The sequence below is a fragment of the Sphingomonas sp. PvP056 genome, from assembly GCF_040549155.1.
In the GTDB taxonomy this organism is placed as follows: Bacteria; Pseudomonadota; Alphaproteobacteria; order Sphingomonadales; family Sphingomonadaceae; genus Sphingomonas.
Genome location: NZ_JBEPST010000007.1, coordinates 115343 through 170401, shown reverse-complemented (window position 1 = coordinate 170401; position 55059 = coordinate 115343). Strand labels below are relative to the sequence as shown.

The following is a 55059-nucleotide window of genomic DNA, read 5'->3' as shown; positions in this document are numbered from 1 at the left end:
GAGGATGCGGTCAGCACGCTTGCAAACACCATGAGGCTCTATGTCGAGTCGCATCTTCGCTTCGCCGATCTGTTCAAGATCGATCCCGAGGAGGCGATCGACAATCTCGATCGCGCCTTCGAGACGAAGCTCGAAGCCTTCCATTCGCTGTACGACGTATCGAAGACGCTCTTCGCATACTTTGATCATGGCGACACCGCGCTGATCATCGCGATACGAAACGCGCAACATCATCGCGACCACCCGCTGTTTCGAAGTCTCAGGCGACGCCTTCATCTTGATGAGGGTGGCGTAGATCGCTGGCTGGGCGCGTCGTTTCTGCTTGCAAGTCACCCGACGCTTCATGGCGCGCCAGTTTGGATGTCCCATCATGTTCGGTTGGACGACATGGATTCGCGCCTCGACCCGTCCCGTGCTTCACCTTATCTCGACACCGGAGCGAGCATGGCGAAGATCGCCGGCAGGTTCGATTTGATCGACCGGCAGCTCGCGCTTCCGGCGATCCGCCGGTTCCGCGACCGGCACCGATTTCCTGACGACCAGACGTATCTCGATCTGATACCGATCTTCGTTTCGGCGGTGTGCAAGGTCTTCAGGGCGATGAAGCAAGCGGGGATAGGCTTCAATCGCTTCGACGCCAGCACCTACCTCGCCCCATTTACGTCAGAGCTTGAGATCGACCTCGGCAACCATGAGTTCAGGCAGCTGCGGATGCGCGGATGGGGTGCACTCGATCTGGTGCCTATTCCCGTCGAATAGGTTCAAGCGCTCGCGCCTGCAATTTAGCGGCAAAGAACCAACGGCCGCTTTCTGGTCTTTCTCGCTTTAGATCGAGTGGCCGACCTTGAGCCGCCTTCCTGACGGTCTGCGACGGAGCGATCCATAGGCAGCTTCTGTCAGTAGCAGACGTTCGCGGTAGCTGGTCTGAACGACTGGCCCTGGTCGAGAACGGCCGCCCTTCCATACTGCAGGGGCGACCCATAATTGGCCGTACAGCGTTCGGTACCTGCTCCCCGGAAGCGGGTGCTCATTCAAACGACGCTGCATTGGCAGACGGGCCGTAAAAGGACACGCCGGTTCCTGGCAGATTGCTTCAACAAACCTCCATTCGATCACGCTGCTCGACCTGCTGGAGACGATATTCTCGGCGATACCCACATCCCAACGCGCCGGCTGGATAGAGACTGCGATCGGCGGCCGCCCGTCGACCGGACAAGGCGGATTTCGCCGCCGTCTCGAACGTGATCGAGACGGCGGCGCTGGCTCATCCGAACAGCCGTCTCCAGATTTCCCGGATCCAGGCGGCAGCCGTTCGGATGTATCCACCGGTAACGGCCGGCCGTGCGGTCGGAACGGCGACGGGCGTCGGGGCCGGCGGCCTCTTGAGCCGGCGGTCATCCGCGCGGCCTGCCTTGATGGCGCGGCGGGACATACGGCCCGCCCATACGATGTTACCGCGCTTAATGATGTAGTGGGACGCGCAGGCGAAGTCGTGGTTGCCTATCGAGGGCCAGACCGACGCCTGCCCCTCGTGCATGGTGAGCGTATATTCGGTGTCGACCAGCGGCGTGGATACCTCCTCGCCGCACCCGCACGCGCAGTTGTGGAGGGCAACGTGGCAATCCGGCGATACGTACAGGACGCCATCCTCCAAAGTCTCGGGAATTTCGTCCACAAAGACCGTCTTTAGCCTGTCCACCCGGCTCATCGGCCACCCCGGTTCGAGATGCTGTTGCCCTCGATCATGTAGACGGCGTTCATCTCGTTCCGCTCGTCGCGGAAGTAGTTCGCCCAGCGCTGCCAGCGCAGGATGGCCATGTTCGCGTTGAGCGAGTTTACGGCGGCGATCTGGATGTCCGTCCGGTAGACGTCGTCCTCTTCGCTGTCGTCACCGAAGGGGAGCAGCTTCTTCACCTCTGGCCAAGGCGTGCCGGGCCGGATGAACGTTGCTCGCGCGCAGCCGTCCATCGCATCCTCCTCGAGCCCGACGCCGATGCCGGTGTCTACGAACGGGATCCTCAGCTGGTGAAGGCCTTCGGCAATCTCACGCCGAGCGTGCCCCTTGTCGACGCACACGAAGACGAAGTCGAAATTGGCGAGATCGCCGACGTTGGCTACGGTCACCTTGACGGAATGGGGGGTGATGCCCCGGTGCAGACGTCCGTAGATCTGCGCATAGTAGTTCACCTTAAAGGGGAAACCCTTCAGCAGATCCATCTCCGGTGCCCCGGGCGACCGGAACAGGTTATGGTTCAGGATCTGGTCGCCGTCATACAGGTGGATCTCGGTGACCCAGGTCTTCGCCAGCAGATCAAGCACGAAGGAACCGGTCCCGCCGAGACCGATGATGGCCACCCGCCCCATCAGCTTACGGTTCATGGCACCGACTCCGTATCGCGCGGACGCCGAGTCCGGTATCGCAAACGGGCTGTCGTCGGATGCGACCATCGCCCCAGTGTTGGTCCTGGCGTTCGCCGTCCGGTCTAGGGATCGCGCGGCGGATCCGATAAACCCCTCGTAGGCGACCACCTTGTCGTAAATGTTCTCGTACCGAAGGGTGATCTCGGGCTTGCAGGACAGGTAGTGGTCGACCTGCATGTGGCCGAACGTCTGCGAGCACGAATTGTTGATGATGTTCGCCATCGGATCGCCGGTCCGGTGGCAGGGCGCGGATCCCACGAAGTACATGGTGTGGTCCGGTTGGGGCGTCGCGGTGAGCCCCGTGGCGTCCAGCGTCAGGGCGCACGTGAGTGCGCCCCTTGCCAAGGACCTATCGGCGGTGACGTAGGCCACGTTGCGAACGATGAGGTGACTGTTGCGCACCTCAATCTCGAACCCCTCGTCCACGAGGCGCTTCAGATGCGGATCAAGACTTATCAGAGCGGCGGACATTGAAGACCATCCCCTTTCTCACCTGAATGGTCTCACCTTCGACGAGATCGCCCTCGGCGCCATGGACGCCGTGGAGGTAGGTGATGGTGTAATTGAAGTTCTCGAAATCGGCGTCGGGATAGGCGATCTTCGCGATCTCGCGGTAGCTGTGCGGCTTCTTCTCCACCGTCCGCGAACGCCCGTTCACCTTGATGGTTACCGTCTTCGGCTCTCGGCTGCGGATCCGTTCGACGCCTTCGCCGTCCAGCCGCACCTCGCCGTCCGGCGCCACGGGGGTGTCGCCCGCGCTGTCGAGGATCAGCTCAAGCCCGTCGTCGATGCCGCCGTGGCGGAAGATGTCGGCCGCCAGGATCGCCGGCGCGCCCCATTCCCAGCCCCGCTCGTTGACCGTGAAGTTGTAGATGCGGTCGCTGCGGAAGGAGAGGAAGGTCGAAACCTTCCCGCGTTCGAACGTGACATCCCTCTCGATGCCGATCGAGAAGGCGATGCCACCGTCGATCTGGATGAGGACGAAGTCGCTCGCCGGCGTCAGGCCCGCGGTCTCGCGGATCTGGCTGCCGTCTATAGTCTCGTCGTTGGTGCCGTGGGGGGCACCGTCAACGGTGAATTGAAACTTGTCGTGACTTCGGGCCATGTCCGCCATCTTGCACTCCATATGAGCCCCGGCCTTGAGGTATTGGCAGCGGCCGGACCTGCTGCCATCACCTTGAAGTGCGCGGATGATCAGCGGTTCGGACGCCAAGATTTTTTCTGCGGAGCACGTCCGAATATTGGCGCTGGTGCGCACTACCAAGCGAGAGCGCAGGAGATCTCGGTGATCGCGGAAGACGAGGATCTGGAACCCGACAGGACATCCACCGTCCGGAACTACACTTTCGACGAGGTGGTCGCAGGCCTGTCCGCCCTAGGCGAACTCGATGTCGCCAGACTGGACGGCATCAGCAGGGGGCTGGCTCGAACCGCCGACATGGAGCCGAAGGATCTGCTGCACGAAGCAGTCCACCGGATGGTGACGAAACGGACATGCCCAGTCGACGTGGACATCGTGAGCTTCACCATCCAGACGATGAAAAGCATCGCCTCGACCTCATATCGCAGGCGCAGGCAGAACCTTGAAGAGGGCGTCACTTCCATTCCGATCGCTGCCAACGATGGTGGGTTCGACGTGGCGGATGACGCTGTTTCCCCCGAGGAGCAGGCTCTGGCGCGGATCTTCCACGGGAAGTGCTTGGAGCTGGTCGACGCCACTGTGGCCGACGACGAAGAGTTGCAGCTCCTAGTCATGGGTCTTTGTGACGGACTGCTGGGTAGGCAGCTAGAGGAACTCTTGGAGACGGACACTAAGGGGCTGGCGGCCGCGCGTAGACGTTTGGCGAACCGCCTTCGCAGGGCGTTCCCGGACGGTGCGCCCGTATGAACAAGGGACGTGAGATGGATGACGAGGGGAAGCTCGGGCGGCTGCAACAGGTCGTGATCGAGGAATTCCTGACGATGTCGCCTGAGGAAGTGATGGAGTTCACCACCCCCGGGGATATCGCGTCGGTGAAGTCCACCATCGCTGCGGCAATCGCCGAGGTGGGACGTGAGAGGCTGGCGCGTGCGAAGGCGGCTGCGGCGAAGGACGCGCGACGCCCCCGGCTCGTGGGGTCGATCCATGGAGCCGACGCGCTGCGGCAGACGCGCGCCAACGATTCCGACTTCGACAGGCGGCTCACGCTCGCCGCGCGCAAGGGCAGCGCGAGCTACGAGGCCGACCAGAAGGGCATTGAGGAGGATCTCGACGAGTTGCGTCGCTGGAAGGAAGAAGGGGACGAGGCTTGAACCTCTCCTACACCCACCCCGAGAGACTGCTGCGCAGCTTCGGGATCCGACGTCCGAATGAGATCGACCTTGAGGCCATCGCATGGGAGTTGGGGGCGAAGATCCGGTTGCGAAGGCTGAACACCTGCGAGGCGCGCATCGTGGGTAGGGCCGGCCGCGCAATCATTACGGTCGACAACAGGATGCCGCCGACTCGGCAGAGGTTCTCGATCGCTCACGAGATCGGCCACTGGTGCCACCATCGTGGCCGATGCCTGGTATGCCGACCAGAGGACATTGGCGGTGCCTCGACGCGCACGGCGAACCATGCCGAGCGCGTCGCGGATGAATACGCGTCTGATCTTGTTCTGCCGCGCTACATTCTGGCTCCCTTGCTGGAGGGTGTCGGCAGGTTGTCCATCAAGTCCCTAGACGAGGTGGCAGGCGAGTTCGGAACGAGCAGGACCGCGACCTTGCGGAAGATCGTCGATCTCGACCGGTATCCGATCATGATGGTGTGCAGCGGGCGCTCTCGACGCAAGTGGTTCAGGTCGTCGCCCAGCATTCCGACCAAGTGGTTTCCACGCGACGAGGCATCCCCGGAGAGCTCGGCTTTCGACATGATGTTCGGGGCGAAGAAAGAGACCTCGACGCCGAGGTCAGTAAAAGCGAAGGCCTGGTTCGACTGCAACGAGGCGAGTGGGCTCATGCTTCAGGAGCAGAGCTTCTTCCTGCCAGACAGCGAGGTCATGACGATCCTCACCTTCACCGATCGGAAGATGCTCTCGGCGTAGAGGGCAACTACGCGGGTTGTTGTGCCGAATGAGGGCGGTTGAGATTTGCGCGTCGGCGCCCGCGCCCCGACGGTGCAGTTTCGACCGCGCCGACGATTACTCAGATCGGTGCTGCCAGTTTAACGGTGGTGGCCAGCCGAGATTTGCGTTCCTTCCGTTGTGCCGCAGGTGAACGAACGGTCGGGCACGCATCCCCCTACCCCAACGCCGCCGTTCCGCTTCCCACCCAGAAATGGCGATGTAGCCCCCTGCCTAGCTGCCTGAACGAACGGCTGCTTTCTGCGATCGCCGCCCGAAAGCGGCCGTTCCGCTTTCCACCACCGATAAGCGTTTAGCCACCCCTGCCACGCCGTATGAACGAACGTCCGGTTATGCCGTGGTTCGCCCCAAAGCGGACGGGCGGCTTTCCACCCAAATCGGACGTCCGTGACGCAAAGCTAATTTTGGGTAACGTCTGGTTTATCGGTCTTTAAGCCAATAACTCCCCTTCTAGTTGCCCGATTGTAAATGGCTTACAGAGGTACCGTATGCCATCTGGCAGTGTATCGGGCTTAGGATTACCCGACATCAGCACGACGGTCGCCGGCATCCTCGCTGAGTCACTTGCTATGAATTCCATACCTGACCGACCATTGCCCAAGTCATCATCACAAAGCAGCATATCGATATCGCCGTCGGCAAGCGGTGCCTGTGCAGCGTCGATTGAAGCTGCCTCAATGACGAACAAGCCTAGTTCGCGCGCAAGACTAGCTATCATCTGGCGGACTAGCGCATTGTCATCTACGATCAACAGTTTGCCACTAGCCATGCTCACCATCCTTGGTTCAGTATGTATTTTAAAAAACGTTGGGAACTCAGATGATGTCTCGTGACCGTTGGGTTATCCTCGTCGTAGATGACGAGGAAAGGATACGAACGTTGATCGGGGATCAACTAGAGACCGTGGGCTACGAGGTAATCCTCGCAGCCAGCGGCGATGACGCATTCAAGATCCTGCAAGGCGTGACTCGCATCGACCTGATTGTGACAGACGTCAGAATGCCTGGGGCTATAAATGGTTTCGACTTAGTTCGAAAAGCGCTTGCCGACCGCCCCCACCTTCGGACGATTATCATTTCAGGCTATACTGGGGAAAGCATCCAACGCGCAGGGCTTGCAGACCGCTTTCTACAGAAACCGTTCACTTTACGGACTTTAGAAAACGAAGTCCGAAATCTATTAGCCGCTTAACCTGAAGACCCTATGAGACGATAGGCGCGATCGCTACGGTGCAGTTCCTAAGATGGGCTGATAGCTACGGTGACCTGCTTCCCGTTTCATGCCGCTGATGAGCTAGCTTCGCAGTTTATATTCTTAGCTGGCGCGGACCGTGGAACGTTGTGGGAGCGCCAACATGCAGGAGCTAATGCGTCGACATACGGTATCAGAGTCCATCTTCTATGCAACAATCATACGTGTGACGCAACGTTACAACTGGCTCTGCTCTTGGTTACTTATGATTGCGAGCCGCCGGCAGCCAAACCGGCAACGCTTTGCCTGCGCATCCTTTCGGTCACGCCGCCTCTCACCAATCGATTGAATTAATGAGCCTGAAGTCATTGTCGCATGGTAACGACCCATCCCACTGAGGCGGTGTAGGACGATAAGCGACCTTCGTGCACATCTGCGGCTTGTTAATTCTTCTGTGCAGCTCGATGACGCCTTTACCTAACGTTTCAGTGTGGCAGGATGGCGTGATGACCCTGACGATCACCACTACCCCGTTTCTCGACCAAAAACCCGGTACCTCTGGCTTGCGCAAAAAGGTGCGAGTGTTCCAGCAACCACATTATGCCGAAAATTTCCTGCAATCCGTGTTCGACGTAATCGGCGACTTCGGAGGCCAGACGTTGGTTGTGGGCGGAGACGGCCGGTATCTCAACCGCGAAGTGATCCAGACGACGATCCGGATGGCGGCTGCCAACGGATTTGGCCGGGTGCTTGTGGGCATTGGCGGCATCCTTTCTACGCCTGCGGCGAGTAATGTCATCCGCAAATATGGGGCGTTCGGTGGCCTCATACTCTCCGCCAGCCATAATCCTGGCGGCGTGGACGAGGATTTCGGCATCAAGTACAATATCGGCAACGGCGGTCCGGCACCGGAGAAAATTACCGACGCCATCTACGCCCGATCGATGATCATCGACCAATACGTGACCGTGGATACCCCCGACGTCGATCTCGAGCAGCTCGGAGAAACAAAGGTGGCGGAAATGACCGTCGCAGTGATCGATCCAGTCACCGACTATGTCAAACTAATGGAGCAGCTGTTCGACTTCGACGCGATCCGCAAATTGATCGCTGGCGGCTTCCGCATTCGCTTTGATGCGATGCACGCTGTCACCGGTCCATATGCGCATCAAATTCTGGAGCGTTGCCTCGGCGCGCCGGCTGGCACGGTTGTGAATGGCACGCCGCTGCCAGACTTTGGCGGTCATCATCCCGATCCAAACATGGTCCATGCGCACGAGCTGTTCGCACGAATGTTCGGTGCCGATGCGCCCGACTTTGGAGCAGCCTCGGATGGGGACGGCGACCGGAACCTGATCCTTGGCCGCAACATCTTCGTGACGCCATCGGATTCGCTGGCGGCGCTCGCCGCAAACGCCCACCTCGCCCCCGGCTATGCCGGTGGCCTCAAGGGCGTCGCCCGCTCGATGCCAACCAGCGGCGCCGTTGATCAGGTGGCGCACGCCCTCGGTTTACCGCTGCATGAGACGCCGACCGGCTGGAAGTTTTTCGGCAATCTGCTGGATGCGAACATGGCGACAATCTGCGGCGAGGAAAGTGCCGGTACCGGTTCGGACCATGTCCGCGAGAAGGACGGGTTGTGGGCAGTACTCCTTTGGCTCAATATTCTGGCGGTGAGGCGCCAGAGCGTGGCCGAAATCATGGCCGGCCACTGGGCGCGATTTGGGCGTAACTATTATGCGCGACACGATTATGAGGGGCTGGAAAGCGCGGCAGCGGAGCAACTCATCAACGAGTTGCGCGCCGCTCTGCCGACCCTACCTGGCCGCAAGATGAAAGGTCTTACCGTCGTCAAAGCGGACGAGTTCGAATATCTTGACCCGGTTGATGGTTCGCTTAGTCGCAATCAAGGGCTACGGCTGCTTTTTGAAAGTGGCGCACGTATCGTGTTCCGTCTATCTGGCACCGGCACCAGCGGGGCCACTTTGCGCGTCTACCTGGAGCGCTTCGAGGGACCAGACGGGATACTGAATGCCGAGACTTCGGTGGCGCTAGCCGATCTCGTAGCCGCTGCAGATGACCTTGCCGGCATTACCCGCCACACCGGGCGAAAGTCTCCAACCGTAATTACCTGATTTAAGAAAGGCTATAGGAGGCCGAGTGCCCCTGTCCACTTCAGTACTCGAATTGTACAAATCGTGCTTTGTATAGGAAATGCTCGGCACCGGTGTTTTCGGTATTAATTGCCATCCCTAGCGGCGTACCTGTTGGTGTATGATAGGACTGCTTTAAAGTTGGTATTCATGACGGAAGAAAGCCTAAATTGATGAAGGTTTAGCCATCTTATGTCGTCTGGGACACGCGCTATGCGATGCCCTTTAGTACCGAACGCTCGGACCGTTCGGTTGCAGTCATAGATGGCCGTTTTTGCCGCGTGATCTGACCAAGAACGTAGGCGACACGAGAACGCTCTTGGTTACGATCTTCGAATTGAAAGAGTACTCCAATCAAGTGGAGATATGCCCTGAAAATGCGACTGCCTGCATTTCAGACCCGGGGAAGCATCCGGTGGATCGTGTGATTGGCTAGACAGTTTGAGCCTTTGCCCCATTTTAACCTATTGGCGTGATGTGGAACCGAATGGCAGGGTTGATTTCGCGTCTAAGACGATTGCGCCATTCGGATCAGGCGGTTGCCGCGCATGTGCGGGAAACGCTGACTCAGTCGCTGTACGCATCTCCGCAGTCGCTGGTGATTGGCGCGGTGACAAGCAGCGTAATTGTCGTATTGGTTGCTATGATAAGCGGTCGCGCCGCAATGTTGGCTTGTGCGTTGGCAATTCTGGTTGTTGCAGGCATTCGCATCGTTGATGCATTGCGGTTTCTTCCCATGCTCAGCAAGGATCGCGCAAGCTGCTTCGGCGGCAAGCGGCAAGAACTAATATATCGCTTTGGTGCCCTGGCATACTCGGGCCTTCTCGGCACCTTCGGCTTCCTGACGCTGATCGGGACCGAAGACGGGGAGCTGCAGCTGCTCGCAGTGACGACGGCGGTTGGATATGCGGCTGGAATCGCAGGGCGCAATGCCGGTCGCCCCTGGATCGCGTTGTCCCAGTTGTGCTTGGCCGCAGTACCACTTGCTCTGGGCCTGTGCCTGACGTTCGAACCGTTGAAAGCGGTTCTTGCCGTCGTCATCCTGTTCTTCGTCGTGGCAATGATGGACATCACGCTTCAGACCTACGGCGTCATTCTGCGCGCCACGGTGGCTTCGACGGAAAAGACCGCATTGGCAGAGCATCATGCTGCAGTGGCACGGCGAGATGACTTGACCGGAGTGGCCAATCGCACTGCCTTTCGCGAACGCTACGAGGCTCAACTGGAAGCGCTGACTTGGTCGGAAGAAAGCGAGCGCAAAGGCTTGGCCATCTATTGGCTCGATCTCGACAAGTTCAAGGAAATTAACGACAGCTTTGGACATCTGGCCGGTAACGCACTCTTGTCAGGCATTGCCAGACGGTTGGACGAGGCCTTTGGTATAGATGGAATAGTGGCGCGATTGGGGGGTGACGAATTTGCTGTTATATGGGCGATCCGCGACAAGGAAGAGGCAATCGCCATTGGCCGTCGCATTCTTGATCTCGTAGAGTCTCCCGTGCATCATGATGCCCGAGATTTGAACGTCAGTGCTTCCATCGGTATCGCCATTGCCCCAGCGGACGGGATAGACGCGGACACGCTTCTGAAAAACGCGGATCTCGCTCTTTACCGAGCCAAAGACAGCGGACGGGGCGTTATGCGTTTTTACGAACCCGTAATGGACGAAAAGATAGAGCGTGCCCGTGACTTGGCGACCGAGATGCAAGGTGCTCTAGGTCGCGGCGAGTTTTATCTCGTATTCCAGCCGATCTTCGACCTGAATGGCAGAGGGGTTCAGTCCTGCGAAGCCTTGCTGCGCTGGAACAACCGTAGATACGGGGAGGTGTCACCGGGCGAGTTTATTCCGATCGCCGAAGGTAATGGGTTCATCGTCCAAATTGGCGGCTGGGTAATTCAAGAAGCGTGTCGCACCGCAAGCCAGTGGCCCAACTGTGTGACGATTGCGGTAAACCTATCCCCGATCCAGTTGCGTTCCGCCAATCTGCGAGGTGTCATTGTGAATGCCCTGGCGGCAAGCGGCCTAGCCGCCGAGCGGCTGGAACTTGAGGTCACGGAATCGGTGCTTCTCGAAGACATCGATGGCTCGCTTGCAGCATTGCAGGCTATCAACCTTCTGCACGTTCAAACTACGCTTGATGATTTTGGCACGGGATATTCCTCGCTAAGCTACCTTTCCAAATTTCCGTTTCAAACGCTCAAGATCGACCGCTCCTTCATTGCCGATCTCGATCAAAGCCCAGCGTCGGTAGCGATTGTACAAGCGGTGATCGACCTTGCCGCCAAGCTCGGAATGCGTACCATAGCAGAAGGGGTCGAGACGGCCGCCCAGCTTGCACAGCTTCGTCGGACACGATGCGATGCGGTGCAGGGATACTGGCTGAGCCGTCCGATACCGGCAAGCATGGTTACGACCATGCTTGCCGGTGAGACCCCCAACACCAGCTGCCGGGCGTCTCCGGGCGCTAACCCAACTTAGGCATGGGGCGGCTTGTTAAGAAGTCTGGTCTGGGCAGCAACTAGCCGCCGCATGAGCTTCAAGTCGGTCTCGCTGAGACGCAGTGCAGCATCTGCCCAAAGATCCACAACTGCCTCCAACTCGCCCAGCGACAGCGGGTTTACGGAGCGCGATGCTTCATAAATGGCACAATGTCCGCTATGACGCCGTCGGTTTTGTCGCACGTACCGCTCTACTTCCGCGCGTCCATTTCCGCGGTCCGCAAGACCGTGGACGATCCCGAGATCGTACAGCTCTTCAGCTGAATAGGATCGACCGCTCAGGATCATCTGTTCGGCTCGCGCAGCCCCTAGTCGGCGAGACAGGAAGCAGTGGGCACCCATGCCTGGAAACAGGCCGAAGGCGGTCTCGGGCAAGCTAAACTGGGTCCCACGCTCGGCAATGACGACGTTGAACGATAACAAGGCCTCGAACCCGCCTCCCAAGGCGTCCCCCTCCACCAGCGCGATCGTTACGATGGGCAGGTCAAGACTGAGCATGTTGCGATGAAGAATGCGCACACAGGCCCGTCCGTACCGAACCAACGCTGCTTGATCCCGCGCACGAATATGTGCCTCAAACAGATCCAGATCTCCACCAAGGGAGAACACGCCGGGAAAGCGCGAACCCAGCACGAGATACCTTAACGGTACCGCTCCCGATGCCCTGGCTATCGCGATATCGGTTTGCCATTGGTCAAATTGGGCAAGCAGGGTTGGATTAAAACTCGGTCGAACGCGCTGATCCATATAGGTCCATAGCGTCTCAAGGTTTGGGTCGAAGCTAACGTCGAGATCATCGTAGTCGAAATGCGCAATGCTTCTGTTGGCGCTGGTGTCATTTACCCCCGGAGGAACGCAATGATTGCCTGCCCGAACAATTGGAGGGTACTGAATTGACATGGTAGTTACCTTTCTACGTGCAGCGTATCGCTGCTCGCAAACGGTAGGCCGACACAGATAACAAAGGCGATGCCTGGGATCGCAACAGGCTTGGACAACCAAATTGCCACTGAACGACTGTATTAAAGTTGATTCGCAGCCTCGTTCGCAGCGGGCAGTTGGTCTGGTCGGAACGTCTGCGTCCAGCCCGGCGGTGGACGTTACGTGCTACTCGCCGTGGTAACAAACGGTACCGGGGTATAAGTACCCTGATGGCGCATGGTAAACCGCTAGAAGCCTACTCACTTTTGTCCATCAGCCTGCTCGTTACCTCGACAGGCGGACAGTTGCTCGTCTGTTGTCGATGAACGATGCCCTAGTTTCGCGTACAGCTCAACGTAAGGCGTCCGGTGCATAGGCGTGCTACCCGCTCAATCATATCCATATACGATCCCCGAGACAAATAGCTACCGCGTCAAAAGCCAAGACCGTGTCTGATCGCCAAGGCGATCTTGATGAGTAGGCAGAGCGTATACTCCCGAATGTTTCTACCAACTTAATGTCGAGATGCGAAAATGTCCGATATGGTTCGTTCGAATGTTAGGAGGATCATATGTTGCCGATGGTAAGAATTTCGTTTTGCATCCTTACCGTACTGTTCGTGGCCGCGTGCAGGCGTACGCCGCACTCGGCCGCTGAAACGACCGTCTTCAAAGATACCCAGGCTGCTCAAGAACGTACCAGACAGAAGGCCAACGACGATGTTAACGCCGCCATGTATCGGGCCGGAGATCAAAATAGCGGCCTTGCTGCAACCGGTCATACCAAGCGTTAGGGGCAAATGTCCGCCGTAATGGATTTGTCTCGCCTGGATACGTTATTTCAAAAGAAGTACTAATGTCGACTTCGAGCTAGCAGATCGACTGCGGCAAAGCCGATCCCTTGCACCATACTGCCAAATAAAAATGCCCACGGCAGAAACTGCCGTGGGCAAGGTTGTGAAGCCTGCGGGTATGCGTACTAGGCCCGCTGGCACCGCCTTATCTTAACGGTCAACCAACGTCTACGGATCGCAATCCTCAGAACGCATTGATCGCATCAAAACACTAAATTCGGGTGAACGATACCAGTTTGTCCAGGGGGACCGTTGCCCGAGCTGGCGAGCTACCCTCCTGCCACTCGCAAAACGCCATAAGCGCAGACCCGGGCCCTTCAGAACTGATCGCCGTCACCAGCATCAGCGGACCACCTGTCTTACGGCGCACGATAAAGTCGACTTGAACCACGTCATGCATGCCGTACCCTTTTTGATGGTGGACGCACTCTTAACCCTTTACAAACCCGAACAGTCTACCGTTAACCGGGATGGAGCACGGCAACGCGGATTTTAGTGATTGAGGACCGTTCAACCGCCCTAACAACGCTTCTTTCCGTGACTCTGAACGCGCATACGACATGCTCTGGTGAAGAAGGCCTAGAGCTCGGAAAACTGTATGAGTTTGACATCATTCTCCTAGACCATTCTCTCCCGGACATCACGGGCTTTGAGGTTTTGAGAAGGCTTCGGTTGAGCCGTGTAACGACGCCGGTTTTGATGCTCTCTGATGCTAGTGGCGTGCAGGACAAGGTTCGTGCGTTCAATCTCGGCGCGGACGACTATGTTACACGGCCCTTTCACCCAGCTGAACTTCTGGCGCGCATCCATGCTGTGGTCCGTCGCTCGCAAGGACACAGCCACTCCGTCGTTCGCGTCGGCAAGATTGCAGTCGATCTTAATACTAAAACAGTTTCTATCGCTGGCACACCCCTTTTCCTCACTGCCAAAGAGTACGCCGTTTTAGAACTACTCGCGCTACGCAGGGGAGCAACACTTACTAAAGAGGTGTTCCTGAATCATCTGTACGGCGGTATGGAAGAGCCTGAGGTGAAAATCATCAATGTGTACATCTACAAACTCAGAAAGAAACTGAGCCAAGCCTGCGATGGAGACGAATATATCGGCACGGTACGTGGCAGGGGCTACTTTCTGGCCGCCCCAGAAGCCGACGCAGTAGTGGCACTTGCGGCTTGAGTAAGTGACACAGAAAAGTTCACCCGCACAATGATGACAACCAACGTAGCGGGTGAACCTTCCGTCAATCAGGCAGCTTACTGCGTAGATAAGCCGCGTGAACACCCTGCATTTATGGTTAACGACCGTCAACCAGTTTATTGATTCGGCACATAAGGTGGAGGCCTTCAGTAGCCTTTGAGGCTGATGCACGATGGCCTATCACCGATCTTCCGGTTTTTAGGTTCTGCGTCCAATGTCGACGGTCAGAAGGTGATATCTATGGTGTCCAGCTCACAGCCATACGTCAGTTGAGCGCATCGTTGTCGCGTCGTTTGGCCTATCTAGCGGTATATGGTCGAGGATGGGGTACTAGGGTTAGCGGTTAGTCGTCTTGATCAGACTTCTTGCGCACCAGTTTTCTGACCTCTTTTCCCGGCCTAAAAAACGGCACTCGTTTCGCCCCTACCTCTACTTGCGTGTTTGTTTTTGGGTTTCGCCCAGTGCGGCGATCTCGGCTTCTCGTTTCGAAAACGCCAAACCCCCGGATTTCTACCCGTCCTCCTCTGATCAATTGTGTTTCAATTAGTTCAAAGAATGCCAGAACGATCGTCTCGACGCGTTTTGGCGACAGACTTGGGTTGTTGACTGCGATAAAGTTAATAAGATCAGATCGCTTCATAGTCTGCCCCCGGCTAGGGTTCGCTATAGGACGTATGACGTAGCCGCACGAGATTGAACAGGTCCATGCACTGGTTCGTACAGTTTAGCGCCACAGATTGCACCGGGTTAGCAACGGACGAGGGCATTTGTCTCAAACCAAAAAACTCAGGTGTTATGGCGTGCCGGCCTGCACACCACACAAAATCATCTAGCGTCCCATCCTACATATTTAGGCGTATCGGGTGACTAGTCGTTTTGAGGAGATCGAACCAAAACCGGACGAATGGCTATTTTTCGAGCTGACAGCCACGAACTCGTCGGTTGCAACTTAGGAATTTATATCTGACCGCCCGGCCATGAAAATTGTGTGCATAGTGGTTGGCGTGTTGGCATTGGTTCTCGCTGGAAGTCCCTTAGAACGCTGGCTTCGATCTGATAGTCTGACAGCTACTGCGGTTATAGATGGATTACATCGGTGCGGCATCAGTTCAAACAGAATATCCTGGGCGATCAGCCCAAACAAAACGTTAGTACTGCGAAGGGCTTCTGCTCTCACGCCAACCCTACCTATCCAACAGGCCGCCTGTTTCATGCATTGGACTGATAAACGTCGCATCAAGGTCGACTTTATCAGCTGATAGAGCCTTTAACTAGCAAAACAGTTAACGGCGTTCTTTCAGTCTGCTGGTAAGCGTTTTCAGATTGGGTTTTCAGACAAGACGCAGAGCTTTAAGACCTATGAACGATCAACTGCATCATCAGGGTCGTCCCATACGAAACGCTGCTCTACCTCGTTACCTTCCCCAAGGTGTACCTCGTAGCCTTTACCGGCTTCCATACATCGTATCTGGGCGACGATCGACGTTGGGTATATCCCCAGCACATGCCACGGCACCATTCGTATGACGCCCCAACCTACGGTTTCTGTTGTCACTCGTTTCTCCATAACAACCGGACGACCGGCCGCAGTTTATGCTTTGCTATCGTTTCCCTCACTGACCGGTCTCCATGAGGTCGCCAAACGGTCTACTCGCAGTCACAAATGGTGGGCAGCGATTCCAAATCTGAGTTCCGTTCGGCAAGACTGGCACCTCACCCCCCTGGCAGATCGCCGCATATTCGCAAACCCGGTGTGACACGGCATGGCGACACCGCAACGACCTGTGCTTGAACCATTTTTGTCAGTTTTTTTTACAGGTAGAGAGATTTCTGAGCTGCCCTATCAGATAGATGAACGATGGCATGATGTTTGCAACAGTTTCTCGTCGACGCGTCTCAGAGTCACCGGAGCCGGAAAGTGCGGAATACAATCACCCCCATGCCGTTAGCTGGTCAGCAATGAAGAGGACGACTGGATGGGGTGTAGTAAGGCTGGTGCCCTGGCACTTGCTTGGCATCTTCCCCACATCTGCTGAGGCACGTATAAAGTGTCTCGAAGCCGGTCCCAAATATGTGGTACACTTTGGCGAAGGCAATGTGGAAGAAAACGACTTTTCGTGGATCGATCCCGGGGTCAAATAGCCATCACGGGTGCCTTTCCTAGCATGCGACCTTGTTATGCTGGCAGGCTCGTGCCAATTTATCCGTTCAAAATGCGTTCCGCTTGCCGCGCAAGGCGTCCAAGTGCCGACATATCTGGCGCCACCTCGCGTGGGGATGTGTCGACGACGCATAAGGCACCGAGCGCGTAACCCGACCTGCTGATGAGAGGGATCCCGGCGTAAAAGCGAACGTAAGGTGCGCCAATTATCATTGGTAAGCCCGCCGAGCGTGTATCAAGTGTCGTATCAAGAATGATGAGAGGCTCGCCCGGACGGAGAAGAGCTTTGGCACAGATTGACTCGGAACGTAGCGTTTCGGTGGCATTGATACCTACGCGCGCTGCGATCCACTGACGATCGCGATCAATAATTGATATCGCCCCGATTGCTGTGTCTGCAGATGCCGTTGCGTGCTCGACGATAGCCTGCAAAACCGATTCACGTTCTGCAGTCGTTCGCCTTATAGCGTCTACCGCAATCTGCCGATGTCGTTCGTAGTCTGACCGAATAGGCTGAATTGCTTGGTTTTCTATCATGTCATTGGACGGATAAGAGCTCGTGCCGAATGGGCCACTACGGTACCTCGCGTTAAAGGGCGGTCTCTCGTCTTATCGTTACCCTATGCATTACGAGGCAACTCAGCAATAAGATGCATACGCCTTCGGAATTCTACCGCCATCTTAGTGCTGGCGGTAAGGCCTCAAACTGTCAGTACGCCTTACAACCCGCCCACCTTACACGCCCCAGTTTGGCACAATTCCGCCGTTGGCGCATTCCTTGCAGGATGTGCGGTATCATCCAAAGGAGGTATCAATATGCGTACCAAGCTTCTCTCCGCCGTCGCAGCAGTTGCGCTGGTCTCGATCGCAAACGTCGCACCGGCGTCGGCAGCAGTCTTCCCAGTTGGCACGACGACGCCTGGCGTTGGCTCGTTCCAGGCAGCTCCAGGACCGAATGGCACGTTCAACGGCGCTATCAATCGTGTTGGCCTTGGTGAAGGCTCGTTCACTGACACGTTCACGTTCACGCTCCCGGCCGCTGGTTTCGGCAGCGGTTCGGTAATCAGCTCGAACGTTGGTGGCAGCACGGCTCTCACCTTCTCGTCAGTGACGTTCAATGGGACCTCGCTGGCCATCGACATGGCAGGCAACCTCACATTCGCTGGCGTCAACAATGTGCCGATCTTCGCAAACCAGCTCAATACTCTGGTCGTTTCGGGTATCTCGGCAGGTGGCGCATCGTACGGTGGCAATCTGACGTTCGTTCCCGGTGCCGTTCCTGAGACTGCAACGTGGATGATGATGCTCGCCGGCTTCGGCCTGATGGGTGCAGGCCTGCGCTACCGTCGTCGTAGCGCGACGGTGTCGTTCGCATAATCACATACAACAGTTGATGCCGCCGGCGGAAGTCGGCGGCATTCTACCTGACGCGATGAGTTTGGTAGGTAGATTAAGGTCGGTGATACGACAGCGTCTACGCCTACTGGGCAAGTCTGGAATTCTGTCGCTTGAGTTTACAGCGTCATGGTTAAGTTAACGCAAATCGTCGATAATTGGCCATTGGCACGCTCCTTGCTGATGAAGGGAAACCTATCAATCAGGAGTGCCTTGATGCGTACCAAGTTCCTTTCCGCCGTCGCCGCTGTTGCAGTCATCGCAATCGCAAACGTTGCACCTGCTTCGGCAGCTGTGTTCCCCGTTGGCACCACGACGCCTGGCGTTGGCTCGTTCCAGGCTGCAATGGGCCCGAACGGCACGTACAACGGCGCAATCTCGCGCGTTGGCATCGGTGCTGGCACGTTCAGCGACACCTTCACCTTCACCCTCCCGGCGACTGGCCTCGGCAGCGGTTCGGTGATCAGCTCGACCGTCCTGATGAACGGCGTGACTTCGCTGACCTTCTCGAAGGTCACCTTCAACGGGATGGACCTCACCATCGGCGCGTTGGGCAATCTCGTATTCGCTGGTGGCGATGCTCTTCCGGTTGCAGCAGGCCAGCTGAACACCCTCATGGTTTCGGGTACGTCGCAGGGCGGCGCTTCGTATGGCGGCAACCTGACCTTTATCCCGTCGGCAGTTCCTGAGACCGCCACGTGGATGATGATGCTGGCCGGCTTCGGCATGATGGGCGCAGGCTTGCGCTATCGTCGTCGTAGCTCGACTGTCGCTTTCGCATAAGCGAAACGCAGTAAATGCCGCCGGTGAAAACCGGCGGCATTTTTTTATTTGTCACAAATCCGTCAGGTAGATCTTTACCAGCGCGTTGCCGTCCATCTTGCGCTGGATAGCCTCGTCCGAAGTCAGCTCCTCGGCCAGCTCGAGCGCATCGTCACGCGAGAAAAATAGCGAGTATAGCGACCGTTGAGCTTTGTCTGACGTCGCGTTTACCGCAGCCATTTCAATGCGGGGGCGAATGCTTGCGATTTCCAGCCACATAAGCTGCGACGGTGCGGCAACGCTCTCGTTGGTGCGTGGTGCACCAATTGGCTTGAAGCCCAACATTGCCTCGTAGAAGCGGCGATGCCGCGGATTGACCTCGATAAACAGGTCGGTGCAGCGATGGTGGTGGTATCCGTAGATGAAGACGATGTGAAACAGCGCTGCCAGCAAAGGCTTGGACGGCAAGCTCGTCTCAAACGCCAGGCGGCTTAGTTCACAAATCTTGCGGCCTTCGGCGTTACGGAACGCATCAAGTTCTTCTGCGAAGATTTTGTCCGCTGCCAGTCCGATATCGGAGTCGACCACGAGCGTGACTGTCCCAAGTACCTCGGACTGCGCGGACGCAGTAAAGGTTGCACTGGCACGGTGCGATGGCAGCGCATGATGGTTGCCATATCCGCGCCAGGCGTAACGCTTGTTGATAAGCAAGCACGCCGTTTCACGTCGATCACTTGTGTCAGCGAGCTCGATGTCCACAGCTTGGCTGAATATGCCTGGGACAAGTTTAGCGCGCTGTTCGTCTGGAAGACGATCTGCAAACCCTGGTTTGGCCTGCCCCATTGCTGCGGCAGAGAAACGAGCTTCAGGTTGAATAAACACCACAAACCCCCGGAAAAGTGCAGCGCGCGTCGCTGATCACGGACTTTGTCTGAGGTATGGGTCCATAAGAACGGATTGATGGATTGCCTTACCAGACAATCCACCTTGCTCATTCATGGTTAACGAGTACCAGCACTGTAGGCCGCCATGTCGGTCAGCCGTGCTATTTGTAAGATTAACGTGTTACAATCGCCGCGAATCTGGCGGACCATCATCAAAACGGACGAGGTCCAAACGCAGGACTTAGTGGAACGTCAAAACGCTTCGCTCGGCATGCTGATAACTGACAAATGAGTCAGCAATAGTTTGATCGCTGTAACAGGCACCGTCCAACCATGCTGTGAAGCGGACTTCATCCGCCCTGACCATCGCGTCTGCGATCACAGGTTCACCGTTGGTCGCTGCGAACCCAGCCTCAAAGGTTTCGGCCAGTTCGTCGAGGTATCGATCACATAGCATAGTGTGGCAACGATACGGTTATGCGCTTGTTCCAACAGGGGCTAAGTTTGCAGAACCATTGCACAAATATCACAGATATGCCCCAATCGAGCCTTGGCGATCATCGGTGCCAAAGCCTGCTACCATGCGTCCCTTGCGTATCGCGAACGTGGTGACCACGTTCGCCGCGCAGCGTTAGTCAGTCGAGGCGGACTTTGCCGGCCGACCGCGCTTTGGCGCGTCCGCTGAAGCCTGCGGCTTTGCCGCGACTTTCTGCCCAGGCTTACGGCCAAGGCCAATCTTTTTGGCCATTTCGCGGCGCATTTCCGAGTAGGCAGGCGCCGTCATTGGGTAATCAGCCTTCAATCCGTAGCGGGCACGGTACTCGTTCGCTGTGAGACCATTGGTCGAAAGGTGCCGCGTCAACGTTTTATACGGCTTGCCGTCGATCATCGAGATGATGACATCCGGGTTGGCCAAGGACTTTCGTGCCGTGACGGCCGCAGTATATTGGGTAGCGTTTTCCTCCTCGACCGAACTCTCGACTGGTACGCCGGTAAGGCCGTTCACCGCGTCGTACATCGACTTCAAGAATGTCGGAACATCTTCAGCTGCGACCCGCGTATTGGCATTGGAAAGCCACGCCATTGTCAATTCCGCGGCAAGCTCCATAGTGTTATCGGTCTCGTCTGACATAAAGTCTCCTTTGGGTGGCCGTCTAGGTTCAAGGCCTTTAACCGATCCTGAACGTACGCCAAATGACATAAAGTTTAATATTTAGACCAGTCACGCGCGTGATACGCATCCAACTCACAAACTTTTCCTACTGACTTTTTGCATCGCATCTACAGCGCATGTCCGCAAAAAGTCTTGGTCTTCAATATTCCAGTCAAGCTTTGGTTGGCAAGAAGTGACGCACATTGCCCCCACGAGATACCCTTGTTCGTCTCTCATTCCCGCAGCCGCGTAAAAGTCTATGTCTCCACTTTCTACCAATGGATAGGCAGCGAAGCGGACATCATTTTTTGCACTTGGGACAAAAAGTGCGTCTGCGTCAGCCTGTATCAAATGGCTTACAAATGATGTGGATCGGTTAAAAACACCCGGGCGCACACGGTCCTGCGCAATGACGAAAATGTTGTAGTGGCTTACTGCGCAAACCAATGCCGTTTCGGCGCGACAATGGATACGCGCGCGTCGCGCCAGATCCATAAGCGTGGAATCGCCGACCGCGTTTAACAGGCCTGATGCCTCCGTTGCTTTTTGACGCTCGACCTCGTTGGCGGGCATGCCGGCCGAACTGTAGGAGATGATGTTCATTGTGCGGGCTTGTTCACGTTAGGTTGAGCAATTCGCTAGTATGAGAAACTTTGCTGGTGGCTGAACACCCACACAAAGGATGACTTGTCCCGAAAACGTACGGCTGCTCGACGAAAATATCAGATATTTCAGAGAAAATCCGAGCATGACGACTGCAAAAGTTGACTACGAAAATAGGCATGATGGCAACCGGCGAACGGATCGATGAAACAGGAACACTCATCCAGGTCGGAGGGATAATGTTTCTCCGGCGGGACTATGGCGGCCGTTATCAGCTTGAGTCGCACCATTTACCCGTCAACCTTCTTCAACACCGGGTACGTTTGGTTGGTACGTTGATTGGCCCGATGCTGGTACATGCCGAGCGGGTAGCGCTGGCCTGATCAGTGGTTTGGCTCTTAGGCGATTCACCGCGGATCCGATTCAGCCCGACTCATACCGATTGCCAGAATCGCGCCGCTGACGATCATGCCGCCATGGGACATGTCATCACGCATGCTTGCGGCCACGGCCAGATCCACCACCTTGCCGGCTATGCGCGGCAACAGGAACAGAAGGCCAAGTGGTTAGAAACCACGCGTTGCCGCGAGTGCTTTATTGCCGACAAACAAGCCGTTCAGGCGGAAGCGGCCGCACGCGACGTGGCGGCTGTAGCCCATCTCACACTGCCAGCGCTCAGCGGCAGCGACCGCCAGATTGCCTGGGCAACATCCCTCCGCGCGGCTCGCCTCCTAGCTATGATATTGCACGAGGGCGATGACGTCCCCTTGAGTGCATTAGTCAGCCACCTGACGGATGCAAAGTGGTGGATCGATGGCCGCGGTCTAACCGACGTCGAATGGTTCGAGCATGCCGAGAAAATCGCTGCCATAAGGGTTCCGGTCTCCTACGACGGTGAAACGGCCCCTGCTCCACCAGTATAGGAAGCACATCGGGAGGCCCTTCCGCCACATTCCGCAAATTAGCGCTAGCTGCGAGGCAGGCACTCATCGCGCAATTGCCTACAAAGGCGGGCCGCGACCAGTTGGAGTATGGAAATGCGCGACCCTGGCCACCCTGTTACCCGAAAAGGTCATGAGTGGTTACACGATCCCTATGCCAACGTGAACTTGCCGCCAACAGCTTATTGCGTCAAAGGCTGCCGAGATGCGCGACAACGTTAGAGACGGAGACGATCTACAACGGATCAAGTGCCGCATTGATCATCACATTCCAATTTACCGCGGCTACTTTCCAGTCAACCTGTGGAACTGCTAGCATTTCTAGACTGGGCTCGCGCATGGCCTCGAGGACAATCCGCGCCGACTTTTCATATGCCCGCCACATCGGCTTGCCCTGACAGACCGAGTTCTCTGATTGGCCTGCCGCCTTACACAAAGTACGAGTAACGCGTTCGATCATCCCCATATGCGCTCTCCGAAACGAAACACCTCGGGCCCTGTTTTTATCAGCAAGGCGAGCAAGAAGAGATCGGGCTGCCGTTCGGAATACTACCGTAGCAACAGCCCTGGCCGCCCTGATCGCCGGGGTGGGTGACTTGGACGGTTGGGAAGATAGTACATTCACAAATAGCGCTGACAAGAGAAAGCTCCAGCAGACGCTACTGCTGGCTTAGAAGCGGCCCTAGGGTTCGCACTGCTGCTGCCCAATAACAAGGGCGTCGCGTCCAACGCCAGCGCTTAACGTCGAGCGTGACAAATTACCGACAGTCCCAACGAGATCGATGCAGCACTGCCACTGCACGCTATGCAAACCTTCGATTTTCAACCATCGCGTTAACCATAAGGTCAACCGGTTAAAATCAGGAGTTAGGCAGATGGCAATGAAGTGGGCGTTCGCAGTTGGTATCCTGGGTATCCTCGCAGCCAGCCCCGCCTCTGCCGGTCGAACAACCGAGCGCTTCACGTCGCTGACGGTGTTCGGCGATAGCCTGGTAGACGCCGGAAACCTGTTTATCGCGAACGGCGGTACCCGCCCTGATCCAGCTCTTGGGTACTTCGAGCACCGCTTCACCAACGGCTATGACTACCCCGACCTGCTGTCGGTCGATCTGTTTGGAAAGCCGACCACCCCGTCTCTGGCGGGCGGCAACAATTACGCATTTGGTGGCGCTCGGATCGTTGATACCGGCGATAGCATCCCTGACCTGCAAGCGCAGATCAACGCTTTTAAGCTATCCCCACAAGGCATCGACGCAAACGGTCTGTATGTCCTGAACTTTGGCGGCAACGACGTCTTTGGCGCAAAAGGGGTGTTTGGCCCTGTAGGCGCGATCGGGTCGTACCCTGATATCAGCAGCTATCTGCAGGCAGCTGCCCAGCAATATGTAAGCGGGATCCAAGAGCTCAATAACCTTGGCGCTCGAAACATCCTGTTCACCGATTTCCCTATGGCAGGCGATCCGCTGACGATCGAAGCGAATGGATACCTCGCCACCGCACTCAAAGGCCTGACGCTGAGCGCGGGCACGGATCTGTTCCAATATAGTCTTAACGATCTCAACCAGCGCGCCCTCACCGATCCGGCATCGCTCGATCTCCCTCCGCTACGCTTCGACACCAACTGTGTTGCAGCAGGCGCACAAGCGACCGGGTGCGCAGGCTTCTTCTCGTTTGACGGAGTACATGTAACAGCCGCTGTGCAAGCCGCCGGCTACAAAGATATGGACCGAAAGTTTGGGCTGACGATGGCACAGGCGGTACCAGAACCGCAAAGCTGGATCATTATGATTGTGGGCTTTGGGGTTATTGGTGGCGCGCTACGGTATCGCCCCGCTAAGGCACCGCGCTCTGCCGCAAGCTAACGGCGTTGTTATGCCGATCGGGATATACCGACGTCCCGATCGGCTCCGAGCTTCTGTAACGTCGAAGCCGGTTACAGTTCTGCAGACTGGTTAAGTTGCTTTGCATGCCGGGAGGTAACCGTTGCGACGATCACGTGAAAAAGCTCGTTGTGAGCCTCGTCTTCCACGTTAACCCGCCAATGTCCGTCATTTGCAAAACCGGGATGATCAATAAGATACGAAGCCAAGTACTTTACCGCTTGGTTTCGTGCATCTGAAAGTGACTCACACTCGATCGTCTTGTAAATGTTTTCGCCAGCAAAGCTAATTATGTAGGTATTCATAAAGCAACCAATTCTGCTGGTAGATACTAATCTATTGTTTGTATATATACTTAAATCAATAACATAGTATATAGTCAAGTCAAGCCTGTGATTTATCACAAACATGGACGCGGGCTGATAAACATCCGTGGTCAGCGCCTCGTCGCGGAATGTGATCGTCCAGATGCTGATCAGCCTTAACTGGCGAAAGCGATGTGTTACTCGTGCCCGATGCCGCAAGGTTCCTCCGGTGAAGAGCTGTCACACGTTTGACCTGAGCAATGCTGCAGCCTGCCAACTCGGCTGTTTTGGCAATGCTCATCCCTGCGTCCCGAAGTCCGACAATACGACGGTGATGCGCCAGGTCCGGCTTTCGCCCCGTGTAGCGTCCTGCGCGCTTAGCGAGCTCTATTCCTTCTCGCTGTCGCTCGCGACGGGTTTCGTAGTCATCCCGGGCAGTCTGAAGCGCGACCCGTAGAAGCATATCCTGCACCGCCTCCAGCACGATCCGAGCCACGCCTGAACTGTCCTCGACCAGATCCGACAGATCAACGATTCCCGGCACAGCAAGGCGAGCCCCCTTCCCCCTGATGGTGGCAACCAGAAGCTCCGCCTCGGCCAGCGGCAAGCGGCTAATGCGATCGATCTTCTCGGCGATGACCACTTCGCCCGCCTGAAGGTCTGCTACCATGCGCAACAGTTCCGGACGGTCGGGTCGAGCGCCTGACGCTTTCTCGCGATAGACCGCGGCGACGTAAAAACCAGCCGCCCGCGCGCTCCCCACGATCGCCTCTTGTCGCGTCAGGTCTTGCTCGTCGGTGCTCACACGCAAGTATACCCTGGCTGCTCGGATCGCATCTCGTTTCGGCTGATCGGTCATCATTCCTCGGCTCCAGTGGGTATACCCACAGTAGCCAAACAGCTAGGTCATAGCTACAAACCAATAATAGCGGTCTCTGATAGCCTAGCCAAGCTGACCGGCCCATTCTAGCCATTGGGGTGCCGTTCATCAACTCGCGCCTCAAAGGTTCACCACATTAAGGAACTGCCACTCCGATCCCGATAGATTTCATCGGGTTGTGGCATATTGCTGACTGTGGCATAGGGTGACTAGGTCGCAGACGAGAGGCATGCAGCAATGGCCACGCAAACCATAGATATCAATGTTGCCAGTAATGGGCGTATGGTTCTTCCGGCATCGGTGCGCAAAGCGATGGGGCTGCACGGCGATGCGAAGATCATTCTAACGGTTGAGGATGATCAGGTTCGTTTGTCGCCGATCGGGCATGGTGTATCGCGTGCGCAGGCACTCTATCGGGCACATGCCAAGCATGCGCGCACGACTGACGACTTCCTCGAGGAGCGAAAGGCGGAAAGTGTGGCCGATCTCGGGGAGGTCGCGCCCGACGCCGTGGATCGAGACGTATAATGACATCAGTCGTTCTCGACGCATCCGCGGTGCTGGCTCTGGTCCGAGATGAACCCGGTGCTGACAAGGTTGCTCCCCACATTGGGCGTGCTGCAATTTCGGCAGTCAACCTTCAGGAGGTAATCAAGGAGTTGCTGCTCAGCGGCCTCGACCAAGTGACTACCCGCGAACTGCTTGACGAGCTTCGTCTAGACGTTCGCGCCCACGATTCCGAAGCCGCCTATGCCGCTGCTGCTCTGCATGCCCAGACACGTCAATACGGTCGCGGGCTAGGTGACCGATCCTGTCTCGCTCTCGCTGTGCAGCTAGGAGTCCCTGCCCTCACCGCCGATCGCGAATGGAAGAAGGTGAAGGTCAAGACCTTGAAGCTAGAGCATATCCGATAGCCAAAGCCTCGGCGGTCCTGCCGCGCGCCGACGACTTCGCGCCTTCGACAACGGTCGGCTCTCTGGGCTGATTCCAAAGGGTGTTGATCTGTCTGTCCGCGCCTTGGCAAAGGCCGCTGCCCTTGACGCCGTAGCGATCCGGCCTTTCGGTGCCATTTACATCTCTTGCTGGATGAGGCTGTAGCGGCTGGCCAATTCGGGTTGGCGCTATGCACGTAGGCCTCGGTCCCCTCGTCGTCTGAGGCTGCTGCGATTCCTAGAGCCTTTCGTGCGCCGATAGTGATCTTCCACGCAAGCTAGAGCTGGAGGACGCTGGCGGCGTGAAACTTACCCGGTCGGCACATCGACGATCACTGTTCCGCATCCACTAAAGCCGTAATATCAGTAGCGCTTCGTAGTAGAAGGAGTTACGCTTATCACTACCACGCGGGTGCAACTTATCAGTCTCGTCAGGCTGTGGCGGCTTCCCGAACATACAGTGCCGGTTGATGATCTACCCCATGTTCAGGGACGGCATTGGTCCGCTCCATAAGCATTGTCCCCCCTCCCCTGACATGTTGAGATGCCCGTCAGTCTACAGGGCGTAAGAGCGCAATCGCTTCCGCAATTACCTGTGCGATTGGGATGCCGCGACCGTTTGCTTCGGCGTAGATCTGCTTGACGGTGCTAGGGTGAAGCCGGACATTGAATTGCGGGGTCCGGCCGAGGATGTTACTCTGACGTCGTGGCGAAGTGGTTGCGGTTTCTGATCCTTGCGCACTCCCCTCAGCGTCGATCCCGTGACGTTTGGCAACAGCCGCGACCGCGTTGTCACTGGGAACTGAGTCTTCACTGCGGCTTGTAGGTTTGAGGCCGTCCAGCAGACTGCGACGTTTAAGCTCCGTCATGCCACGTTCTCCTTTGCAGCGCCTTGATTGAGGGCGACAACCTGTGCAGCGAGTTCCGCTGCCTCGGCGTTCGCCTTGTCAAGCTCAGGCACCTCTCCCTTCGGGAGGTTGGCCAAGGTTGTGTTGTAGCTGGAAAGGCTCTTGTAGGCCGTACGCTCGACGATACGTCCGATCACAAAGATGTCGTTTTCGGCAATTTGGCTTTCAAGGGCCGCTATTTCACGTGACCAGATCGCGGCAGGAGCACAAGACCCACAAGCAGACGTTCAAGCCTGCTTTGCCGGCGCCCAGCTTCGGCCGTTCATTAATCTCCGCGATCGGACCGCTTCAAACCTCGATTCCCGTTCATAATGTCGCCTTCCGGAGGCGAGACGCTTCGTTTCTCATCGGCGCCATACAGATTAGCTGCTACGCATAAGCGCCTAGCTTCTAGGACCCATTATGGCCGTCAACATTCCTACCGACGTGGTGCGCAGCTTCGTCGCGATCGTCGATGCCGGCTCGATGTTGCGCGCCGCGGACCGCGTGTTTGTCAGCCAGTCCGCGCTCAGCCTGCAGATGAAACGGCTGGAGGACCTGCTCCAGGTCGGGCTGTTCCGGCGGGAGGGCCGCAGGCTAGTCCTCTCGGTGCAGGGTGAACGGTTCCTGCCGCATGCGCGCGAACTGCTGAGCGTCAACGACCGTGCTCTGGCAGCACTTGCCGACGGCAGCCTCGCCGGCCCCGCTCGGATCGGGTTCGTGCAGGATTTCGCGGAAACGTTGTTGTCCGGCGTCTTGTCGGTGTTCGCGTCGAGCAACCCCGATGCGTCGCTCGACGTTCGCGTCGCGGGATCGGCCGAACTGCTCGATCTGCTTGCGACCGACCGTCTCGATATCGTCCTGTGCATCGGCGAGGAGACCGATAAGGCCGCCGTCGCCACCGCCGACATGCACTGGCTGGGTAATCCACGCCTGACCTCAGCCGCGATCCTGCCCTTGGCGGTGCTCCAGAAGCCATGCCGGTTCCGCGATGCCGCGATTGCTGCACTCGAGGCGGCAGGCAGACCCTACCGGATCGTGCTGGAGACGCCGAGCCTGTCGGCGCTCCGCGCGGCGGTGACGGGCGGGATCGGGATAACCTGTCGAACCGACGCTCTGATGGGGCTAGACTCGGAAATTCACGACGGGCTCCCCGGACTGCCCCGCGTCGCCTATGTTGTGCGCATCAACGACACGCGCCATCCGGTCCTCGACCGACTCCACGAAGTCGTCCTCCGTTCGATTGTTGAGTCGGCCAGCGCAGATTGACGCTCTTCAGGGCAGCAAAGGCTTTCTTTTCCGGTCAAACAACGCGTTGAAATCGATGGCTTTTTAAGCTCGTATTTGCAACGCTCATAAGACTGGCAAGTCATTCTCCATTGAAACGATGGGAATTGAGACCGCATTGAAGGTGCTCCGGGAAACGAAGCGTCCGAAAGGCTGTCCATGGCGAAGACGTCCCAACGATCGACCAGCCGATCATGGCAGAGCAAGCTGCAGCGTAGCCGCTGGGTATCGCCAATAGCACTCATGCTGGCCTGGGAAGCGGCATCCCGGATTGGCCTGATCCCAACCCGCACGCTAGCGGCGCCTTCGCAGGTGTTAGGAACACTCTGGTCGATGATCGTGTCGGGCGAATTGCCCGCAAACCTCGCCGTATCGCTCGGCCGCGCCGCCGCCGGTCTGGTGATCGGCGTCAGCCTAGGCATCGTCCTTGCGCTGATCGCCGGCCTTACCCGTGAGGGCGAAGCGGCGGTCGACTCGCCCGTTCAGATGCTCCGGACATTGCCTGCGCTGGCGCTGTCGCCGCTGTTCATCGTCTGGTTCGGGATCGGCGAGACCCCCAAGATCGCGCTGATCGCGTTCGCGACGCTCTTCCCGGTCTATCTCAACCTCTACAACGGGATCCGCGGCGTCGATGTCCGGCTGATCGACGCAGGGCGCAGCTTCGGCCTTTCACGCGGACAGATCGTCACCGACATCGTCCTGCCAGCCGCGCTGCCGCAACTGCTGGTCGGTCTGCGCTACGCCTTCTCGGTCGCGGTGCTGATCCTTGTGGTCGCCGAGCAGATCAACGCCTCGGCGGGCCTCGGCTTCCTGATCAACAACGCCCGCGATTTCATGAGGACCGACATCATCGTCGTGTGCCTGCTCGTCTATGCCGGGCTCGGCCTCGTCGCCGACCAGTCCGTGCGCCTGATCGAAGACCGCGCGCTCGCGTGGCGCCCCAAGCTCGTCGAGGCCTGACATGAACATGATCTCTCACATCATTCCGATGCCGCAACCCATTCGCCCCGTCGTCAGACTGTCACGCTTCTCGCGCAGTTTCGGCGCCAATACCGTGCTCGACGATCTCCATCTCGAGATTGTGCAGGGCGAATTCGTCGCGCTGCTCGGCCGTTCGGGGTCGGGCAAGACGACGTTGCTGCGGACGCTCGCGGGACTCGATACCGCCGAAGCACAGGACGTGACGATCCCGACGTCGCGTGCGGTCGTCTTCCAAGATGCGCGGTTGCTGCCGTGGAAGCGGGTGTGGCGCAATGTCGGGCTCGGACTGAAAGGCGCCGACGTGCGCGACCGAGCAGAAGCGGCACTGCGCGAAGTCGGGCTTGGCCACCGGCTGGATGCGTGGCCCCTGACGCTATCGGGTGGGGAAGCGCAGCGTGTGGCGCTCGCCCGCGCGCTGGTCCGCGAACCGAAACTGCTGCTGCTCGACGAGCCGTTCGCAGCACTCGACGCGCTGACCCGCGTCAAGATGCACGGCCTCGTGATGGCGCTGTGGCGCGCACACAAACCCGCGGTGCTGCTGGTGACGCACGACGTCGACGAGGCGATCGCGCTGGCCGACCGCGTGCTGGTGCTCGATAAAGGGCGGATCGTTGTCGAGGAGCGGATCGCGGTCCCGCGCGGTCAGCGAACGAGCATCGCGGCGGCATTGCGCGAGCGGTTGTTGAGTTCGCTCGGTGTCGAGCGGGACGAGCCCCTGCCCTTCGTGAAGGCCGAGTGATGGCGAGCTTGGTTCAGGATCGCCCGCGGCTCGACCGGCTGCGCGACTTCGTCACCGGCATCGGCGCGTTGCTGGATCGTACCCGCGACGAGCGTTCAATGCTCGAGGAAGGCAGCGCTGCACTCGGCAGACTGGTGGCGCACGACGACTGGCTGCCCGATGCCTATGCCGCGCCCGACCCTGACCGCTATCGCCAGTACCTGCTCCACTGCGACAGCCGCGAGCGCTTCTCGGTCGTCAGCTTCGTCTGGGGACCGGGACAAGCCACGCCGATCCACGATCACCGCGTCTGGGGGTTGGTCGGAGTCTTGCGCGGCGCCGAACTGTCCGAACGGTTCGCGCGGTATCCGGATGGCGGACTCCACGCGGTCGGCGCGATCGAGCGGCTCGAAGCGGGTGAGGTGGAGGCGGTCTCGCCATCGGTCGGCGATATCCACCGCGTATCGAACGCGTTCGACGACCGCGTGTCGATCAGCATCCACCTCTACGGCAGCAATATCGGCGCGGTCGAACGCGCGACCTATGACGCGGCGGGCACGCCGAAGCGGTTCGTGTCGGGCTATGCCAACGCCGTGCTGCCGAACCTCTGGGACCGCTCGGGAGCCCCCGCATGACTACCCCAAACGACATCCGCACCGCGCTGCTGCTCGGACATGAAGTCGCGTTACTCGACGTCCGTCATGAGGCGGCATTCGCGACTGGCCATCCGTTGTTCGCCGCCAACCTCGCCTTCGATCGTATCGACCTCGAATCGGCGATCCGCCTGCCGCGCAAGGACGTGCCGATCGTGCTGTACGATGACGGCGAAGGCTATGTAGCGACCGCCGCCGCAACGCTGACCGCTCTTGGCTATACGAACATCGAGACGCTTGAAGGCGGACTCGAAGGCTGGCGCGCGACGGGCTTCGAAGTCTTCGAGGACGTGAACTCTTATTCGAAGGCTTTCGGCGAACTGGTCGAGGCGCGCCGCCACACGCCGTGGCTCGCAGCCGAGGACGTCGCCGCGCTGATCGAGGAAAAGGCCGACATCGTGATCCTCGATGCGCGCCGGTTCGAGGAATATGCGACGATGAACATCCCCGGCTCGACCAGCGTGCCAGGTGCGGAACTCGTATTGCGCGTGGCCGAGGCAGTGCCCGACCCCGACACGACGATCATCGTCAACTGCGCTGGTCGCACGCGGAGCATCATCGGCACGCAGTCGCTGATCAACGCCGGAATCCCCAACCGGGTCGTCGCGCTGCGCAACGGCACGATCGGCTGGACACTGGCGGGCCAGTCGCTGGCACATGGCAGCGACCGTCCTGCGCCCGAGGTGCGGCAGAGCGACGAGACCACGGCTACGGCCCGCGCCGTCGCCTACCGCGCCGGGGTCAAGCGCCTGACGCCAGCGGAACTCACGACGCTTGAGCGCGACACAAGCCGCACACTTTACCGTTTCGATGTGCGCCGTCCGGACGAATACGAAGCTGGTCACGTCGCAGGCTTCCGGTCCTATCCCGGCGGCCAGCTCGTGCAGGAAACCGACATCGCCGCGCCCGTCCGCGGCGCGCGCATCGTCCTCGCCGACGACATCGGGCCGCGAGCCGACATGACCGCATCGTGGCTCGCGCAAATGGGATGGGACGTGTTCGTCCTGGACGGCGGCTTCGACGGTCTGCTCGAAACCGGTGCCGGTCCGACGATCCCGCCGGGCGATCCCGCGCACCGGTACAAGCGTCCCTACGAAGGCACCGACAACGCCGCCGCCGCGATGCAGGCCTATCTCGACTGGGAATACGGCCTGGTCGACCAGCTCGCGCGCGACGGCACGCACGGCTTCTACGTCATTTGATCCCCGAACGCCCCCACAGGAGACACGTCATGCCCGTCAAGTTCATCGGCTATATCGGTTTCAACGACGCGTCCGAAATCCACGGCGTCGGCAAGGCACGCGGCCTCGACAAGGCCTATGTCGAGGCCGCCGCGATCGCGCAGGAAAAGGGTGGCTTCGACCGCGTCCTGATCCCGTTCGGCTCAGACAGCCCCGAAAGCCAGATCGTCGCCGCGCACGCCGCAGCCATTACCACCAAGCTCGGTTTCCTGATCGCGCACCGCCCCGGCTTTACCCAGCCCACGCTCGCCGCGCGCCAGCTGGCGACGCTCGACCAGCTCTCCGGCGGGCGCGTCGCGGTCCACATCATCACCGGCGGGGCGGACAGCGAAATGGCACGCGACGGCGATCACTCGGTGAAGGACGATCGCTACGCCCGCACCGACGAATATCTGGAGATCCTGAAACAGGAATGGTCATCCGCCACGCCGTTCGATCACGACGGCCGTTTCTACAACTTCCGCCAGGCGTTCAGCCAGATCAAGCCAACCAATCTGCCCGTTTTCTTCGGCGGATCGTCGCCCGCCGCGATCGACGTCGCCGGGCGCCACGCGGACGTCTACGCGCTGTGGGGCGAGACGCAGGCGCAGGTGCGCGAAGCAGTCGGCACGATTCGCCACGCCGCCGCGCGCTATGGTCGCAATCCCGGCTTCTCGCTGTCGCTGCGCCCGGTGATCGCTGATACCGAAGAAGCGGCATGGAAAAAGGCCGACCAGATCGTCGAGAAGGTGCGCGACCTCCGCGAGACGGCAGGCGTTGCAATCAGTGGTCACGCGCCACCGAACGCCGGCTCGCAGCGGCTCCTCGACACCGCCAACCAGGGCTACCGCGTCGACAAGCGCCTGTGGACGGGTGTCGCGGCGCTCGGCGGCGCGCAGGGCAATTCGACCGGACTGGTCGGCACGCCCGAACAGGTCGCGGACGCGATGCTCGATTACTATGACCTCGCTCGCGCTCATCAACCAGTCGGTGATGGTGGAGTCGACCCTGCAGAACAGCATGTCGCCGGCGATGGCAGCCTCGCTCAATTTCTCGCGCGGGCTGAGCGCGCAGGGCCTCAACTAAGGACGATTGGCGATGCTCGAGGTCTTCACGATTGGCGGTGGCGAATACATCGTCAACACGTTTAACGCGGTAGCAGCATGGACTGGAGGCGGGGGTTACCGCTCGCTTCTCCGCGTCGTGATGGTCCTCGGCTTGATTTACGCCTTGCTCGCTGTCGCCTTCACGATGAACGTGCGTGCATGGCTGAACTGGTTCCTCGGCTCGTCGCTGATCTACATGTGCCTGATGGTGCCAACCGTCACCGTGAAGGTTACCGACCGCGTAAATCCATCGCTTGCCCCTGCCGTCGTGGCAAATGTGCCCCTTGGGCTCGGCGTCATCGCCAGCTTCACCAGCCAGGTCGGTGACTGGCTGACGCGCACCGCGGAAACGGTGTTCACGATGCCAAGCCAGCTCAGCTACTCGACGAACGGCATGGTCTACGGCGCACGGTTGCTCGATGCGACACGCAACTTCCAGATTCGTGACGCCGAGTTTGCGACCAACCTGTCAGCGCACTTCAAGAACTGCGTTTTCGGCGACATCATGCTCGGCCAGAAGTCGATGACGGACCTCGCCTCTGCCAAGGATCTATGGGCTGCTATGGGTCCTGGGTCGGCTGCGCGCTCGCAACCTTGGGTCGAGCGTTCGGGTGCGGCCACCACCAGCAGCATCGTTCCCTGCCGTCAGGCTTACGGCATGCTGGATGGCCTTTGGCATACCATGATCGAGGCGCACACGTCGCTTTGGGCGAAGGAAACCTATCCTAAGCTGTCCACCTCGGTCGCCTCTGCCAAGCTTCGTAGCGATGTGCCGATCGTCAATCAGGCCTTCACGGCTTCCAGCGCGAACTACGAGACCATCTTGCGCCAAAACACGGCCATCAATGCCTTCATGCAGGCGCGTGACGGCATGGCAGGTGGTCCGGGCGCAGCGTCGATCGATACGTTCGCAACGACGCGGGCAGACATCCAGGCGCGCAATACATATAATTCGATCGCGCAGCAGGCGATGAGCTGGGTCCCGATCCTCAATATCGTCCTCACCGTCGTCTTTTATGCGATGTTCCCTGTCATCTTCCCGCTGTTCCTGATGCCGCAAACCGGCGTCGGCGCCCTCAAAGGGTATCTGACCGGGTTCTTCTACCTCGCTGCATGGGGGCCGCTTTACGTGATCCTGCACATGATCTGCATGACGCGGGCGACCAGCGCCGCGCAGGGCGTTGCAGAAGGCGGGATGTCATTGGGGACCTATGCCGGCATTGGCGCGGTCAATGCCGAGACCGCGACGATCGCAGGCTTTATGCTGATGTCCGTTCCGTTCCTCGCGGCCGGGCTCGCCAAGGGTGCCATGAGCATTTCCGGGCAGGCAACGTCTGTCCTCTCGCCGGCGCAAAACGCGGCCGAGGCTGCCGCGGCCGAGCAGACCACTGGTAATTACAGCTACGGCAATACCAGCTTCGCCAACTCTACGTCTAACATGCGGCAGAGCAATCAATGGTCGGACGCACCAACATTCTCGTCGGGAGGCATGGCGTCGAGTTTCCGACATGACAATGGCGCAACGACTAATGGTTTTGGCAACGGCCAAAACGTTTATGATACCTCGAAGGCTATCTCGAACTTGGCGTTCAGCGCTTCGATGACGTCCGGGTCAGTGGCTACCGAAAGCCGTCAAGCGGCGTTCGCCGCCCGGATCGCTGACGGGTTCGAGGAGGCAAGCCGTCGTGAGACCAGTCATCTCAATGCCCTCCGAAATGGCCATTCGTGGGGTAGCGACACGTCCTCTGGCTTTGACTCGTCAGCCGGTGTGCGCACCGGAAGCAACACGAATCGAAGCGATCGAGTTGGCATTGTCGACACCCAATCTGTCGATGGTCGGCAGCGGGTTGGAAACGGTACGCGCCATAGTGTCGAGGAAGGTAAAGGTACAAACTGGTCCGATCAGCTTTCGGGCGGCATTCGGGTCTCAGCTGGCGTCGGTGGCGAAGGTGGTAAGGGCGGCGGAGTACTTGGCGCAGTCGCGAAGGCAGTTGGGCTTAAGGGTGAAGTCTCCGGCGGCTATAACCAGACATATACCCGATCTAATACAGGCAACGTTGCGGATAGCAGGACTGGCAGTCTAGATAGTAGCACGAGTGTCAGCGGAAATGCCGCGACAGATCACGGTAATTTCACCGCTGTTACCATCGACAATGGAACATATAGTCAAGACGGATATTTCTCCCGCTCTCAGCAAAGCGAAAGCCGCACGAAGGCAATCGAGGAGTCATTGTCGCGTATACAATCGTATAACGAACAGGCACGTCATTATAAGGAACTGTCACAGTCGCTTGAGCAACACGCCAGTTACGCAGAAACCCATGGCTTCAGCATGTCGCAGGATCTTCGTCAGGACCTTGCCCGATACTACGACCAGGAAGTGGGGAAGAGCCCCCGCGGCCTTCTCCCCGAACTCTGGGCAACGGACCTTAGCCCAACTCAGGAGATGGCGCGAAACGTAGTCATTGAGAAGTGGGCTGGCGAACGTTCCGCGATCATCGAGCGCGATATCGTTGCCGCCCTTGACAATCCCGCACTCGAGGGTCTGAAGATACCCGCCGTAGCTAGCGAAGCCAGTGTTGCCGGCCGTTATTCCGGCGGTTCTGGGCTTCCTTCCGCTCATGCAGTCTCTGTTGGGAAGCAAAGTACGACCGGGCCTGACGCTATCATCTCAACGGGTGAAGCTGACCTGCGTAGCCAGAAGGATCGTAGAGACAGCGATGCGCGGTTCGCTCTAGGACAGGGTCCGACCGGCCCCAAGCCGTGACCTCAGGACATCATCATATGGGCAATTGCGGCGATGAACATGGCCAAGATTGCCAAGGCGAACCAGAAGCGAACCTTCCTTTCAAACGAGGTGCCGTTGGCTTTGCTTCCACCATATACATCACTGTCGTAAAAGGGATTCACCTGCCACATCCCTGTGCCCTTTCCAGGCGCACTTTCGCTATCAAACATGATGGGCTGGCTGGGATCAATTTGCATGGTACACCTCGCCTAATAAGGTAGAGCGAAATGAACATCTTGGCAACGCGGGATCAAGGTCGATCTTTGGCTTCTCAGCATCGTCCGCCCGCGCTCGACGACTTATCTGGGACTCTCATCTTCAGCTTTTCTTGGCTGCTGGTTATGGCGATCGGCCTCATGCCCATAGCCGAGGCTTCGCTATCTCGTTCACCGTCGATCACTATGCCAACGACGATCGCGTTTTTTGGTGCTGTCGGAAGCGCGGTCCTGCTCCGTCGACGCTATTCCTGGATGGGCCTCCTCGTCCACATCTTCGGTCAGATCGCGATCTGGCTTTCGCTATTTGTCATGTCGCTCGCTGTCGCCCTCGTCCTGATCCCGAAAGGCTGACGGTTCCCTTCTACAGATCGTTCGTTCGGGGCGACGGGACATAGGGATGAACTTCCCGGACTAGAGCCGCTGCCTTCTCGATCGCCTCGACCTCCGCTGGCTTACCCCTTGGATCGATCCGCCAGGTTGACCTGGGATAAATCACTATCGGAAGGCTGATGACGGGGCCGATCAGGTTTTTTAGTACGGGGTAAGTACATAGAACGGACACAGATATACGCTAAGTGCCGACCGGTCTCCTCGGGTGTCGGAAAACACCCGTTTGCCGCACAGTCGTATTTGCGACTGGGTTTTCCGCACATCTGACCGCTGAACGGCAATAATTGGCGGTTAGGCGACAGGCAGCTTTCGGGACCGCGATGGTTGAAAGCTGCCTTTGCGCCAATGTCACAACCGTTCGGTTTTGACGCTGGGCGCATTATGGTCGCTTACGCCCCGTTCGGCCGTTCAGGCCGCTCGACCAATTCCCGTTTTCCCATGTCCGACCGGCAATTTCGGGAAAACCCAATCGGGAACAGATTTTTGGAAAGCGCAACCCGAATGGACCACGCGGTGCGTGTAGCAACTGCCTTGTCCTGATTACCTTCCCAATCAGGAATGGCAAGCCTCAGCGGCATGCCTTCAGATCAAGCAAGATTACATCAGCGCCAACTTTGCTACGCCGGCGGCTATACTATCTGGTATCTTAGCCCGGGACGGCATTTGGAACGGCTCACGACATCTCGCTTATCGATCCCTGAGAGCAGTTATGCGGCAGCGATTTTGCCGTCGAGGGCGCTATGCTCGTGGTCGTGGACGAGCTTGGTGAGAGACGGCTCGTCCATCTCAACCAATACCTCGGACAGCTTCTCGCCTGGTTGAGCACCGGCTGCGAAGGACTGACCATAGATCTTGCGCAGCGTGCTCACCAACGTGTTGCCGTGCTTGCCGCTGATCTCGCCGTTTTTGTCGCGGTGCCGTCCGTGCAGACCTGGCTGTTGCATTGTCAAACTCCTTGTTGCCGACATAAACGGCCGGTCTCCGCGCGCCGTTCCGCGTTGTAGGTCAGGTGCTAGGCTGATTGCTGGTCTGGCTGCGTGCCGCTGGGGCTGAGGCGCTTGGCTTTTCGCCCCTTTGCCAAGGCCAGCGTCCTTCGATCTCCACCTCGAGCGAGAAGCTGAGGAAGGTACGGATCAGGACGATACCGGCGAGCACGAGCAAGCTTTGGATGGTCGGTTCGACCGCGACGGTATTGATGATGTCGGCTGCGACCAGGAATTCCAGGCCAAGCAAGATCGAGCGACCCAGATTTGAGCGGAACGCCGCCACCAGCGTGTCCCGCGGCGCTGCGTTCGTCGCCATTCGGAACAGGAACAGCGCCAGGGCGCCAAAGGAGCCCACCACGATGATGGCGGTGCCGACGATCTCGACGATGCGAGTGACAAGGTGTATCCACGCAATCTCGCCGGTCATGGCCGCCTCTCCATATCAATCCGATCTTCTTCGGCGTGCGTATCCCGAGCGTGATCGCGAATGCGCCGTTCGATAGGCGCGCCGATGAGCAGCACGAGTATTGCGAGCCCTGCACCAACAGCGTCAATGGCCAGATCGCCAGCGCCGCTGCGCTGCCCAAGGCGGCCGAAACCCAGATGCTGGCGGCTGTTGCAAGCCCATGAACCCGCTTGTCGCTTCCGCCATGAAGCAGCGCGCCGGCACCGATAAAGCCGACGCCTGACAACACGCCCTGGATGACCCGGCCAGCCGCATCTGCGTTCATCTGCGGCAGGCCGCTGCACACGATCGCCTGTACGGCAATGCAACTCGCCAGCCCAACCAGGCTCAAGGTTCGAAATCCCATGATCGCTCGATCCTGCCGGGACCGCTCAAAGCCCAGCAGCGCTCCTGCGCCAGTCGCCACCGTAAGACGCAATGCGATGTCCACCCAGTCAGCCATGGCCAACCGACAGCGCGATTGCGAACAGCCCCGCCGTGCCAATGGCGTAGAGAATGAGAACCGACAGCGAGTCTACGCCCATGCCCAATATTCGGCGCTTGGGACGGAAGATTAGCCCGGCGAGGTAAACGCTCGTTAGCAGTACGGCGAGCCCGGCCAGATAGATGTCGGTGTCCTGCGCCTGCGGCAGAACCGCCTTTCCCGAGATCAGCGTGGCGAGCAGGAACAGCACCGGCAGAAAGGCATTGCCGCCAAAGATATCGCTGATCGCTAGCTGGTAGTCGCCGGCCCGGGTTGAGGTGAGCCCGGTCGACAGCTCCGGCAGAGAGGTGGCAGCTGCCAAGACGGTCGCGCCGAATAGGACGCCACTCATGCCGATGTGATCGGCAATGCCGTCGCCGGCACGCTCCAGCACCACACCTGCAACCAGCGTTACCACCGCAGCAACAAGGAAGACGATCACCGTTCGCGTGGTGCTGTGACCCTTGTTCGTCGCCTTCTGATCGGTCTTGGCCTGAGAGTGGCCTTTGGGCTTAGCCTGTGCATCCGGCGCGTTGCCGGTGCTCTCATGCCAAGGCAGGCTCTTGTTTGCGCGACCGATCAGCCAGACGCCGACGATCCATATGAGCGCGATAGCCAGTGCGTCCGGCCCTACCCGGAACGCGATCAGCGAAGCCGGCAACTGCGTGCCCATGATGGCGATGATTAGGACAGCGACGACGAGCAGCCCTTCGATCACCAGCGTCAGGCTCGCCGCCTTGTAGGTCAGCGGCACCTTTTCCCGCATACCGAAGGCATCCAGGGCGACCAGTACCAGTGTCTGGATGCCGATCCCGCCCAAGATGTTGCCGACTGCAACGCCCAGATTGTTCGACGCAGCCGCACTCGCAGTGATAGCGATCTCCGGTAAGTTCGTTGCGATCGCGAGCAATATGACGCCGCCAAGAGCCTGGCCGAGCCCAAGCCGCTGGGAGAGCACGTCGGTGGTGTTGGAAAGCTGGACGCCTGCTACCCAGATCGCGACGGCTGCGACTACGAAGATGCCAAGCAAGGGCAGCAGAGACATGGATTGCAGCATGGGCAGGCTTTCATAGGGTGGGCGGAAGCGACAAGGTTCTTGAGCGACGTTAGGTCTTCAACGTCGGTCAACGCGCCAAACCGCACAACTGCGCTGGCGTCACAGTTTGCTCAAGTCATGCCGATTTAGCGTGCAGCGCTGGGATGACAGGCTATCAGCCAATCTTGGGAACGAGCACAGCTTGGCGGGGCATGCTGTGACTCTCGAACCAAGGCGTCACGAGGAGGTGCGGAACTGCGAGCGCAGCTATGCCAGCGAAGAGACCGCGGACGCCGCTAGGGTCGAAGTGTTGAAGCAGCGCCGCTACAACCCCTGCGAGTAGCACCGCCCCTGCAAATACCGGCGCAACCTTCAGAAGGTACGACAGGGTGCTGGGGCACCCCAGTCGATCACGGCGCTCGGCAGTTTGCGGTATCGCATGGAGAACGAGGAAGCCGAGCGTGAACCCGACGAGCGGGGGTAGGATCAGCAATGCCGTCACTCCGCCGGCCAGGCGTAGGTCTCGCCTCGCCCAGGCCATAGCTAACAGTACGATACCGGCTGCGCCGCCAGCTATTGCAAGAAGCAACGTCAAATGTGCCACGCCAGACGATGGCCCACCGGCGGTTTGCAAGAGCGCAGCATAACCTGCCGAGTGAAGCGTGGCCGGGGCTGCAATCATAGCCAAGCCTCGAGCGATGCGCTCGAACCATGCCCCATCTGGCGCGTCCTCCATGCCGAAGTGGACAGCAGAAGCGATGAGAAAGGCAGGTAGGGCGATTGCGGGATCAGCCGTCCACCAAAGCAGCGTGGCCACCGATACCAGCCCGTAGGCGGCAAGAAACAATGGCCTTCGGGCAGGTGCGATCACGGCGAGATCACCGGCGCCATGGACCATGCCGACGACGCCGATGCCAAAGATTGCAAACGCCAGTTGCGTTGGCAACTGCGCGGGGGCGGGGACAACGGCCCCCGCTACCAGCAAGGCAATGGCGCGGTTCACGCTTGCCGAGCGTGCTCGTGAAGTGCCTTCTCAAGGTTGCTCGCTGCGAAGAAGGCGTAAACGACCTTGGCGATGATATCCATGACGAGGATCGCCCACACCGACGTAGGATCGGTGATGATCTTTAGGCCCTCAGGGCCGACGAGGAACACGATCGGGTAGAGGAACCAAATCGCGGTCAGGAAGGAAACGTTCTTACTGTACGCGGCGCCGAGCGCAGTACCCCGTTCGACCGCCATGGCGCGCAGTGGCCCCCACAGCAGGTACAAGACACCGAGAAAGGCAACGCACGACCACAGGAACCACACCCACTTCACCAGCGGTGCCGCAGCAAGCGAAGAGATCAAACCGGTCACGATCATCAGCACATCAAGCACGATGATCGACGTGAGGTAGCCACCAACTTCGCCTGTTTTGCCACGCTCGTGAAAGGCGAGCAGCACGAGGCTGGAGAGCAGGATCGGCGTCGTGACCGTCCAGTCGGCATAGCGTGCAAAATAGGTGGCCGAGCCATCACCCTTGATGAGGGTGCCGATGCCAAACGCCATAGCAAGATAGGCCGTCGCTGCGATGAATGGCACCGCCGAATGCAGCAGCGTATGGTGGTGCGAGGGCGGCGTCTTTTTACCCGTCGTGTAGATCGCAAGCGAAGCGAGTGACATGACCGTAAACCCAATCATGAAGGCAGTCTGATCCATAGAGGCGTCCCTGTCAGGGGTCGACCCGAATGCCAGACCCAGAGGGCGCTAACGCATGTTATCTTTGATGGTGCCGGACATAAACCGACATGACAAAGGAGTAATATACCATCCGTATCGTCAGAAGAGATGGTCGTTCCCGCTATGCGAAGGAGTAGAAAAGGTTCCAGGTCTATTGAACGGACGGCGCGCGTGAGAAGGGGTGGTTCATCAGCGGCGAAGGACCCGGGATGGCGCTTGATTACGGGCAGTAGGGCCGGCTCTGAGCATAGGCGCCTGGTGGCGATCACACCCCCTTTGCCGCTGACCGACATTCTGTTTCCCACCTGCCAGCATGGAGATCCTCGCCTTTCGGACGAGGCAAGACAGGCCGTACGAACGTCATGGGTTCAGTGCGAATTTTCCCATTTCACCATCCCATACGGGACAGGCCAAACCGTCTCGCAGCCGGTTCGTTTGTAGGAATGTGGCGCGCGGATGCCTTGGCAGTCACATGGATTTAGCGCTGCGCGGCAACAACGCCGCCACCATCTCGATCTCTAGGAGTCCGTCGTCGGGCAGACTGGCAACACCAACGGCCGAGCGCGCATGCTCGCCCAAGGAACCGAAGATCGCGGCGAGCAGAGCCGATGCTGGATCGAGCACTCGTGGGTGATGCCTGAACCCGGCCTCGGCGAAAACGAAACCGCGCAGAAAGATGATCCGGGCGACCCGATCGAGACCAACCTCAGCGTCGAGCGCAGCGAGCGCGCGCAGCACGCACGCTTGCCCGGCACGCTCGATCGTTGCGGGGTCAGTGGCGTCGTCGACGGGACCGGGTATGACACCGTCAGCGGTCCGGCACACTTGGCCGGCGACGTAGGCGACGTCGTTCCACACCACGACCGGACAGTATTGGCCATTCGGCACCGGCGTCGCTGGTAGCGCGAGCCCCAGCGCGAACAGGCGCTCCTCCCACGTACTCACGCCCCTGCGTCCACCCGGACGTCGCCCCCGATCCAGCAGCCGGTGATCGCGCGACCGTCCTGCTGCAATCGCACCCTGATCTCCGACGGATGGCCCATCGCCCGCCCCTGTTGGACCCGCAGCCGTGATGAAGGCGAAAGATGCCCGCGTTCGAGCAGGCCGAAGGCGAGCGCCGCCGCCGCGATGCCCGTCGCCGCATCCTCGGGGTAACCAGACGATTGTGGGAACTGACGCGCATGGACGACGCCCGGCTCCGCGTCGATCGCATAGGGATAGAGGCCGGTCGATCCAATTCGGTCGCACACTGCCTGCACACGCGAGAAGTCCGGGGTCAGCGCATCGAGCGCCGCGACGGAGGCTATCGGGATCAGGGTCTTCACCCGGCTTGTGCGGGCGTTCTGAAGCGGTCCGTCGCCCAGTGTCGCCGCCCTCGTACCCAGGATCGATGCTAGTTCCTCCCGCAGTCCGTCACCGTCCAGCGTCTCGACCTTTCCCGCTGGCTGCGATACCTCAACCGCCGCCCCCTCCGTCCCCGCGTCGGTGATGACCGCCTCGACGATGCCGCTCGGCGTGTGGATGCGCAGGCGGTCCTTGCGCAGCAGGCCGAGGTAATCGAGCAGCCAGACCGCGCCCACGGTCGCATGTCCGCACATCGCCATCTCATGGTTGGGCACCCAGAAGCGCAACGCAAGATCGGCATCGTTGCCGGCAGGCGCGGGCAAGACAAAACCGCTCTCATGGCCGTTGGATCGGGCAACCTCGCGCATGGCGTCGTCGCTCATGCCCTCGGCGTCAATCACGATCGGCGCGGGGTTGCCGCCGGCCGGACCGGCGCTGAAGACATGGACAAGATAGGGGGCTGGATGGTGCATTCGGGCTCCTTGCTTATTAGGCCGACACGCAGTTGCTGCTAGCATACTGCTGACTGTGCAGTCGTTCGTGCTGATCGCTTAGTTGGATCTCTCACGTTCATATGGCGCAGCGCATACAGTTTGTCGGAGGTATGTGCATCCTCAGTCGGATGACGGCCCATCCTTCAGCTTTCCCATAACTGGATCCCAATCGGGACGATCAGGGGAGCGTCAGGCCTTTTTCAACAGTCCCGGTCGGTTTTGACGCTGCAGGTTGACCCAAGCTTTTCTGCGGGTCGCAGAGTGTCAGAATTTCCGGTTCAAAATGTCCGCTTTGAAGAGCGGCCACTTTTTCTAGCTATGACGAATTTTGGGAGGGAGCGGGACGGCAGCTTTTGAGCACCGCGCCCTGTCGGAAAACACATGATTTCTGACGGCACCGACGGAGCCACGGACGCGGCCAATAATCGAGGTCTAGTGTGTCCGACAAACCCTGTCGCTTTGCCCTAGTAAGCCGAAACCTGATTTTGGAGGTTTTCCGTCACTGCCGATCGTTAGCGTATAACTGGGTCCTTCCTATGTACTGACCCCATAAAGGTGGGCTTCGCGGGCCACGGCCGCAGCTTTCTCGATCGCCTCGATATCCGCTGGCTTACCCCTCGGATCGATCCGCCAGTTTGATATAGGATGAATCACGATTGGAAGCGCCATGACGGGGCCGATCAGGTTTTTCTAGTACGCCTCGTTCTGGCCAACCGCCCCCGCGAGCAGATGGGCGAGAAGGTCCTGCATCTCGTCCACTATGGTTGGTCTGTCCTGAGCCATCGCCTGCGATCTTAGACTAAAGCCTAAGGACCGGCACAGGTGTAACCGTGGCGTGCCCGCGGCGCCGGCAGGTCGTGCAACGCAAACGGGTAATCGCTTGGGTAACTAGACCATCCGACCGAAAGCGCTCGACGATTTTCACAGCCGGGAGGTTGATCGTCCGGCCGCATGGGCACGTGATCCGCATATCCTCGCGTGCTGACGCCCATTCACCAAGGCTAGTGAACTTGGATTGGTTTAGCGCTGGCACTGGTAACCGACAAAGTCGGTGAGACTCTGACAGAGAGGGTGAGACAGTCTCATCCTCTTTGTCCCGCGTGTTTCATATCACTGGTCATGGCGGCGTGACCTCCTCGTAGCAGCCGGCCCGACGGAGCTGGCGAACGATTCCGTTAAACGCAGCAGTCACGCCCTGAGCCCGACCAATTTCGTTGTCCTGCGCGGCTGCGTCCCAAAACAAGGTGAGTGGCCATTTCTCGGGGCAATGCGGCAGCAGACAACGAAGAGCGAGGCGGATCTCCGGCACATCAACGCGGACGTCGGAACAACGGGTGACGCCGGTGCGCAAAATATGCACGGATAGCGCGATCACGACACGCTGATGCCTCGGCAAATTCGACACAGATCAATGGAAGTCATGCGACTTGAACCGCACGACCTCCTCCGGATCCATACCGTCCGCGTGGGGTGGCCAGTATTGGTTGCGTGGTTCTGGATTCCATCCCTTGTCGCCACGGTCGGGCGAGCCCGGATGTTGCGCAGCATCGCCACGCCCGGTTCGGTGCGGAAACGACATGTCACCAACGCGGTGGAGGAGGTCGCCGTGGTCGACGATTCGGCTGCAGATCACATGGATGATCTCGCCTTCCTTCTGGACCTGCCCCTTCATGCCGACCATCGACGCTGACATAATCGTTCGGCGTTGTGCCTCGAAACGATCGGGCCAGAGGATGCCGTTGGCGATCCCAGTTTCGTCCTCGATTGTTATGAACAGCACGCCCTTGGCGGACCCGGGCTTCTGACGGACCAGGACAATGCCGGCGACCTCGACGTATCTACCATCCCGAATGTTGGCGAGATCGGCGCATTTGGTGACTCCGCGCCGCGTCAACTCGTCGCGCACAAACGTCAGCGGATGCGCGCGAAGCGAGAGCTGCAGCGCCCGGTAGTCCTCGATCACTTCTCGACCGTCGGTCAGCGGCCGCAGTGCGACGTCCGGCTCGAGGCCTTCCGCGCTGAAGGTCTCGGCCGATCGATCGGCTGCCGCGAAAAGCGGCAGCGGAGCCTCGCCGAGCCCCCTCACCTTCCAAAGACCTTGCCGACGATCAACGCTGAAGCCGTGGAAGGCATCGCCGTCAGCCAGCTTTTCGATCGCGGCGCGCTGCACGCCAGATCGTCGCCAAACGTCCTCGACGCTCTCAAAGGGTGTGATCGTACGCGTGCCAACGATCTTCGCACCATCAGCGTTCGACAGGCCGCGGATCTGGCGAAGGCCGAGCCGCACGGCAAGGTAGCGCCCGCCCGTCTTCTCCAGCGTGCAGTCCCACCGACTGGCGTTAACACATGGCGGCCGGACATCGACGCCGTGGTCGCGCGCATCGCGCACGATCTGCGCCGGCGCGTAAAAGCCCATCGGCTGCGCGTTCATCAGCGCGGCGCAGAAGACGTCAGGGTGATGATGTTTCATCCACGAAGACGCGTACGAAATTTTGGCGAACGAAGCCGCGTGGCTTTCGGGGAAACCGTAGCTACCGAAGCCCTCGAGCTGCCTGAAGGTGCGCTCGGCGAACTCCCTCGGATAGCCGCGCTCGACCATGCCCTCGATTAGCTTCTCGCTGAAGTGCGAGACGCCACCTGTGAACTTGAAGGTCGCCATCGCGCGGCGCAGTTGGTCCGCCTCCGCCGGCGTGAACCCCGCACCGACGATCGCGACCTTCATGGCTTGTTCCTGAAACAGGGGCACGCCGAGCGTCTTTTCCAGCACAGCGCGTAGTTCCGGCCGGGGATATTCCGGCTTCTCGAGTCCCTCGCGTCGGCGAAGATACGGATGGACCATGTCGCCCTGGATCGGTCCTGGCCGCACGATCGCCACCTGGATCACGAGGTCGTAGAAGCGCCGCGGTTTCATCCGTGGCAGCATGGACATCTGCGCGCGGCTCTCGATCTGGAAAGTGCCGAGCGTGTCCGCCTTGGAGATCATGGCGTAGACATCCGGATCGTCGTCCTGCAGGTCCGCCAGCCCGACGCGCAGCCCCTTGTCCGCCTCGAGCATGTTGAAGGCGCGGTTCATGCAGCCGAGCATGCCCAGGCCCAAGACGTCGACCTTCATGAACTTCAATGCGTCGATGTCGTCCTTGTCCCACTCGATGATCTGGCGGTCCTCCATGGCCGCAGGCTCGATCGGGACCAGGTCATCGAGACGATCATGTGTCAGCACGAAGCCGCCTGGGTGCTGAGACATATGCCGCGGCACGCCAATCAGCTTACGCGCCAGTTCCAACGTCAGGCGCAACCGGCGATCGCCGATATCGAGGTTAAGCTCCTCTACTTGCTTCTCACCGACGCCGTCGGCGGACCAGCCCCAGACAAGCCCCGCCAGTGATGACGTAAGATCCTCTGGCAGGCCAAGCACCTTGCCGACGTCACGCACCGCACCGCGTGCGCGGTAGCGCGTTACGACAGCCGTCAGCGCGGAGTGGTTGCGACCGTAGGTCTCGTAGATCCACTGAATGATCTCTTCGCGGCGTTCATGCTCGAAGTCGACGTCGATGTCGGGAGGCTCCCGGCGCTCCCCCGACACGAACCGTTCGAACAGCAGCTCATGCTTGATCGGATCGATCGAGGTGACGCCCAGCACGAAGCAGACGCATGAGTTGGCAGCCGATCCGCGTCCCTGACACAGGATCCCGCGCCGGCGAGCCTCCCGCACGATCGCGTAGACTGTGAGGAAGTACGGCGCATAGCCAAGTTCGCAGATCAGGCGCATCTCATGCGCGATCTGATCGGTATAGGTCTGCGGCACGTCACCATCGAACATCCGGTCGACCGCTTCTGTGGCGAGCTTCTGGAGCGCTTCCTGGGCCGTCAGACCGTCGATCAGCTTCTCATGCGGGTACTGATATTGAAGCTCGCCAAGATTGAAGGTGCAGATCCGCGCGATGTCGACGCTCGCCTGCAGTGCGTCGGGATAGGCGCGGAAGCGCCTGACCATTTCGTCGGGCGATTTCAGGGCGCGATCGGCGCTCACTTCACGGCGATAGCCAAGCTCGTCGACTGTGCATTTCTCGCGCACTGCGGTCACCACGTCCTGCAGCAGCCGTGCTTCAGGCGCATGGTAGAGCACGTCGCCAGTCACGACCGCGCGCACTGCCGCTCCGCCAGCCTGTCGCGCCAGCGCATCGATGCGGACCGCGTCACCAGGCCGGCGCCTTTGGAACAGCGCCATGTAGCCCCGACGCCCGTAGATGGCCTTCAGATCCTTCAGCGCAGCAAGGTTCTCTTCGTCCGCCTCATGCGGAAGCAGAATGGCGACGACGCCTTCAGACCATGGTTCCAGATCGTGCCAGTGCAGCAGGCAACCGCCCTTCCCCGCCCGCTTCTTTCCGACTGTCAGCAATCGGGTGATCCGCGACCAGGCCGGACGGTCCGTTGGATAAAGCAGCAAGCGACGGCCGCATGATAGATCGATGCGCGTACCCGCGATCGAGCGGACGCCAGTGGCTTTCTGCGCTTCCCATGCGCGCACGACGCCGGCGACCGTGCCGATGTCGCTGACGCCGATCGCGGGATAGCCAAGCACGGCAGCGGCCGCGAACAGCTCGTCCGGACTGGACGCCCCGCGCAGGAGCGAGAAGTGCGTTAGCACCTGAAGCTCGACATAGTGGGTCATCCGAAGACCCCGTGCATCCACCAGGACAGGTCGCCGGTGTCGTCCTCGAAACCGTCGCCACGACGGAAGACCCAGTAGCGGCCACCAGTCTCGTCCTCGACGCGGTAATAGTCGCGGACCGCCCACACCTCCGCATCGCGCCGCCACCATTCACCGTGGACACGCTCGGGACCGTCGCCCCCAACCACGTTGTACGTCGTACCGCGCCACTCGAAGCGGCGCGGAGGTTGGTCGGGCATAAGGGCAATTACCCGATGTAGGGGCTCTGGATGCGCGAAGAGACGGATCGGCCGCTTCCACTCCGGCCATGTTCCCGGCAGCTCGTTGGGATCGGACTTGACCACGGCCCGCTCCGGGACATGGCTTTCGACGGGAGCGATGCGGTAGACCGAATGCATCCCGATTCTGCCTGCGATCAGGTCGACCAGGCGTGCGGGGTCGCGCACCAGCGTTTCACCAGCGAGGACGGCGCCGAGATCAACCGCGTCGAGCGGCTCCGTGTGCGGCGCCACCATTTGAAACTGCTCGAGGCCCATGCCGGGATCGATCCGCTCGATCCGCAGCTTCAGCAGCCGCAGGAGGTGAGAGACCTCCCGTGTCGGCCGGGATGTGCCGACAGCCACGACTTGCTCGGTGCCATCGACGCGCATTCCCGTTAGGCGGAGCGAGCGTGCGCCAACGCCTTTCGCCTGCAGCAGCACGACAAGATCGCCCAAGAGGTCGCCCATGACCTGTTCGATCGCCTCGGCCGTGCTGATCGGCTCCAGTAGCCGTCGTTCGACCGCCGGGACCTCGATGTCCTCTCGCGGGGTGATTGGCTCTGCGACACCGCCCAGGGCTTGATCAAGGCGTGTGATGGTCGGCAGTCCGAGACGGCGCGCTAGGGGTCCGCGCGCGACCGGGAGGAGATCCGCGATCCGCTCGAAGCCAAATTTGCGCGCAGCGGTCAACGCCGTGGGCGTCAGGCGCAACGCGGCGATCGGCAATGGGCTGAGCGCCTCGACCGTACCGTGCGGCTCGACGCGAGTAAGATCGTCCTGGCCAAAACGGGCCAGCGCGTGGGCGGCCCCCAGCGTATCGGCGACCGCGACGCGCGCGGTGAAGCCTGCACGACGGCAAAAGGCGAGCAGACGACGGCAGAACCGCTCTTCTCCGCCATGGAGGTGATCGCAGCCAGCGAGATCAATCCAAAGGCCATCAGCCGGGGTGACAGCCGCGATCGGCGACCAGCGCCGTACCGCCAGCAGAGCGAGGCGATCGAGGAGTGCTGCATCGGCTTCCGGCTCGTACGGACGGAAGTCGAGATCGGACACTAGCGCGCGGGCGTGGGTGGCGGCCATACCGGAATGGATGCCGAGCGCCTGCGCACCGGTGCAGGCAGCGACCACCTCTTCGCGCCGGCCGACCTTGCCAACGAGAGCGAGCGGCGCATGCTGGACCGGGCCCATAACTGGCGTGGCGAGCCGCAATGCAGGCGCCTGCGCCTTGTACGGGTGGCTTGCCGCTTCCGATCGCCTGCCAAGCTCCCGCATTGGCGGCTGCGCGTGGACAGGAAGCGACGCGATCTGCGCCTCGACCTCTTCGCGCGACTGCGCACTGGTTCGTGCCCAGCGGGCGCCAGGCCGCCAACCGCCGCCCCGCGGCACCGAACAGGCACCCGGATCGTCGTCGACCGGCAGTTGCAGGGCGGGCCGCTCAGGCGGCCGCGTAGCAGGCCGTTCCAACCGTCTCAGCCGCTCGATGGCTAAGTTCGGCAGGAACAGCGAGACGACCCGTCTCATCGCTGCCCTCCACTATCAGGGAAAAACCCTCACCTCCGCGTTGCCGCGCTAGTTCTACCGACCATCTCGCTCGTCCTACACCCGCGATCTCCAACCGCGCCGAAGGCGCGGATCCGATCCGCCAGCGCGTCCAAGCGGCGGAAGGTTCGGAAAACGGATCCTGGTCACGGCCACGACGACGCCGCAGCAGCAGCACGGGCATGTCGGCTTCTGCCGCAACTAACTGCAGGCGGCGGGTTGCGACCATCGATACCTTGCTCGCCTCTGCAACGATCGCCGATGGCGTGCCATCGCGAACCGCGTCCTCGATCACGGCCAGCAACGCCGCGTCATCACATGGCTGAGCATAGATGACATCCGACGAGGAAAGGCCTGCTTGCGCCAGAGCCGGAGCGTAGAGGTCGGTGCGGCACGTTGCCCACAAGACAGGGCCGCTGGCATTGGCAGCTTCACGCGCCGCAATGCCGGTAAGGAATAACGTCGTTGCAGCGTCATCGACCAGCGATGCGCTGCGCGCCGTCGCCTCGTGAAGCGCTCCAGCACGCAAACCCCCAGCACCAAGCCGACCGTCTATCGCCGCTACGCCAAACGGCAGCACGCGGCAGTCAGACACCGGAGTCGCGATCGTCCGCAGGTGGGCAATGCTGGTTGCGAGGGACTCGGGGGCGGGGGACATCATGTTCTTACACTCTACTCGTTCCCTTTATGTTCCGTTACCGTATCCAACATTGCAAGCGCTTTGATCGTCCCGATCCGGGCACGAGGCTTACCGTTCCCCTCGGCGCACGGAGGGGAACGAAAAAAATACGAAGGGGCAACAAATCGCGAATTATTCGCTTTTGTTTGCCGGTTCAGTGACTCATAGAATCCTCATGCCGATCCGACCCGAGAACCGCTGGCTTTACCCGATCGACTGGCGGCAGCTGTCGCAGACGGTCCGGTTTGATCGTGCCGGTGCCCGGTGCGAGGGGTGCGGCCGGCCGCATCTGCGCCGCGTGGTCCATCTAGGTGATGGCCGCTGGTGGGATGCTGATATCCGGTGCTGGCGGTCGGACCGCGGCAAGCGTATCTCGATGAAAGCCGGGTTCGCGCTGGCGTCGGTTCGGGTGACCTATGTCGTCCTCGCCTGCGCGCACCTCGATCATGATCCGGGCAACAGCGCGTCTTCGAACCTCAAGGCGCTGTGTCAGCGATGCCACATGATCCATGATGCAGCCGAGCATCGCTGGCAGCGCTGGTGGAATGTCTTTCGGCTCCGCGCGATCCGCGATCTTTACGAGGATCCTCGCGTCACGCGCGAGCGCATCGTTGGCCGCTAGAGATCAATGTTGCGGGCGGGCATCGCTTCGGCTGCGAGATCGGCGATCGGCCCCTGCCCTCCCGTCGCTTCATAGACTTCGGCGACATCGTGATCGGCGAGCGTACCCAGCATGAGGCGAACGGCCGCGGCGCTCGTCTCGTCCAGTACGGTCTTTGTCTCGTCGTTCGCCACGGCTAAGGTCCCGCCGGTGTTTCCAATGGAGAACGAACAGCATGAACGTAAGTGACCTGGCCAAGGGCGTCGCCGAAGCGACCGGTTCGAACGAGGCCGATGCGAAGAAGGCGATCACCGCCGTATTCGACCAGATCGCGGCCGCAGCCGTGAAAGGCGAGGAAGTTTCGATTCCAGGGTTCGGCAAGTTCACCGTCAAAGACCGTCCGGAGCGCGACGGTCGCAACCCAGCCACCGGTGAAGCGATCAAGATTGCGGCATCGAAGAAGGTTGCGTTCACGGCCGCCAAGGGGCTGAAAGACAAGATGTAAGACGTGTGCGCCGGCGAGCGGTCTCGTCGGCGCCAACCCGAGGAACAGGCTCGTGTGCAACCGGTATCGTATGACCGCAAAAGAAGCCGACCTTGCAGTCACCTTCGGTATCCGACCTTCTTATGAAAAGGACGAGAAATACCCCGTCGGTGACATCTTCCCGACCGGCAAAAAGACCCCGTTCTACGGCAAGGTGATCGTGCAGGACGGCGCTGAGCGGAAGCTCGAGCGGATGGAATGGGGCGTGCCGACGCAGGTGCCCAGCGCGCGCGATCCCTCGGTCAAGCTTACCAAGTACGTGACGAACGTGCGGAACCTGAACTCCAGCTTCTGGCGATCAATGCTGACGACACCGGCGCGGCGCTGCCTTGTCCCGGTCACAGCCTTCTCTGAATATGGACTGGCACCTGGCGAAGACGGCAAGAAGCCGTTGCACTGGTTTGACGTACCCAGCCGTCCAATCTTTGCGTTCGCAGGCATCTGGCGTCCGACCGAGCGCGGCAACGCCTATGGCTTCCTGACCACCGAGCCGAACGCGATCGTGGCGCCGATCCACCCCAAGGCCATGCCGGTCATCTTGCACGACGAGAATTACGACCGTTGGCTGACAGCGCCGTGGGACGAACTGAAGGACTTGGTCGCGCCCTACCCATCGCAGTTGATACGCGTTGCGGGCATGGCATCGGCGGACGCGGAGGATGCCCGATCACCTGTGCTATTCTAGGTATGTCCAAAGGGCACCAAAGAATGCAGGTTTTTTTACGTATTAGAGCGGTTTCTGATGTCGTAACTCAAACATTCGCCGCTTGGCGTCAGCTGATGTTCTTCATGAGCGCTGCGTGTGACGGCAGCGTATGGGCGATGAACGGCAGGATGGCTGCGCCGATCGCGACAGCGTCCTCGTCATGACTCGCTTTTTGAATCAATGCCATATTTGGGACTGCGCTTCCGAGCGCGGCAATGTTTCGGTTCAGTTCGAGTATGATGCTGTCCAGCAGACACGACGGCAGTCGCGCGCCAATAAAGATTGCGGTCGGATTAAGTAGGGCGTTCACCGTCATGATGGGAAGCGTGAGAGTTTTTGCAGCCTCTAGGGACCAGGCGCGAACGACCGGATTGTGACGTTCGACGCCTGCGCGAAGTTCCGCAACGCTACCCGCGTATCCGGCTTTCTCCAGTCTGACTCTCAGTTCAGACAGAGACACGCAGTCTTGGACTGTCGGCCCCGCGGGTTGGTTGAAGTCCGCCGGAAGCAGTCCGAGTTCTCCTGCTCGCCCGTTTCCGCCGCGCACATACTCGTTGTCCACGACAACAGCACCGCCCAGTCCGGCACTGATCAATACGTAAAAAAAGTCGGTGAACTGCCGTCCGTTGCCGAACTGGGCTTCCCCGATCGCCGCGGCTGCGGCGTCGTTGTCGCGGAGGACGGGCAGGCCCAGTCCATCTTGAAGTAGGAGTGAGACGTTCGTCGTTGTCCAGACGCCGTATGCCTCAGGCATCTTCGGCAGCGCGATCGTTCCAATATCGTCAGGTATCGCAAGACCAATGCCGATGAAGCGTTCTCGGTCCAGCCTTAGTGCGGCAGTCGTTTCGGCGTACCAATCCTGCACGAAGTCGACGACCATTTCAGGGCTAGGATAATCGACCTCCTTAACAGATCGCGCGCGAACGCCCCCCGCGAGGTCGAGTATCACGACGGCGACATGATCTCGATCGATGTTCACACCTAACGAAAAGCAGCCGTCGGGATCGATCGCGAGCCGCGAAGCAGGGCTACCTCTGGGGCCTTTGATGCGGGCGGTTTCGTGGATGAGGCCTCCGTCAATTAAGCGACGGGTAATGTTAGCTATCGTGGGAAACGTGAGGCCGGTCGCCGCCGCAAGTTCCGACCTGGAAACCTCACCTCCTGCGACACGGATAGCCTGCAGGACCACCCGCTGGTTGAAGTCGCTAACGCGTACCAGATTGCTGCCCGACAGGCCGACCGTCAGCCGTGGCTGCCGGTCGTTGCCACGCATGCCGTCGTCCTTGGCAACCGGCGCCACTGTCTTCTCGTTACCGCTATCATTCATCCCCCCATATTGCATTAAATATGGTCGACAACGCGAACAAAAATAAGGCCGCAGCGACATTCCGCTGCGGCCTGAGTGAACCCCATCATTGGCTGGGAAAAGGGGAGGAGAACCAGCCTGGGGTATTCCGTGGAGATCAGTTGCGGATGCGGACACCAAAAGTCAGTCGACGTTCAAAGATGCTCGATCCGTACCAGAAGTTTTTGAACTGGGCGTACTGCTCCTCGTTCTCCTTCGTCAGATTCGATCCCTGAACGAAAAGCGTAAACTTCGGGGTGACGTCATAGCTCGCCGACGCATCAAGGTATCCGGTAGCGCGGTTCCATACAGCCAAATTGTCATCGGCTGCCGCCACGAAGCCGGCAAAACGCTTGCTGCGATAATTATATGCGACGCGACCCTGCAATGGGCCCTTTTGATAAAAGAGAACGGCGTTCGCTTGATGCTTCGAGTTGTCCGGTACCGGCAGCGTTTTGCCGAACAGGTCGACGTTCGAGCTGCCGCTGTCGGAGTACGTGTAGTTGAGCTGGCCACCGAAACCGCTTAGAACACCGGGAAGCCAGTCGAAGATCGTTTGGAAACCCACTTCCACGCCCTTGAGCGATCCGCCCTCGCCGTTCACAGGCCTTGTCACGGGCCCACCCTCGCGAACGACGCCATCAGCATCCGGCTGGAGTTCAATCAACGTGTTAGTCTGAAGAAAGCTCTTCACGTCGAAGTAGAACGCGGCAACCGACAGCAGGCTGCTACGGTTGAAATACCATTCGTACGATACGTTGTAGTTCGCCGTACGTGGAAGCTCTAAGTTGGGATTACCAGCCGAGCCCGCTGAATAGCGCTGGAGGTTCCGGTCAAGCGGCTGCCCCTGGTATGTTCGGGTACCGTTGACTGCATACGACGACGCTAGGCCGCGACCAAACAGACCAAGATCCAACTGCCCGAGCGTCTTGGCGTACGCGAAGCGCAGGTACATGTCCTTCCGGAGGTGAAGACTGAGGTTCGCGTCAGGTAGGAAGTCGTTGCTGTCGTTCTTTGCCTTATTGATGCCTTCGGCGATTGCCACACCGTTCCAAGCGTAGTCCCCGATAAACCCAGTTCCCGTTGGATAAGAGAAGATGTCCAAGCTGGTTTTAACGTAGCGTAGGCCGGCGTTGCCCGTGAATTCCAACGAACCTACCGACCCGTCGAAGTTCGCTTCGGCATAGGCACTGATCTGGCGCTGGCGTACGCGGTAGCTATTCTGGGGGTCCTGATACGCCTTGGTTCCTGGGAAGAGCAGTTGATTGTACGCGTTCACGTCATCGAGTGCACCTGGCGAGATCGCCGGAATGTTCGGGATGCCCTGAACCGGCCCGAAGTTACCGGCATAAGTGACAAGGCTCGGCACGTCGCCGAACTTGCGAATAGGAATGACGCTGTAGCCAACGGTGTCGACGATGCCTGGGTCCTTGTAGTAGTACAGATGGCCTGCCGCACCGGCGGGCGACAGGTAACGGTAGGCGTCATTAGACACGTCACGGGTTCCGTAACGGCCGCCAATCCGAATATTCTTCAGGGGGCCCCAGTCGGTATCGAGTTGAGCGTCCCCACGGTAGGCATCAAGCATCGCCTTCTGCGTCTGGCCATACGACCAGGTCGATGTCAGCGAATAGTTGGCGGGGTTGGTTACGTCCGTCAGGAATGTGACTTCTGGGCTGTCGCCTCGCCAATCTACGTTCGCTCGTACGTTCGAAATGC

58 protein-coding genes and 1 pseudogene (2 of these 59 only partly in view) are annotated in these 55059 nt (G+C 59.5%); 28 read left to right on the top strand and 31 right to left on the bottom strand.

What is annotated here, in order from left to right:
* Positions 1 to 759, top strand: the 3' portion of a protein-coding gene (locus ABIC17_RS16555) for a hypothetical protein (RefSeq protein WP_354283644.1). It extends 144 nt beyond the left edge of the window; only the last 759 of its 903 coding nucleotides appear in the window; its start codon lies beyond the left edge, outside the window; its stop codon occupies positions 757 to 759.
* Between the two features lie 505 nt (positions 760 to 1264).
* Here ABIC17_RS16555 and ABIC17_RS16550 read toward each other — a convergent pair.
* The 3 genes from ABIC17_RS16550 to ABIC17_RS16540 are packed head-to-tail and all read right to left on the bottom strand — an operon-like array spanning position 1265 to position 3535.
* On the bottom strand, positions 1265 to 1708 hold the full coding sequence (locus tag ABIC17_RS16550) for a ubiquitination-like system serine protease family protein (RefSeq protein ID WP_354283642.1): 444 nt from the start codon (positions 1706 to 1708) through the stop codon (positions 1265 to 1267).
* Positions 1705 to 2892 carry a ThiF family adenylyltransferase gene (locus tag ABIC17_RS16545; RefSeq protein ID WP_354283640.1) on the bottom strand — a complete coding sequence of 396 codons (1188 nt, stop codon included), beginning with the start codon at positions 2890 to 2892 and terminating at the stop codon, positions 1705 to 1707. The genes ABIC17_RS16550 and ABIC17_RS16545 overlap by 4 nt, the downstream gene beginning before the upstream one ends.
* A complete protein-coding gene (locus ABIC17_RS16540; protein ID WP_354283638.1) occupies positions 2867 to 3535 on the bottom strand; it encodes a multiubiquitin domain-containing protein in 669 nt (222 codons plus the stop codon). Before ABIC17_RS16540 ends, ABIC17_RS16545 begins: the two co-directional genes overlap by 26 nt.
* Positions 3536 to 3706: 171 nt before the next feature.
* Between ABIC17_RS16540 and ABIC17_RS16535 the strand changes: the two genes are divergently transcribed.
* Genes ABIC17_RS16535 through ABIC17_RS16525 form a run of 3 tightly spaced genes read left to right on the top strand, consistent with a single transcriptional unit; the run spans position 3707 to position 5486 of the window.
* Positions 3707 to 4309, top strand: coding sequence for a hypothetical protein (locus ABIC17_RS16535; protein WP_354283636.1), 603 nt, complete (start codon positions 3707 to 3709; stop codon positions 4307 to 4309).
* Complete coding sequence (locus ABIC17_RS16530) at positions 4306 to 4713, top strand: hypothetical protein (protein ID WP_354283634.1); 408 nt, start codon at positions 4306 to 4308, stop codon at positions 4711 to 4713. The genes ABIC17_RS16535 and ABIC17_RS16530 overlap by 4 nt, the downstream gene beginning before the upstream one ends.
* The gene (locus ABIC17_RS16525; protein WP_354283632.1) at positions 4710 to 5486 is read left to right on the top strand and encodes an ImmA/IrrE family metallo-endopeptidase; all 777 of its coding nucleotides are present in this window, start codon (positions 4710 to 4712) and stop codon (positions 5484 to 5486) included. Before ABIC17_RS16530 ends, ABIC17_RS16525 begins: the two co-directional genes overlap by 4 nt.
* A 469-nt stretch (positions 5487 to 5955) precedes the next feature.
* On the opposite strand, the gene ABIC17_RS16520 is transcribed toward ABIC17_RS16525, so the two are convergent.
* Positions 5956 to 6294: a response regulator gene (locus tag ABIC17_RS16520; RefSeq protein WP_354283631.1), complete on the bottom strand. Its 339-nt coding sequence runs from the start codon at positions 6292 to 6294 to the stop codon at positions 5956 to 5958.
* 50 nt (positions 6295 to 6344) lie between these two features.
* Here ABIC17_RS16520 and ABIC17_RS16515 point away from each other — a divergent pair, with 50 nt between their 5' ends.
* The 3 genes from ABIC17_RS16515 to ABIC17_RS16505 all read left to right on the top strand — a co-directional run bounded on the left by ABIC17_RS16515 (position 6345) and on the right by ABIC17_RS16505 (position 11348).
* Complete coding sequence (locus ABIC17_RS16515; protein ID WP_354283629.1) at positions 6345 to 6716, top strand: response regulator; 372 nt, start codon at positions 6345 to 6347, stop codon at positions 6714 to 6716.
* 506 nt (positions 6717 to 7222) lie between these two features.
* A complete protein-coding gene (locus tag ABIC17_RS16510) occupies positions 7223 to 8851 on the top strand; it encodes an alpha-D-glucose phosphate-specific phosphoglucomutase (protein ID WP_354283627.1) in 1629 nt (542 codons plus the stop codon).
* 505 nt (positions 8852 to 9356) lie between these two features.
* Positions 9357 to 11348, top strand: a complete 1992-nt coding sequence (locus tag ABIC17_RS16505) for a putative bifunctional diguanylate cyclase/phosphodiesterase (protein ID WP_354283625.1) — start codon at positions 9357 to 9359, stop codon at positions 11346 to 11348.
* Here the strand turns inward: ABIC17_RS16505 and ABIC17_RS16500 are convergent.
* On the bottom strand, positions 11345 to 12268 hold the full coding sequence (locus tag ABIC17_RS16500) for a crotonase/enoyl-CoA hydratase family protein (protein ID WP_354283623.1): 924 nt from the start codon (positions 12266 to 12268) through the stop codon (positions 11345 to 11347). The two genes, ABIC17_RS16505 and ABIC17_RS16500, sit on opposite strands and share 4 nt — an antisense overlap.
* Positions 12269 to 12860: 592 nt before the next feature.
* On the opposite strand from ABIC17_RS16500, the gene ABIC17_RS16495 reads away from it, so the two are divergent.
* Together ABIC17_RS16495 and ABIC17_RS16490 are read left to right on the top strand one after the other, a co-directional pair.
* The gene (locus ABIC17_RS16495) at positions 12861 to 13082 is read left to right on the top strand and encodes a hypothetical protein (protein ID WP_354283621.1); all 222 of its coding nucleotides are present in this window, start codon (positions 12861 to 12863) and stop codon (positions 13080 to 13082) included.
* 549 nt (positions 13083 to 13631) lie between these two features.
* Positions 13632 to 14318 (top strand): response regulator transcription factor, encoded by a 687-nt coding sequence (locus tag ABIC17_RS16490; protein ID WP_502958490.1) that lies wholly within the window; start codon positions 13632 to 13634, stop codon positions 14316 to 14318.
* A gap of 364 nt (positions 14319 to 14682) precedes the next feature.
* Here the strand turns inward: ABIC17_RS16490 and ABIC17_RS16485 are convergent, their stop codons facing one another.
* Both ABIC17_RS16485 and ABIC17_RS16480 read right to left on the bottom strand, forming a co-directional pair.
* Positions 14683 to 14979 (bottom strand): HU family DNA-binding protein, encoded by a 297-nt coding sequence (locus ABIC17_RS16485; RefSeq protein WP_354283617.1) that lies wholly within the window; start codon positions 14977 to 14979, stop codon positions 14683 to 14685.
* Between the two features lie 1560 nt (positions 14980 to 16539).
* Positions 16540 to 17037 (bottom strand): GAF domain-containing protein, encoded by a 498-nt coding sequence (locus ABIC17_RS16480; protein WP_354283615.1) that lies wholly within the window; start codon positions 17035 to 17037, stop codon positions 16540 to 16542.
* A 279-nt stretch (positions 17038 to 17316) separates the two neighbouring features.
* On the opposite strand from ABIC17_RS16480, the gene ABIC17_RS16475 reads away from it, so the two are divergent.
* Together ABIC17_RS16475 and ABIC17_RS16470 are read left to right on the top strand one after the other, a co-directional pair.
* On the top strand, positions 17317 to 17877 hold the full coding sequence (locus ABIC17_RS16475; protein ID WP_354283613.1) for an FxDxF family PEP-CTERM protein: 561 nt from the start codon (positions 17317 to 17319) through the stop codon (positions 17875 to 17877).
* Between the two features lie 147 nt (positions 17878 to 18024).
* The gene (locus ABIC17_RS16470; RefSeq protein ID WP_354283611.1) at positions 18025 to 18678 is read left to right on the top strand and encodes an FxDxF family PEP-CTERM protein; all 654 of its coding nucleotides are present in this window, start codon (positions 18025 to 18027) and stop codon (positions 18676 to 18678) included.
* Positions 18679 to 18729: 51 nt separating this feature from the next.
* On the opposite strand, the gene ABIC17_RS16465 is transcribed toward ABIC17_RS16470, so the two are convergent.
* From ABIC17_RS16465 to ABIC17_RS16455, 3 genes are all read right to left on the bottom strand, one after another.
* Positions 18730 to 19539 (bottom strand): N-acyl amino acid synthase FeeM domain-containing protein, encoded by an 810-nt coding sequence (locus ABIC17_RS16465; RefSeq protein ID WP_354283610.1) that lies wholly within the window; start codon positions 19537 to 19539, stop codon positions 18730 to 18732.
* Between the two features lie 633 nt (positions 19540 to 20172).
* Positions 20173 to 20673, bottom strand: a complete 501-nt coding sequence (locus ABIC17_RS16460; protein WP_354283608.1) for a Ros/MucR family transcriptional regulator — start codon at positions 20671 to 20673, stop codon at positions 20173 to 20175.
* Between the two features lie 114 nt (positions 20674 to 20787).
* Positions 20788 to 21297 (bottom strand): GAF domain-containing protein, encoded by a 510-nt coding sequence (locus ABIC17_RS16455; RefSeq protein WP_354283606.1) that lies wholly within the window; start codon positions 21295 to 21297, stop codon positions 20788 to 20790.
* Between the two features lie 179 nt (positions 21298 to 21476).
* Between ABIC17_RS16455 and ABIC17_RS16450 the strand changes: the two genes are divergently transcribed.
* Positions 21477 to 21680 carry a DUF5818 domain-containing protein gene (locus tag ABIC17_RS16450; protein ID WP_354283604.1) on the top strand — a complete coding sequence of 68 codons (204 nt, stop codon included), beginning with the start codon at positions 21477 to 21479 and terminating at the stop codon, positions 21678 to 21680.
* A gap of 93 nt (positions 21681 to 21773) precedes the next feature.
* Positions 21774 to 22220 carry a hypothetical protein gene (locus ABIC17_RS16445; RefSeq protein ID WP_354283602.1) on the top strand — a complete coding sequence of 149 codons (447 nt, stop codon included), beginning with the start codon at positions 21774 to 21776 and terminating at the stop codon, positions 22218 to 22220.
* 253 nt (positions 22221 to 22473) lie between these two features.
* Here the strand turns inward: ABIC17_RS16445 and ABIC17_RS16440 are convergent, their stop codons facing one another.
* Positions 22474 to 22704, bottom strand: coding sequence for a hypothetical protein (locus tag ABIC17_RS16440; RefSeq protein WP_354283600.1), 231 nt, complete (start codon positions 22702 to 22704; stop codon positions 22474 to 22476).
* Between the two features lie 409 nt (positions 22705 to 23113).
* On the opposite strand from ABIC17_RS16440, the gene ABIC17_RS16435 reads away from it, so the two are divergent.
* The gene (locus ABIC17_RS16435) at positions 23114 to 24100 is read left to right on the top strand and encodes a PEPxxWA-CTERM sorting domain-containing protein (protein WP_354283598.1); all 987 of its coding nucleotides are present in this window, start codon (positions 23114 to 23116) and stop codon (positions 24098 to 24100) included.
* A 71-nt stretch (positions 24101 to 24171) separates the two neighbouring features.
* On the opposite strand, the gene ABIC17_RS20290 is transcribed toward ABIC17_RS16435, so the two are convergent.
* On the bottom strand, positions 24172 to 24423 hold the full coding sequence (locus ABIC17_RS20290) for a DUF6894 family protein (RefSeq protein ID WP_502958485.1): 252 nt from the start codon (positions 24421 to 24423) through the stop codon (positions 24172 to 24174).
* A 79-nt stretch (positions 24424 to 24502) separates the two neighbouring features.
* Complete coding sequence (locus ABIC17_RS16430) at positions 24503 to 25285, bottom strand: recombinase family protein (protein WP_502958483.1); 783 nt, start codon at positions 25283 to 25285, stop codon at positions 24503 to 24505.
* Positions 25286 to 25540: 255 nt separating this feature from the next.
* On the opposite strand from ABIC17_RS16430, the gene ABIC17_RS16425 reads away from it, so the two are divergent.
* Positions 25541 to 25831, top strand: coding sequence for an AbrB/MazE/SpoVT family DNA-binding domain-containing protein (locus ABIC17_RS16425; RefSeq protein WP_354283596.1), 291 nt, complete (start codon positions 25541 to 25543; stop codon positions 25829 to 25831).
* Positions 25831 to 26217, top strand: a complete 387-nt coding sequence (locus tag ABIC17_RS16420) for a type II toxin-antitoxin system VapC family toxin (protein WP_354283595.1) — start codon at positions 25831 to 25833, stop codon at positions 26215 to 26217. The genes ABIC17_RS16425 and ABIC17_RS16420 overlap by 1 nt, the downstream gene beginning before the upstream one ends.
* 569 nt (positions 26218 to 26786) lie before the next feature.
* Here the strand turns inward: ABIC17_RS16420 and ABIC17_RS16415 are convergent.
* Together ABIC17_RS16415 and ABIC17_RS16410 are read right to left on the bottom strand one after the other, a co-directional pair.
* Positions 26787 to 27104, bottom strand: coding sequence for a hypothetical protein (locus tag ABIC17_RS16415; protein ID WP_354283593.1), 318 nt, complete (start codon positions 27102 to 27104; stop codon positions 26787 to 26789).
* Positions 27101 to 27280, bottom strand: coding sequence for a hypothetical protein (locus tag ABIC17_RS16410; protein ID WP_354283592.1), 180 nt, complete (start codon positions 27278 to 27280; stop codon positions 27101 to 27103). The genes ABIC17_RS16415 and ABIC17_RS16410 overlap by 4 nt, the downstream gene beginning before the upstream one ends.
* Before the next feature lie 265 nt (positions 27281 to 27545).
* Here ABIC17_RS16410 and ABIC17_RS16405 point away from each other — a divergent pair, with 265 nt between their 5' ends.
* The 7 genes from ABIC17_RS16405 to ABIC17_RS16375 all read left to right on the top strand — a co-directional run bounded on the left by ABIC17_RS16405 (position 27546) and on the right by ABIC17_RS16375 (position 35854).
* The gene (locus ABIC17_RS16405) at positions 27546 to 28391 is read left to right on the top strand and encodes a LysR substrate-binding domain-containing protein (protein WP_354283590.1); all 846 of its coding nucleotides are present in this window, start codon (positions 27546 to 27548) and stop codon (positions 28389 to 28391) included.
* A 177-nt stretch (positions 28392 to 28568) separates the two neighbouring features.
* Positions 28569 to 29369, top strand: coding sequence for an ABC transporter permease (locus tag ABIC17_RS16400; protein WP_052148971.1), 801 nt, complete (start codon positions 28569 to 28571; stop codon positions 29367 to 29369).
* Position 29370: 1 nt separating this feature from the next.
* The gene (locus ABIC17_RS16395) at positions 29371 to 30129 is read left to right on the top strand and encodes an ABC transporter ATP-binding protein (RefSeq protein WP_354283588.1); all 759 of its coding nucleotides are present in this window, start codon (positions 29371 to 29373) and stop codon (positions 30127 to 30129) included.
* Positions 30129 to 30743 carry a cysteine dioxygenase family protein gene (locus ABIC17_RS16390; protein ID WP_037528250.1) on the top strand — a complete coding sequence of 205 codons (615 nt, stop codon included), beginning with the start codon at positions 30129 to 30131 and terminating at the stop codon, positions 30741 to 30743. Before ABIC17_RS16395 ends, ABIC17_RS16390 begins: the two co-directional genes overlap by 1 nt.
* Positions 30740 to 31963: a rhodanese-like domain-containing protein gene (locus ABIC17_RS16385; protein ID WP_354283585.1), complete on the top strand. Its 1224-nt coding sequence runs from the start codon at positions 30740 to 30742 to the stop codon at positions 31961 to 31963. Before ABIC17_RS16390 ends, ABIC17_RS16385 begins: the two co-directional genes overlap by 4 nt.
* A 29-nt stretch (positions 31964 to 31992) precedes the next feature.
* Complete coding sequence (locus ABIC17_RS16380; protein WP_354283584.1) at positions 31993 to 33132, top strand: LLM class flavin-dependent oxidoreductase; 1140 nt, start codon at positions 31993 to 31995, stop codon at positions 33130 to 33132.
* Positions 33080 to 35854 (top strand): conjugal transfer protein TraG N-terminal domain-containing protein, encoded by a 2775-nt coding sequence (locus ABIC17_RS16375; protein WP_354283582.1) that lies wholly within the window; start codon positions 33080 to 33082, stop codon positions 35852 to 35854. Before ABIC17_RS16380 ends, ABIC17_RS16375 begins: the two co-directional genes overlap by 53 nt.
* A 2-nt stretch (positions 35855 to 35856) precedes the next feature.
* Here ABIC17_RS16375 and ABIC17_RS16370 read toward each other — a convergent pair whose 3' ends face one another.
* Positions 35857 to 36072, bottom strand: a complete 216-nt coding sequence (locus tag ABIC17_RS16370; protein WP_354283580.1) for a hypothetical protein — start codon at positions 36070 to 36072, stop codon at positions 35857 to 35859.
* Between the two features lie 30 nt (positions 36073 to 36102).
* On the opposite strand from ABIC17_RS16370, the gene ABIC17_RS16365 reads away from it, so the two are divergent.
* On the top strand, positions 36103 to 36444 hold the full coding sequence (locus tag ABIC17_RS16365) for a hypothetical protein (protein ID WP_354283578.1): 342 nt from the start codon (positions 36103 to 36105) through the stop codon (positions 36442 to 36444).
* A gap of 746 nt (positions 36445 to 37190) precedes the next feature.
* Here the strand turns inward: ABIC17_RS16365 and ABIC17_RS16360 are convergent.
* Entirely contained in the window at positions 37191 to 37427 is a 237-nt protein-coding gene (locus tag ABIC17_RS16360) for a hypothetical protein (RefSeq protein WP_354283577.1), read from the bottom strand.
* Between the two features lie 61 nt (positions 37428 to 37488).
* Positions 37489 to 37896 carry a DUF1622 domain-containing protein gene (locus tag ABIC17_RS16355; protein ID WP_354283575.1) on the bottom strand — a complete coding sequence of 136 codons (408 nt, stop codon included), beginning with the start codon at positions 37894 to 37896 and terminating at the stop codon, positions 37489 to 37491.
* Positions 37897 to 37931: 35 nt separating this feature from the next.
* Between ABIC17_RS16355 and ABIC17_RS16350 the strand changes: the two genes are divergently transcribed.
* Positions 37932 to 38099, top strand: a complete 168-nt coding sequence (locus ABIC17_RS16350; RefSeq protein WP_354283573.1) for a hypothetical protein — start codon at positions 37932 to 37934, stop codon at positions 38097 to 38099.
* On the opposite strand, the pseudogene ABIC17_RS16345 reads toward ABIC17_RS16350, so the two are convergent.
* The 10 genes and pseudogenes from ABIC17_RS16345 to ABIC17_RS16300 form a co-directional block, all read right to left on the bottom strand.
* Positions 38072 to 38377 (bottom strand): annotated as a pseudogene (locus ABIC17_RS16345) (MgtC/SapB family protein); the annotation flags it as partial. The gene ABIC17_RS16350 and the pseudogene ABIC17_RS16345 sit on opposite strands and share 28 nt — an antisense overlap.
* Positions 38370 to 39455 (bottom strand): sodium:calcium antiporter, encoded by a 1086-nt coding sequence (locus ABIC17_RS16340; RefSeq protein WP_354283572.1) that lies wholly within the window; start codon positions 39453 to 39455, stop codon positions 38370 to 38372. The gene ABIC17_RS16340 and the pseudogene ABIC17_RS16345, both read right to left, overlap by 8 nt.
* 154 nt (positions 39456 to 39609) lie before the next feature.
* A complete protein-coding gene (locus ABIC17_RS16335; RefSeq protein WP_354283570.1) occupies positions 39610 to 40437 on the bottom strand; it encodes a Brp/Blh family beta-carotene 15,15'-dioxygenase in 828 nt (275 codons plus the stop codon).
* On the bottom strand, positions 40434 to 41135 hold the full coding sequence (locus ABIC17_RS16330; RefSeq protein WP_354283568.1) for a bacteriorhodopsin: 702 nt from the start codon (positions 41133 to 41135) through the stop codon (positions 40434 to 40436). The genes ABIC17_RS16335 and ABIC17_RS16330 overlap by 4 nt, the downstream gene beginning before the upstream one ends.
* 489 nt (positions 41136 to 41624) lie before the next feature.
* Entirely contained in the window at positions 41625 to 42101 is a 477-nt protein-coding gene (locus ABIC17_RS16325; protein WP_354283566.1) for a RidA family protein, read from the bottom strand.
* Positions 42098 to 42973, bottom strand: a complete 876-nt coding sequence (locus ABIC17_RS16320; protein ID WP_354283564.1) for a PhzF family phenazine biosynthesis protein — start codon at positions 42971 to 42973, stop codon at positions 42098 to 42100. Before ABIC17_RS16320 ends, ABIC17_RS16325 begins: the two co-directional genes overlap by 4 nt.
* A gap of 1138 nt (positions 42974 to 44111) precedes the next feature.
* Complete coding sequence (locus ABIC17_RS16315; protein ID WP_277983325.1) at positions 44112 to 44369, bottom strand: hypothetical protein; 258 nt, start codon at positions 44367 to 44369, stop codon at positions 44112 to 44114.
* Between the two features lie 33 nt (positions 44370 to 44402).
* Entirely contained in the window at positions 44403 to 47666 is a 3264-nt protein-coding gene (locus ABIC17_RS16310) for an error-prone DNA polymerase (protein ID WP_354283562.1), read from the bottom strand.
* Positions 47663 to 49447 (bottom strand): Y-family DNA polymerase, encoded by a 1785-nt coding sequence (locus ABIC17_RS16305; protein ID WP_354283560.1) that lies wholly within the window; start codon positions 49445 to 49447, stop codon positions 47663 to 47665. Before ABIC17_RS16305 ends, ABIC17_RS16310 begins: the two co-directional genes overlap by 4 nt.
* Positions 49362 to 50123, bottom strand: coding sequence for an ImuA family protein (locus ABIC17_RS16300; RefSeq protein WP_354283858.1), 762 nt, complete (start codon positions 50121 to 50123; stop codon positions 49362 to 49364). The genes ABIC17_RS16305 and ABIC17_RS16300 overlap by 86 nt, the downstream gene beginning before the upstream one ends.
* 196 nt (positions 50124 to 50319) lie before the next feature.
* On the opposite strand from ABIC17_RS16300, the gene ABIC17_RS16295 reads away from it, so the two are divergent.
* On the top strand, positions 50320 to 50766 hold the full coding sequence (locus ABIC17_RS16295; RefSeq protein WP_354283558.1) for a hypothetical protein: 447 nt from the start codon (positions 50320 to 50322) through the stop codon (positions 50764 to 50766).
* Here the strand turns inward: ABIC17_RS16295 and ABIC17_RS16290 are convergent.
* Complete coding sequence (locus ABIC17_RS16290; protein WP_354283557.1) at positions 50763 to 50939, bottom strand: hypothetical protein; 177 nt, start codon at positions 50937 to 50939, stop codon at positions 50763 to 50765. The two genes, ABIC17_RS16295 and ABIC17_RS16290, sit on opposite strands and share 4 nt — an antisense overlap.
* Positions 50940 to 50980: 41 nt before the next feature.
* Here ABIC17_RS16290 and ABIC17_RS16285 point away from each other — a divergent pair, with 41 nt between their 5' ends.
* On the top strand, positions 50981 to 51250 hold the full coding sequence (locus ABIC17_RS16285) for an HU family DNA-binding protein (protein ID WP_192143038.1): 270 nt from the start codon (positions 50981 to 50983) through the stop codon (positions 51248 to 51250).
* Between the two features lie 52 nt (positions 51251 to 51302).
* The gene (locus ABIC17_RS16280; RefSeq protein WP_354283555.1) at positions 51303 to 51974 is read left to right on the top strand and encodes an SOS response-associated peptidase; all 672 of its coding nucleotides are present in this window, start codon (positions 51303 to 51305) and stop codon (positions 51972 to 51974) included.
* 88 nt (positions 51975 to 52062) lie between these two features.
* Here the strand turns inward: ABIC17_RS16280 and ABIC17_RS16275 are convergent, their stop codons facing one another.
* Both ABIC17_RS16275 and ABIC17_RS16270 read right to left on the bottom strand, forming a co-directional pair.
* Positions 52063 to 53322, bottom strand: coding sequence for an ROK family transcriptional regulator (locus ABIC17_RS16275; RefSeq protein ID WP_354283553.1), 1260 nt, complete (start codon positions 53320 to 53322; stop codon positions 52063 to 52065).
* 136 nt (positions 53323 to 53458) lie between these two features.
* Positions 53459 to 55059, bottom strand: the 3' portion of a protein-coding gene (locus ABIC17_RS16270) for a TonB-dependent receptor (protein ID WP_354283551.1). The gene runs 1342 nt beyond the window's last position; the window shows 1601 of its 2943 coding nt (coding positions 1343–2943); its start codon lies beyond the right edge, outside the window; the stop codon is at positions 53459 to 53461.

What these genes read in the sequence shown, in the direction of transcription:
- ABIC17_RS16550 (WP_354283642.1), bottom strand. Translation starts at nt 1,708, where the DNA reads ATGAGCCGGGTGGACAGGCTAAAGACGGTCTTTGTGGACGAAATTCCC.
- ABIC17_RS16545 (WP_354283640.1), bottom strand. Translation starts at nt 2,892, where the DNA reads ATGTCCGCCGCTCTGATAAGTCTTGATCCGCATCTGAAGCGCCTCGTG.
- ABIC17_RS16540 (WP_354283638.1), bottom strand. Translation starts at nt 3,535, where the DNA reads ATGGCGGACATGGCCCGAAGTCACGACAAGTTTCAATTCACCGTTGAC.
- ABIC17_RS16530 (WP_354283634.1), top strand. Translation starts at nt 4,306, where the DNA reads ATGAACAAGGGACGTGAGATGGATGACGAGGGGAAGCTCGGGCGGCTG.
- ABIC17_RS16520 (WP_354283631.1), bottom strand. Translation starts at nt 6,294, where the DNA reads ATGGCTAGTGGCAAACTGTTGATCGTAGATGACAATGCGCTAGTCCGC.
- ABIC17_RS16515 (WP_354283629.1), top strand. Translation starts at nt 6,345, where the DNA reads ATGATGTCTCGTGACCGTTGGGTTATCCTCGTCGTAGATGACGAGGAA.
- ABIC17_RS16510 (WP_354283627.1), top strand. Translation starts at nt 7,223, where the DNA reads ATGACCCTGACGATCACCACTACCCCGTTTCTCGACCAAAAACCCGGT.
- ABIC17_RS16505 (WP_354283625.1), top strand. Translation starts at nt 9,357, where the DNA reads ATGGCAGGGTTGATTTCGCGTCTAAGACGATTGCGCCATTCGGATCAG.
- ABIC17_RS16500 (WP_354283623.1), bottom strand. Translation starts at nt 12,268, where the DNA reads ATGTCAATTCAGTACCCTCCAATTGTTCGGGCAGGCAATCATTGCGTT.
- ABIC17_RS16495 (WP_354283621.1), top strand. Translation starts at nt 12,861, where the DNA reads ATGTTGCCGATGGTAAGAATTTCGTTTTGCATCCTTACCGTACTGTTC.
- ABIC17_RS16485 (WP_354283617.1), bottom strand. Translation starts at nt 14,979, where the DNA reads ATGAAGCGATCTGATCTTATTAACTTTATCGCAGTCAACAACCCAAGT.
- ABIC17_RS16480 (WP_354283615.1), bottom strand. Translation starts at nt 17,037, where the DNA reads ATGATAGAAAACCAAGCAATTCAGCCTATTCGGTCAGACTACGAACGA.
- ABIC17_RS16475 (WP_354283613.1), top strand. Translation starts at nt 17,317, where the DNA reads ATGCGTACCAAGCTTCTCTCCGCCGTCGCAGCAGTTGCGCTGGTCTCG.
- ABIC17_RS16470 (WP_354283611.1), top strand. Translation starts at nt 18,025, where the DNA reads ATGGTTAAGTTAACGCAAATCGTCGATAATTGGCCATTGGCACGCTCC.
- ABIC17_RS16460 (WP_354283608.1), bottom strand. Translation starts at nt 20,673, where the DNA reads ATGTCAGACGAGACCGATAACACTATGGAGCTTGCCGCGGAATTGACA.
- ABIC17_RS16455 (WP_354283606.1), bottom strand. Translation starts at nt 21,297, where the DNA reads ATGAACATCATCTCCTACAGTTCGGCCGGCATGCCCGCCAACGAGGTC.
- ABIC17_RS16450 (WP_354283604.1), top strand. Translation starts at nt 21,477, where the DNA reads ATGATGGCAACCGGCGAACGGATCGATGAAACAGGAACACTCATCCAG.
- ABIC17_RS16445 (WP_354283602.1), top strand. Translation starts at nt 21,774, where the DNA reads ATGGGACATGTCATCACGCATGCTTGCGGCCACGGCCAGATCCACCAC.
- ABIC17_RS16440 (WP_354283600.1), bottom strand. Translation starts at nt 22,704, where the DNA reads ATGGGGATGATCGAACGCGTTACTCGTACTTTGTGTAAGGCGGCAGGC.
- ABIC17_RS16435 (WP_354283598.1), top strand. Translation starts at nt 23,114, where the DNA reads ATGGCAATGAAGTGGGCGTTCGCAGTTGGTATCCTGGGTATCCTCGCA.
- ABIC17_RS20290 (WP_502958485.1), bottom strand. Translation starts at nt 24,423, where the DNA reads ATGAATACCTACATAATTAGCTTTGCTGGCGAAAACATTTACAAGACG.
- ABIC17_RS16430 (WP_502958483.1), bottom strand. Translation starts at nt 25,285, where the DNA reads ATGATGACCGATCAGCCGAAACGAGATGCGATCCGAGCAGCCAGGGTA.
- ABIC17_RS16425 (WP_354283596.1), top strand. Translation starts at nt 25,541, where the DNA reads ATGGCCACGCAAACCATAGATATCAATGTTGCCAGTAATGGGCGTATG.
- ABIC17_RS16420 (WP_354283595.1), top strand. Translation starts at nt 25,831, where the DNA reads ATGACATCAGTCGTTCTCGACGCATCCGCGGTGCTGGCTCTGGTCCGA.
- ABIC17_RS16415 (WP_354283593.1), bottom strand. Translation starts at nt 27,104, where the DNA reads ATGACGGAGCTTAAACGTCGCAGTCTGCTGGACGGCCTCAAACCTACA.
- ABIC17_RS16405 (WP_354283590.1), top strand. Translation starts at nt 27,546, where the DNA reads ATGGCCGTCAACATTCCTACCGACGTGGTGCGCAGCTTCGTCGCGATC.
- ABIC17_RS16400 (WP_052148971.1), top strand. Translation starts at nt 28,569, where the DNA reads ATGGCGAAGACGTCCCAACGATCGACCAGCCGATCATGGCAGAGCAAG.
- ABIC17_RS16395 (WP_354283588.1), top strand. Translation starts at nt 29,371, where the DNA reads ATGAACATGATCTCTCACATCATTCCGATGCCGCAACCCATTCGCCCC.
- ABIC17_RS16390 (WP_037528250.1), top strand. Translation starts at nt 30,129, where the DNA reads ATGGCGAGCTTGGTTCAGGATCGCCCGCGGCTCGACCGGCTGCGCGAC.
- ABIC17_RS16385 (WP_354283585.1), top strand. Translation starts at nt 30,740, where the DNA reads ATGACTACCCCAAACGACATCCGCACCGCGCTGCTGCTCGGACATGAA.
- ABIC17_RS16380 (WP_354283584.1), top strand. Translation starts at nt 31,993, where the DNA reads ATGCCCGTCAAGTTCATCGGCTATATCGGTTTCAACGACGCGTCCGAA.
- ABIC17_RS16375 (WP_354283582.1), top strand. Translation starts at nt 33,080, where the DNA reads ATGCTCGAGGTCTTCACGATTGGCGGTGGCGAATACATCGTCAACACG.
- ABIC17_RS16370 (WP_354283580.1), bottom strand. Translation starts at nt 36,072, where the DNA reads ATGCAAATTGATCCCAGCCAGCCCATCATGTTTGATAGCGAAAGTGCG.
- ABIC17_RS16365 (WP_354283578.1), top strand. Translation starts at nt 36,103, where the DNA reads ATGAACATCTTGGCAACGCGGGATCAAGGTCGATCTTTGGCTTCTCAG.
- ABIC17_RS16360 (WP_354283577.1), bottom strand. Translation starts at nt 37,427, where the DNA reads ATGCAACAGCCAGGTCTGCACGGACGGCACCGCGACAAAAACGGCGAG.
- ABIC17_RS16355 (WP_354283575.1), bottom strand. Translation starts at nt 37,896, where the DNA reads ATGACCGGCGAGATTGCGTGGATACACCTTGTCACTCGCATCGTCGAG.
- ABIC17_RS16340 (WP_354283572.1), bottom strand. Translation starts at nt 39,455, where the DNA reads ATGCTGCAATCCATGTCTCTGCTGCCCTTGCTTGGCATCTTCGTAGTC.
- ABIC17_RS16330 (WP_354283568.1), bottom strand. Translation starts at nt 41,135, where the DNA reads ATGGATCAGACTGCCTTCATGATTGGGTTTACGGTCATGTCACTCGCT.
- ABIC17_RS16320 (WP_354283564.1), bottom strand. Translation starts at nt 42,973, where the DNA reads ATGCACCATCCAGCCCCCTATCTTGTCCATGTCTTCAGCGCCGGTCCG.
- ABIC17_RS16310 (WP_354283562.1), bottom strand. Translation starts at nt 47,666, where the DNA reads ATGACCCACTATGTCGAGCTTCAGGTGCTAACGCACTTCTCGCTCCTG.
- ABIC17_RS16305 (WP_354283560.1), bottom strand. Translation starts at nt 49,447, where the DNA reads ATGAGACGGGTCGTCTCGCTGTTCCTGCCGAACTTAGCCATCGAGCGG.
- ABIC17_RS16300 (WP_354283858.1), bottom strand. Translation starts at nt 50,123, where the DNA reads ATGTCCCCCGCCCCCGAGTCCCTCGCAACCAGCATTGCCCACCTGCGG.
- ABIC17_RS16295 (WP_354283558.1), top strand. Translation starts at nt 50,320, where the DNA reads ATGCCGATCCGACCCGAGAACCGCTGGCTTTACCCGATCGACTGGCGG.
- ABIC17_RS16285 (WP_192143038.1), top strand. Translation starts at nt 50,981, where the DNA reads ATGAACGTAAGTGACCTGGCCAAGGGCGTCGCCGAAGCGACCGGTTCG.
- ABIC17_RS16275 (WP_354283553.1), bottom strand. Translation starts at nt 53,322, where the DNA reads ATGAATGATAGCGGTAACGAGAAGACAGTGGCGCCGGTTGCCAAGGAC.